Source organism: Streptomyces sp. PT12 (genome assembly GCF_003311645.1).
Taxonomy (GTDB): domain Bacteria; phylum Actinomycetota; class Actinomycetes; order Streptomycetales; family Streptomycetaceae; genus Streptomyces.
Genome location: NZ_QEST01000102.1, coordinates 1 through 43,915, shown reverse-complemented (window position 1 = coordinate 43,915; position 43,915 = coordinate 1). Strand labels below are relative to the sequence as shown.

Genomic DNA, 43,915 nt, shown 5'->3' with positions numbered 1-43,915 from the left:
GGGGGCAGCGGTGCGGGTCTCCCCCGCGTCTCGGTGGCGACCGACAGGCCCGCGCGGCCCGCCTGTTCGGCCAGCTCGGGCAGCCGGTCGAGCCCCGGCGCGGGCGCGCGGGGCGCGGCGCCCGGGGCGCGCAGGGCGTCGAGGACCTGGCGCACCTCGCCCAGGGCCTCCTTGCTCGCGGACTTGATGGTGGTCAGGGCGGTGCGGGCCTGTTCGGGGTCGGAGTCGAGCAGGGCGAGGCCGACGCCCGCCTGGACGTTGATCACCGAGATGCTGTGGGCGAGCACGTCGTGCAGCTCGCGGGCGATGCGCAGCCGTTCCTCGTCGGCGCGGCGGCGTTCGGCCTCGCGGCGGGCGGCCCGTTCCCTGGCCAGCTGCTCGCGGCGGACGCGGACCAGCTCGGAGACGGCGAGCACCGCCACGGCCCAGGCGGCGAGGCCGCCGTCGAGGCCCCAGCCGCGGGCGGTGTCCCCTTCGGGCGGCAGCCAGCGGTACAGCCAGTGCCCGACGGCCAGGTGCCCGGCCCACAGCAGGCCCATGGCGCACCAGGCGGCCCGGCGGTGCCCGGCGACGACGGCGCCGAACGCCCCCACCACGACGCTCAGGAACACCGGCCCGTACGGGTAGCCGAGGGAGAGGTAGAGCAGCGCGATCGCGGCGGTGGCGACGGCGACGTGGGCGGGGGCGCGGTGGCGCAGGAGCAGCAGCGCGGGGCCGAGGACCAGCAGGGCGCGGGAGAGGACGTCGAGGTCGAGGCGCTCGGGCTGGTTGACGGCGGCGACGTGCGAGCCGGCGAACTGGAGGAGCAGGACCGCGAGGGTCGACAGCCACGGGAGCCTGGCCGCGGGGGGCGGGTCGGCGAGCCAGCGCTGCCAGGGCGGGCCGTGATGGCGGCCCGCCCCGGTGGGAGGTGCGGTCATGGCGGTCACGCTAGTCGGCGGGGCGGGTGGCCGCGTCAGCCGCGCGTGGTCATCCCGCGTACTCCCTCGGCAGTACGGCGTCCCCGCGTTCTCCGGGGCCTCCGGGGCCTTCGGGCGCGGGGGCCGGGCTCTCGGCGAGGCCGATCCTGGCGTGCAGGCGGCGCAGGGGGCGCGGGGCCCACCAATTGCCGCGCCCGGCCAGGCGCATGGAGACCGGCAGCAGCACCATGCGGATCAAGGTGGCGTCGGCGAGGATGACCAGCGCCGTTCCGATGCCCAGCTCCTTGAGGAAGACGACGCCGCTGGTGGCGTAGGTGGCGAAGGTCAGCACCAGGATGCCCGCGGCGGCGGTGATCAGGGGCGCGGTGCGGCCGATCGCCGCGGCCACGGCGGCGCGGGTGTCGCCGGTGCGGTCGTACTCCTCCTTGACGCGGGCCAGCAGGAACACCTCGTAGTCCATCGACAGGCCGTAGGTGACGCAGAACATCAGCATCGGGATGCTGGGCTCGATCGATCCCGTGGGGGTGAAGCCGAGGACGCCGGAGAGGTTGCCGTCCTGGAAGACCCACACCAGGGCGCCGAACATCACCGAGAGGCTCAGGAGGTTGAGCACCGTGGCCTTGACGGGCAGCAGCACGCTTCCGGTCATCAGGAACAGGACGCCGCACGTGATCAGCAGGATCAGCGCGGCCACCAGCGGAACGCGGTCGAGCAGGGTGGCGCGGAAGTCGGTCGTCTCGGCCGGGTAGCCGCCGACCAGGGTGCCCTCGGGGGCGGGCACGGCGCGGATGTCGGCGACCAGGCCGGGCACGTCGCCGTCCATGGCGTCCTGGGTGGGCACCACCGAGAGGCGGGTGGTGCCGTCGGCGGTCATCTTCCCCGCGGACGCGGGGGCCGGGCCGACGCGCCGACCGTCCCGGTGGATGCCCTCGGGGGAGATGACGTGGAAGACGCCCTCGACGCGGGAGAGGGCGGCGGCCCGTTCGGCGGTGGCGGCGGGGTCGGACGCTCCCTCGGTGACGACGAAGACCGTGTCGGTGGGCTCGGCGGCGAAGTTCTCGCGGATCTCCTCGGAGGCGACGCGGCTCGATGTGCCCTCGGGGAGGGTGCGCTGGTCGGGCAGGCCGAGGCGCAGGCCGAGCAGCGGGGAAGCCAGGAAAAGCAGCACGGCGAGCGCGGCGGTGCCGGTGAGCACCGGGCGGCGCATCACGCCGAGCGCCATGCGGTGCCAGAAGCGGCCGGGCGCCCCGGTGGCCGGGCGGTCGACGCGGTGGCCCCAGCGGACGAGCGCGGCGGGCAGCACGACGACGGCGCCGGCGACGGCCGTGGCGACGACCAGGATGCCCGCGTAGGCGAAGGAGCTGAGGAAGAAGAACGGGAAGACCAGCAGCGTGCTCAGCGATACGGCGACGGTGACGCCGCTGAAGACGATGGTGCGTCCGGCCGCGGGCACGGCGTGCGCGACGGCCTCGTCGACGGCGCGGCCCGCGGCGCGTTCCTCGCGGTAGCGGTTGATGAGGAACAGGCTGTAGTCGATGCCCAGGCCGAGTCCCAGGACCAGCGCGAGGTTGGCGGCGAAGGTGGACACCTCGGTGAACTGCGCGAGCAGCCGCAGCCCGGCCATCGTGCCGAGCACGGAGAACAGCCCGACGCCGACGGTCAGCAGCGCGGCGACGGTGCGCCGGTAGACCAGGATCAGCAGCAGCACGACGGACGGCAGGACGATCGCCTCGGCGGTCAGGAAGTCCCTGGCGGCCTGTTCGCCGATCTGCCGTGACACCTCTTCCTGACCGCCCACAGTGACGCTGATCCGCGGGCTGTCACGGGCCAGTTCCGGCGACAGGTCGGCCAGCTCGGCGCGGGTCTCGGTCGCGCTGCCCTCCAGGCGGGCCAGGATCAGGGCGCGTTCGCCGCCGCTGGAGCGCAGCGCCGGGTCGCCGCCGTCCCAGTAGGAGGACACGTCGCTGACCATGGGGTGCCCGGCCAGCTCGTCGGCCAGGTCGCGGCCCGCGGCGGCGACCGCCGGGTCGTCGACGTCGCCGCCCTCGGCGGTCACCAGGAGCGCCAGGTTGGGGTTGCCCGTGCCGAACTCCTCGCGCAGCACCTCCTGGGCCCGCACCGACTCGGTGCCCGGCGCGTCCCAGCGCGCGAGGTCCAGGTCCGCCTGCGCCCCGGCCCCGTAGGCGCCGAGGCCCAGCAGGGTCGCGGCGGCGGCCAGCAGGATCGCGCCGCCGCGCCGCGCCACCAGGCGGCCGAGCCGGATCAGCGGCCCGCGGCCCGCGTCGTTACGCCGTGCCATGAAGTCGTTCCCTTCTCCCCTGAGGTCCCGCACCGGGTCCCGCGCCAGGTTCCGTCTCAAGGTCCCGTCTCAAGGTCCCGTCTCAAGGTCCCGCGGGCCCGGTCAGGGCCACGCTGACGCGGGGCGCTGACCGCGCGCTGGAACGCTCACGGGAACGACCGCTGGAACGCCGCGCCGACGGGTTAACCTCGACGCATGGGCGAGGGGTTGCGATTCGAGCTGCTTGGACCGTTGCGGGCGCTTGGGCCCGAGGGTGAGGTGCCGCTCGGGGCGCCGCGGCAGCGGGCGGTGCTCGCGGTGCTGCTGCTCCAGGAGGGGCGGCCGATGACCTACCCGGCCCTGGTGGACGCCGTCTGGGGCGAGCGGCCGCCCGCCCAGGTGCGCAACCTCGTGCAGAAGTACGTCTCGGGGCTGCGGCGCGCGTGCGCGGGCGCGGCGCCCGGCGGTTCGGGGCCCGAGCTGCGGTGGACCGGCAGCGGGTATGTGCTAAGCGGCGCGGTGATCGCGGATCTGGCCGAGCGGCGCGCGCTGCTGGCGCAGGCGGTCGCGGCCAGGGACGGCGGCGACGGGGGGCGCGCGCTGGAGCTCGCGGGGCGCGCGGAGGCGCTGTGGCGCGGGGAGTTCGCCGAGGGCCTGGCGGGCCCGTTCCTGGCGGCGGAGCGGCTGCGCTGGGCCGAGAAGCGGCTGATGGTGCTGGAGGCGCGCCTCGAGGGCCAGCTGGATCTGGGGCGTTACCACGAGTGCGTGCACGAGCTGGTGCGGCAGGTCGCGCGGCACCCGTTGCGGGAGCGGCTGGTGGGGCTGCTGATGCTGGCGCTCTACCGCAGCGGGCAGGCGACGGACGCGCTCGTGGCGTTCGAGGACGCGCGGCGGCGGATCGCGGAGGAGATGGGCTCCGACCCGGGTCCGGCGCTGCGCGCCCTCCACGAGCGGATGCTGCGTCAGGACCCGGCGCTGCTGCCGGAGTCGGTGCTGGCCTCCTGAGGCTCCGCGTCCTTGGCCGCGGGCCGTTTGCCGCCCGCCTGCTGCCGGTCGAGCACCGCGAGCGCCCGGCGGGCGGCCGGGTGGGTGCGGACGAGCCCGGCCAGGGTGGTGGAGCCGCGGGTGACGCGGGTGAACGCCACCCACGCGGGGCGGAAGCCGATCATCGCGGTGTGCACCAGGCCGGGGCGCTGGGCGAACGCGGCCAGCAGGCGGCGGCCCACGCCCATCTCGACGCCGAGCCCCGACTTGACGGCGAACGTGTAGTTGAGCGCCTGGCGGCGGGCGTCCACCGCGTCTCCCGCCTCGGCGATGCGCACGGCCCACTGGCCCGCGAGCCGCCCCGAGCGCAGGGCGAACGAGATGCCCTCGCGCGTCCACGGCTCGAGCAGCCCGGCCGCGTCCCCGCACACCAGGACCCGGCCGCGGGAGAGCGGCGAGTCGTCGGTGCGGCAGCGGGTGAGGTGCCCGGAGGAGACGGAGGGCTCGAAGCCCGCCAGGCCCAGGCGGGCGGTGAAGTCCTCCAGGTAGCGCTTGGTCGCCGCCCCGTCGCCGCGGGCGGAGATCACGCCGACGGTCAGGGTGTCGCCCTTGGGGAAGACCCAGCCGTAGGAGCCGGGCAGCGGGCCCCAGTCGATCAGCACCCTGCCCTTCCAGTCAGCGGCCACCTCGTGGGGCACCGGGATCTCGGCCTCGAGGCCGAGATCCACCTGGTCGAGCCGCACCCCGACATGGGCGCCTATGCGGCTGGCGCTGCCGTCGGCGCCGACCACGGCGCGGGCCAGCAGCGTCTCCCCCGACGAGAGCACCACCGCGACGGTACGCCGGTCGGGGACGGCGGGGCCGTGCTGCTCGACGCGCGAGACGGTGGCCTTGGTGCGCAGCTCGGCCCCGGCCTTGACGGCGGCCTCGACCAGGCGCTGGTCGAACTCGGGGCGGTTCACCAGGCCGAAGAGCATCCGCTTGGAGCGGCGGGTGCGGGCCATGCGGCCGTTGAGGGAGAACGTCACGGCGTGCACGCGGTCGCGCAGCGGCAGCTCGAAGGCGGGGGGCAGCGCGTCCCGCGTGGGTCCGATGATGCCGCCGCCGCACGTCTTGTAGCGCGGCAGCTCCGCCTTCTCCAGCAGCAGCACCCGGCGGCCGGCCTCCGCCACGGCGCGGGCGGCCGACGCCCCACCGGGGCCCGCCCCCACCACCACCACGTCCCACACCGTTTCGGCCCCGGCTTCGTTCTCGTCACTCACGATCTGCTGCCGCTCCCCGCTGCGTCCTTACGTTTCGGTCACCGCAGGGCATCCTAGTTCGCCGGGGTGGGGCGGCCTGGCTGTGGGATGATCGGCGGCATTCCCAGGCTTTCGTACAGATGTCGCAGGTGTGTCCCTCGGGCGCACCCGTGAGGAGCGTTCCCATGGAGCACAGTCCCGAGCACGCCGCCGTCTCCGCCGCCGTCGCCGCCCTCATGCCGGGGGCCAGGGACGAGCTGGCCGAGCTGGTGGCGTTCCGCTCCGTCGCCGATCCCGAGCAGTTCCCGCCCAGCGAGTGCGAGGCGGCGGCGCGGTGGGTGGCCGCCGCGCTGGAGCGCGAGGGCTTCGGTGAGGTGACCCTGCTCGAGACGCCGGACGGCACCACGTCGGTGTACGGCCACCTGCCCGCCCCCGCGGGCGCACCCACCGTTCTGCTGTACGCGCACTACGACGTGCAGCCGCCGCTCGACGTGGCGGCGTGGACGTCGCCGCCGTTCGAGCTGACCGAGCGGGAAGGGCGCTGGTACGGGCGGGGCGCGGCCGACTGCAAGGGCGGCGTGCTCATGCACCTGCTCGCGCTGCGGGCCGCCGGGGGCGTGCCGGTCGGCGTGAAGGTGGTCGTGGAGGGCTCGGAGGAGCAGGGCACGGGCGGCCTTGAGCGCTATGCCGAGCAGCACCCCGAACTGCTCGCCGCGGACGCCGTGGTGATCGGCGACACCGGCAACGTCAGGGCCGGGCAGCCCACGGTGACGGCGATGCTGCGCGGCATGGTGGCGGTACGGGTCACGGTGGAGACGCTCGCGGGGAACCTGCACTCGGGCCAGTTCGGCGGCGCGGCGCCCGACGCGCTGGCGGCGCTGGTGCGGATCCTGGGGTCGCTGCACGCCGATGACGGCTCGACGACGGTGGACGGGCTGGCCTCGGACGGGGTCTGGCGGGGCACCGCGTACCCGGAGGAGAGGTTCCGCGAGGACGCCAGGGTGCTCGACGGGGTCGGGCTGATCGGCTCGGGCGCGGTCGCGGACCGGGTGTGGGCGCGCCCGTCGGCGACGGTGCTCGGCATCGACTGCCCGCCCGTGGTGGGCGCGACGCCTTCGGTGCAGGCGAGCGCGCGGGCGCTGGTGAGCCTGCGGGTGCCGCCCGGCGTGGACACGGACGAGGCGGCCTCGCTGCTCGCGGCGCACCTTCGGCGGCGCGCGCCGTGGGGCGCGCGGGTCACGGTCGACGCGGTGGGCGAGGGACAGCCGTTCCGCGCGGACACCACGAGCCCGGCGTACGCGTCGATGGCCGCGGCGATGCGGGAGGCGTACGACGGGACGGAGATGGCGGTGGTGGGGCAGGGCGGCTCGATCCCGTTGACCCACACGCTGGCGACGCTCTATCCGAAGGCGGAGCTGCTGCTGATCGGCCTGAGCGACCCGGCCGCCAGGATCCACGCGGTGGACGAGAGCGTGTCGCCCGAGGAGTTGGAGCGGATGGCCGTGGCGGAGGCGTTGTTCCTCCAGCGGTACGCGGCCGCAGCGCGGGGCTGAGGCCCGCGCGGCGCCGGGCGAGGCCCCCGCGGTGGTCGCCGCGGGGGCCCTGGCGGGCCGGTGGCCGGTGGCCGGTTCAGCGGTGGCGCCCCGCGCGGCGGCGGGCCAGCACGACGCCGCCGGAGACGGCGGCCGCGGTGAGCCCGGCGCCCGCCCACAGCATGCTGTCGCCGCCGTCGTCCTGGCTGCCGCCGACGCCAGCCTGGGCACCGCGGGTCGGGGAGGCGGTGGAGCTGGCGGTGGTGGTGACGGTCGGGGTGGGGCTTGGCGAGGTCGTGGCGGCCAGGATGGTCAGGGTGGCGGTGCCGGTCTCGGGGCCGCAGGTGAACGTCACGTCGAACTCCGCGCCGACCCGCGCGTCGGCGTCCACGGTCGTCCTGGCGCTCTGGAGCTGGCCCGGCGTGCCGAGCACCACCTCGTCGAAGACGGCGGACTCGGCCGTCGCCTCGAAGCGGGTGCAGTTGGTCACGGTCAGGTCCACGGCCCCGCCGGGCCTGACGGCGGCCGGGGAGACGCTGAAGCCGAAGGACACGTCGTCGCCCTGGGCCGGTGCGTGGGCGAGCGCGGCGGGCGCCCCCACGGTGAAGAACGTCGCACTCAGCCCGGCGGCGGCCAGTGCGGTTCGCGGTCTGCTCATCGGAAGGCTCCTTCGTCGGATGTGCGCGTCACCCCGCGAAGCGACCGTAAGCAGACGAGAGGTCACACAACCCTCCGGAAGGGACATATGGGTTACGCTGCGGGGCCGTTCGCGTCACGCCGAGCCGGTCATGTGGGCGAAGACCACGACGTTGTCCTGGTAGCCCGAGTCCTGCGAGAAGCTGCCGCCGCACGTGATCAGGCGCAGCTCGGGGCGGCCGGTGTCCTCGTAGACGTACTCCGGCAGGCTCTCCTTGTCGAAGACCGCCACGTCGTAGACGCTGAAGCGCGCCGCCGTCCCGTCCTCGCGGATCACCTCGACGCCCGCGCCGACGCTCAGCGCGCCCAGGCCGTAGAAGACGGCGGGGCCCGCGGCGTTGTCCACGTGTCCGACGACGACGGCGGTGCCAGGGGTGCCGGGCGACGGGGCGTCCTGGAGCCAGCCCGCGAGGTTCTGGATCTCCTGCGGCGGCGCCTCGAGCCAGCCGTCCTGGTCGAGGCCGACGCCGGTCAGCGGGGCCTCGACCGCGATCGAAGGGATGGAGACCCACGTCGGCACGGCGGGCGGCAGCGCGGGGACGGCCTCGCCCGACGGCGCCCGCCCAGGCGACGCCTGCGCGGCGCGGCGCTCACCCGGCGGCTGCGGCGGCGGGCCCGTCCGGCCCTCGGTGCCCGCGATCATGATCGTGACGCCGAGGGCCACGACGCACGCCATCGACGCGAGGGCGGCCCTGCGGCCCCAGCCCGCGCCGTCCTCGCTGGGATCGGCGCGGTGGGGATCGTGATCCGGTATGTACTCCGGCAGGCGCATCGCGGTCACCGCTCCGGGAGGTCCTCCCCGATCCGGGGCCATCGGCACCACGCTAAGACCGCGGGGGGCGCCGCGCGATTCGGCGGAACGGCGCCCCACCGGGTCAGACGCCGACCGGGACGCCCGCCTCCAGGTTGAGCGCGCGGCCCTCGGCACGAGCCCGCAGCGCCCAGCGGAGCCGGGCGAACCGGCCGGGCGACAGCAGCCGTTCGGCCTCGTCCTCGGCGGCGAAACGCCACGCGCGCAGCTCCGCGCCCGGCAGCAGCACCTCCCTCATGCGGTCCGCCTCGAGCCGGCCGCCGTCGAACAGCAGGCGCAGCCCGCCGAACCGCGGCGGCCTGGGCGGCTCCCAGTCCACGATCAGCAGCGCGGGCTCGCGCGGCAGCCGCAGGCCCAGCTCCTCGGCCACCTCGCGGATGGCCGCGCGGGCGGGCGGCTCCCCGTCCTCGACGACGCCACCGGGGAACTCCCAGCCGGGCTTGTAGGTCGGGTCGACCAGCAGCACCCGGTCGTGGTCGTCGAAGAACAGCACACCCGCCGCGAGGGTCTGGCCGTTGGGCGCGGGGGTCTGCACGATCTCGCAGCGGCCCTCGCCTCGCCGGACGCCCTCGGCCAGCGCCTCGGCGGTCTGCCGCGGGGTGAGCCGGGAGGTCTCGACGGTGTACGCGTCGGACGTGAGCCAGGGCAGCGCGGCGGTGTACTGCGGCAGGTGGCTCAGACACCGGCCGCGCGCCGCGTCGCCGTCCTCCGCCGCGCGCAGCTCGATCCTTCTACGGAGGAACGCTTCTTCAACGGCAAGCAGGAAGTGCTGCACCCGGATCCCGTGGGCCGCGAGGCCGCCGAAGATCTCGTCGCGGTGCTCCTGGCACAGCAGTGACATCGGCGCTATCAGCGGCCCCGGCAGCTCGGAGAGCAGGGCGACGGCGGTGTCCACCACCAGGCGGCGCCAGGCGGGGAGGTCCTGCACGTCGTCCACCTGGGCCAGCCGCTCCTTGGGCAGCGCCTGCCGCAGCCCGTCCGCCACCAGCTGGGGGTCGTAGAGCGTGCTGCCCGGCAGCAGGTGGAGCAGCTCGCGGGCCGCGGTGGTCTTGCCGGCCCCGAACGCCCCGTTGAGCCAGATGATCACGAGATCCCCCTCCTTGTCGCCCCCCAGGGTCAGTTGCCCGCTGCACCCACTGCCAAAAACGTGCCAGGGTCGCTCCAGCAGGCGGCCGCCGCGCCGACCAGGCCCGCGTCGGTCCCGAGCTGGGCGGGGACCACCTCGATGGTGCGCACGAACGGCAGCGTGGCGTACTCGCGCAGCGCGCGGCGCAGCGGCCCGAACAGCACCTCGCCCGACTGGCTCACTCCCCCGCCGATCACCACGGTCTCGATCTCGATCAGCGTGGCGGTCGCGGCGATGCCCGCGGCCAGGGCGCGCGCCGAGCGGTCGAACGCCTCCAGGGCTATGGGGTGGCCCTCGCGGGCGGCCACCGCGACGCCCGCGGCGGTGGTGTCGCCCTCGGGGTCGGCGGGGCGCCAGCCCGCGGCCAGGGCGTAGCGGGCGATGTTGGTGCCCGAGGCGATGCGCTCGACGCAGCCGCGGCCGCCGCAGGGGCAGAGGTCGCCGTTGAAGTCGACGCTGATGTGGCCGATGTGGCCAGCGTTGCCCGTGGGGCCGGGGCGGAGCCTGCCGTCGGTGACGAGGCCGCCGCCGACGCCGGTGGAGACGACCATGCACAGGACGTTGGAACGGCCGCGGGCGGCGCCGCGCCAGTGCTCGCCCGCGGCGATGGCGGCGCCGTCGCCGACCAGGGTGACGGGCAGCTCGCCCGTGGTCGCGCGGACGCCCTCGACGAGCGGGAAGTCGCGCCAGCCGGGGATGTTGACGGGGCTGACGGTGCCGGTGCGGGCGTCGACCGGGCCCGCGCTGCCGATGCCGACGGCGGCGACGCGCGACCACGACGCGTGCCGGGTGAGCCCGCCGAGCACCGTGGTGAGGGCCGCCATGACGCGGTCCGCCGACTCCCCCGCGGGGGTGGGGAGTTGAACGCGGTGGAGGAGATCGCCCGTGCCGTCCACGAGGGCCCCGGCGATTTTGGTGCCTCCGATGTCGACGGCGGCGACAAGATCAGTGGTCATGTGCGGAAAGCCTGGTCCGTGGTGGGCGGGTTGTCCAGTCTGTTCCGACGGGTGTGCGAGCGGTCACGCGGCGGTCACCGCCCGGGGGCGCCGCGGCCCGCGAGGCCCGCGATCCGGTGGAGGTCGAGGCCGGTCAGGCGCGTCACCTCGTCGCGGTCGAGGGCGCCGCAGTCGAGGCCGCGCAGCAGGAAGCCCCCGAGCGCGCGGGCGGTGGCGGGCTCGTCGAGGACGCCGCCTCCGGTGGCCCCCGCGGCATAGGCGGCCAGGCGGGAGGCGGCGTCGGGCAGGCCCTCGCGGTAGAAGGCGTAGACGGCGGCGTAGCGCGTGGGCAGATGGCCGGGGTGCATGTCCCAGCCCTGGTGGTATCCGCGGACCAGCGCGCGCCGCACCAGGCCGTGATGGATCCGCCAGGCGCGGTGGACGCGGGCGGTGGGGCCGGTGGGCAGGACGTTGGTCGAGCCGTCGGAGAGGGCGACGCCGGTGCCGGCGGCGGCGACCTGCATGACGGCCTTGGCGTGGTCGGCGGCGGGGTGGTCGGGCGCCTGGTGGGCGGCGGAGATCCGGCAGGCGGCGCTGTAGTCGAACGTTCCGTAGTGCAGCCCGGTGACCCGGCCGTCGGCGGCGTCGATCATGCGGGCGACGGTGGCGCGGCCGTCGGCGCCGAGGATGGCCTGGGTGGTCTCGATCTGGATCTCGAACGTGAGAGTGCCGGACGGCAGGCGGGCGGCGCGTTCGAACGCGCCGCACAGCGCGGCCATCGCGGCGACCTGCCGGGCGTAGCCGACCTTGGGCAGGGTGACGCGCAGCCCGGCGGGCAGGGGCCCGGCGGCCAGCAGGGCGGTGAGGAAGAGGTCGAGGGTGCGGATGCCTCGGTCGCGGACGGGGGCTTCGAGGCACTTCATGCGGATGCCGACGAACGGGGGCGCGGTGCCGTCGGCGACGGCCTCGGCGACCAGGCGGGCGGCGCGGGTGGCGGCGGCGTCCTCCTCGGCGTCGGGGCGGTGGCCGTAGCCGTCCTCGAAGTCGATCCTGAGGTCCTCGACGGGCTCGCGGGCCAGCTTGTCGACGACGCGGCCGTGGACGGCGGTGGCGAGCGGCTCGGGGAGGCCGATGAGGCCGCCGAACGCGGTGGCGTCGGGGGCGTGCGCCGCGAGCAGCGCGAGGGCGTCGGCGCCCCAGGCGCGGGGGGTGTCGGGGGCGAGGCGGTGGGCGGGGACGTAGACGGTGTGCACCGGCTGGCGGGTGGTGGGGTCGCCGGGGTAGCGGCGGGCGAGGTCGGCGTCGACATCGGCGAGCGAGGCGCCGATGGCCGCGGTGACGTCGGGGGCGAGGCTGGTGGCCGCGCGGTCGGGTGGTGGGTGCTGCTCCTGCCGTCCCATGGCGCCCTTTCGTCGGTCGAGCGTGCCGCGCGCGTGGGGGCACGCCCCCGCCCGGTGGGTGGGCGGGGGCGCGCCGGTCGTGAGGGTCAGGACTTTCAGACCTTACGGGTCTTACTGGACTTTCATGACTTACGGGCGTTGACCTCGTCGGTCAGGGCGGGGACCACCGTGAAGAGGTCGCCGACCACGCCGTAGTCGGCCAGCTCGAAGATGGGGGCCTCGGCGTCCTTGTTGACCGCGACGATGGTCTTGGAGGTCTGCATGCCCGCACGGTGCTGGATGGCGCCCGAGATGCCCGCCGCGATGTACAGCTGCGGGGAGACCGTCTTGCCGGTCTGGCCCACCTGGTGGGAGTGGGGGTACCAGCCGGCGTCCACCGCGGCGCGTGAGGCGCCGACGGCGGCGCCGAGGGAGTCGGCGAGGGCCTCGATCAGCCCGAAGTTCTCCGCGCCGTTCACCCCGCGGCCGCCGGAGACCACGATGGCGGCCTCGGTGAGGTCGGGGCGCCCGGTGGACTCGCGGGCCTCGCGGGAGACGACCCTGGTGCCGGTGGCCAGCGGGCCGAGGGTGAACGACAGCTCCTCGACGGCGCCCGCGGCCGGGGCGGCCTCGGGGGCCGCGGAGTTGGGCTTGACGGTGATGACCGGGGTGCCGTGGGTGACGCGTGAGGTGGTGGTGTACTCGGCGGCGAAGACCGACTGGGTGGCCACCGGGCCCTCGTCGCCCGCGGCGAGGTCGACCGCGTCGGTGATGAGCCCCGAGCCGGTCCTGACGGCCAGGCGCGCGGCGATCTCCTTGGCCTCGGCGGACGAGGCCAGCAGCACGGCGACCGGGGAGACGGCGTCGACGGCGGCGCGCAGGGCGTCGACCTTGGGCGCAACCAGGTAGTCGGCGAACTCGGGGGCGTCGGCGGTCAGGACGCGGACTGCGCCGTACTCGGCCAGCACGGGCGCGGCCCGGTCGGCCCCTGGGCCGAGGTGCACGGCGACGGGGTCGCCGAGGCGGCGGGCGAGGGTGAGGAGCTCGAGGGTGGGCTTGCGGACGTCGCCGTCGGCGTGGTCGACGTGGACAAGGACTTCAGCCATGGGAACAGTGCTCTCCAGCGAGACGGGACGGGCGGGTCAGATGAACTTGCGCTCGGCGAGGAAGGCCGCCAGCTGCTTGGCGCCGTCGCCCTCGTCGGTGACGACCTGTCCTGCGGTGCGCGCCGGGCGCTCGGTGGCGGACTCGACCACGGTCCACGCCCCGGCGAGGCCGACCCGCTCGGCGTCGATGTCCAGATCCTCCAGGTCGAGCGTCTCCAACGGCTTCTTCTTGGCGGCCATGATGCCCTTGAAGGAGGGGTAACGCGCCTCCCCCGACTGGTCGGTGACGGACACGACCGCGGGCAGCGACGCCTCAAGGCGCTCGCTCGCGGCGTCGCCGTCCCTGCGCCCGGTGACCGTGCCGTCGGCCACGGAGACCTCCGAGAGCAGCGTCACCTGCGGGACTTCGAGGCGCTCGGCGAGGATGGCGGGCAGCACGCCCATCGAGCCGTCGGTGGACGCCATGCCGCACAGCACCAGGTCGTAGCCGATGTGCTCGACGGCCTTGGCCAGCACCAGGGACGTGCCCATCACGTCGGTGCCGTGCAGGTCGTCGTCGGTGACGTGGACGGCCTTGTCGGCGCCCATGGACAGGGCCTTGCGCAGCGCGTCGGTGGCGTCGTCGGGGCCGACGGTCAGCACCGTGACCTCGGCGTCGTCCGCCGCCTCGGCGATCACCAGGGCCTGCTCGACGGCGTACTCGTCCAGCTCCGACAGCAATCCGTCCGCGGCGTCCCGGTCAGTGGTCAGGTCCCCGGCGAAGCGCCGGTCCCCGGCGGCGTCGGGGACGTACTTCACACAGACAACGATCTTCAAGCTCACGCCGGCTCTCCTACTGCTGTCGGTCCGCACACGGGGCACTCGGAAGATCACCCGAATAGTTACTCGTCAGTACACCCAGGGTATCCCCCACAGGCAAGGATGTCTCACTGTGACGTTGACTACGCGCACCGGGCGGGTCCCTACGGCGCCTCCTCGGTGACCGCGTGGCCCAACGCCACCAGCACATCCGCGGTTCGGGGCTGCCCCTCGGCCCGCCTTACCACATGTCCGGAGGCGTCGAGGACCAGCACCGTGGGTGTCCGGGCCACGCCGAGGGCGCGGACGAGGTCGAGCCTGGACTCCGCGTCGATCTCCAGATGCGCGACGCCGTCCACCAGGCCCGCCGCGCCGGCCAGGACGCGGCGGGTGGCGCGGCAGGGCTGGCAGAAGGCGCTGGAGAAGTGCACCAGCGTGGCGCGGGCGCCGAGGCGTTCGGCGCCGAGGTCCGCCGCGGTGAGGCGGCGGGGCCGCCGCGTTGCTTCCATCGCCGACTCCGTTTCGCCGAGTTCACGCCGTGTGCGCCGTGTGCGCCGTTCGCGCCGCGCGTGGGGTTTCGCGCCGTTCCCGTGCGCCCCTTGATGCAGCGCCTTCCCCAACGGTCGCATTCCCCGCGGCTCGTGGGGGGCGTACGCCGGAGTGCGGAAGCGAGAGGGGTGGTGTTCGCCGACACTTTCGGGCACGATCGGGCACCGCCGTAAGTTACGGGAGCGTAGGTTCCCACCGCTCGGAAGAAGGACCCCCATGGCAGAACTCGTGTACCCGCCGGTCATCGCGACGGCGCGGACGATGTTCAAGGCGCTCGACCTGCGCTTCGACATCGCCGGCTGCGAGCATGTGCCGCGCCGCGGCGGCGCCGTGCTGGCGAGCAACCACATCGGGTATCTCGACTTCGTCTTCGCGGGGTTCGCGGCGCGGCCCGCGCGGCGGCTGGTGCGGTTCATGGCGAAGGAGTCGGTGTTCAGGCACCGGGTGTCGGGGCCGCTGATGCGGGCCATGAAGCACATACCGGTGGACCGGGCGCAGGGCGAGGAGGCGTACCGCAAGGCGGTGTCGGCGCTGCGCTCCGGCGAGATCGTGGGCGTCTTCCCCGAGGCGACCATCTCCCCCTCGTTCACGCTCAAGAAGTTCAAGTCGGGCGCGGCGCGCATGGCGCAGCAGGCCGGGGTGCCGGTGCTGCCTGTGGCGCTGTGGGGCACCCAGCGGCTGTGGACCAAGGGGCGCAAGCGCGACCTGCGGCGGAACCATCTGCCGATCACCATACGGGTGGGCGAGCCGATGCCGGTCGGCGAGGACGAGTCCGCGGTGTCCGTCACGGAACGGCTGCGCGAGCGCGTCCAGGAGCTTCTCGAGGCGGCCCAGCGCGCCTATCCGGGCAAGCCCAAGGGCCCGGACGACACATGGTGGCTGCCCGCGCACCTGGGCGGCACGGCCCCCGCTCCCCCGGCGGCCCAGGCGCCCTGACGCCCGCGGGGCGGCGCGGCCTCCCCGGGGGCGCGCGCCACGGGCACCGCGCCCCCGTCGCTCTCAGCGCGCCATCTCCTCGCGCAGCGCGGCCAGGAAGGCGTCGACGTCCCCCTTCGTGGTGTCGAAGGCGCACATCCAGCGGACGTCGCCCGCCGCCTCGTCCCAGAAGTAGAAGCGGTGGCGCTTGCGCAGCCGCTCGGCGGCGTCGTACGGGAGGCGGGCGAAGACGGCGTTCGCCTGGACCGGGTGGAGCACTTGGACGCCGGGGACATCGCGCGCGCCGTCGGCCAGGCGGCGGGCCATGGCGTTGGCGTGGGTGGCCCCGCGCAGCCAGAGGTCCCCGGCGAGCAGCGCCTCGAGCTGCACCGAGACGAAGCGCATCTTGGAGGCGAGCTGCATGGAGAGCTTGCGGATGTTGAGCATGGCCCGGACGGCGCCGGGGGTGAGGACGACGACGGCCTCGCCGAAGAGCATGCCGTTCTTGGTGCCGCCGAAGGAGAGGACATCCACCCCGGCGTCGGCGGTGAACGCGCGCATCGGCAGCCCCAAGGCGGCGGCGGCGTTGGCGATCCTGGAGCCGTCGAGGTGCACGGTCATGCCGCGCTCGTGGGCGAAGTCGCTGATGGCGCGGATCTCCTCGGGGGTGTAGACGGTGCCGAGCTCGGTGGACTGGGTGATCGAGACGACCTGGGGTGTGGCCCGGTGCTCGTCGTCGAACCCCCACGCCTCGCGGGCGATCAGCTCGGGCGTGAGCTTGCCTTCGGGCGCGGGCACCGGCAGCAGCTTGAGGCCGCCGACGCGCTCGGGGGCGCCGCCCTCGTCGGTGTGGATGTGGGAGCTGGTGGCGGCGACCACGGCGCCCCAGCGGTCGGTGAGGGCCTGGAGCGCGACGACGTTGGCGCCCGTGCCGTTGAACACCGGATAGGTCTCGGCGGTGGGGCCGAAGTGGGCGCGGAAGACGTCCTGGAGGTGGGCGGTGTAGTCGTCGGCGCCGTAGGACGACTGGTGGCCGCCGTTGGCCAGGGCGAGGGCGGCGAGGATCTCGGGGTGGGCGCCCGCGTAGTTGTCGCTGGCGAAGCCCCTGGCCCCCGGGTCGTGGTGGCGGTGGGCGTCGGTCGTCACGGCGTGCGGGTCAGCCACTGGCGGGTTCCGTTCACGTCTTCGGTGGGCCTGTCCCACAGGCGGCAGATCTCGTCGGCGAGGTCGGTGACGTCGGTAAACCCGGCGAACGCGGCGCCGGGGCGTTCGTCCCGCATGCGCTGGCTGACCAGCGCCTTGACCACCAGGATGGTGGCGGCCGCGGCGGGCCGACCACCGGGGGCCGTCCTGCGGAAGCCGTCGGCCAGGGCGAGCGTCCACGCCTCGGCCGCGGCCTTGGCGGCCGCGTAGGCGGCGTTGCCCGCGGTAGGGCGGCTGGCGCCCGCGGCCGAGACGAGAACGTACCGCCCGTTGCCGCCGCGGGCCAGCGCCGCCTCGAACGCCAGCGAAGTGTGCTGCACGGTCCGCACCAGCAGGTCGTGCAGCGCGTCCCAGTCGGCGAGGTCGGTCTCGGCGAAGGAGGCGGAGCCGCGCCAGCCGCCGACGAGGTGGACCAGGCCGTCGACGCGGCCATACTCCTTCTCGGTCCGATCCGCCCACGCGCGGGTGGCGGCCGGGTCGAGCAGGTCCACGGTGTCGCCGGTGACGGTGGCGCCGCCGTGGGCGAGGCGGGCGGCGTCCACGCCCTCCGCGAGGCGCCGGGCGTCCGCGTCGGCCGCCACGACGGTGGCGCCGGCCCGGGCGAGCCGCAGCAGGGTGGCGTGGCCCGCGGGCCCGCCTGCTCCGGCGACGGCCACCACGGCGCCGTCGAGCGCTCCCGGTCGTGAACCCTGTGGCGTGGCGGGGGTGGTTGAGGTCATCGAACGTCTCCTTGCACGCGTCCATGATGCCGCGCGGCGCGGCGGGCGATCACGCGGCCCGGGTGGCCGCCGGGGCCGCGGTGATGCCCCGGGTCGAGGCGATCACCGCGCGGAGCTTCCTGGCGAGGGCCTCGTAGAACAGGCTCAGCGGGAACTCGTCGGGCAGCACGTCGTCGACCAGCTTGCGCGGCGGCAGGGTGAGGTCGAGGGCCTCGGGGCCCTTGGCCCAGCGGGACCCGGGGTGCGGGGAGAGGTGGGCGGAGACCAGCTCGTACGCCTTGAGCCAGTGGACGATCTTGGGCCGGTCGATGCCCCTGCGGTAGAGGGTCTCGATCTGCTCGCGCAGCGCCGCGGTGGTGGCGCGGGCCCGGTCCCAGTCGATCGTCAGGCGGTTATCGCGCCAGCGCAGGGCGTCGTTCTGGTGGAGGTAGGCGAACAGGAGCTGGCCGCCGAGCCCGTCGTAGTTCCGGTTGCGCTCGCCGGTGACGGGGAAGCGGAAGAGGCGGTCGAGCAGGATGGCGTACTGGACGTCGCGGCCCTGGGCGTAGCCGTCGGCGGCCAGCCGCCCCGCCTCGTCGAAGGCGGTGAGGTCGCAGCGCAGCTCCTCGAGGCCGTACATCCAGAACGGCTGGCGCTGCTTGATCATGAACGGGTCGAACGGCAGATCGCCATGGCTGTGGGTCCGGTCGTGGATCAGGTCCCACAGCACGAACGTCTGCTGGCAGCGCTCCTGGTCGGTGAGCAGCCCGCCCGCCTCGTCGGGCAGCTCCAGGCTTGTGACGTCGCAGGCCGCACTGATGACGCGGCGGAAGCGGGCGGCCTCGCGGTCGCAGAAGATGGCACCCCAGGAGAAGCGCTCGGGGGCCTCGCGCACGGCGATGGTCTCGGGGAAGAGCACGGCGGAGTTGGAGTCGTAGCCGCCGGTGAAGTCCTCGAAGGTGATGCCGAGGAACAGGGGGTTGTCGTAGCGGGTGCGCTCGAGCTCGGCGAGCCAGCCGGGCCAGACGACGCGGAAGACGACGGCCTCGAGGTTGCGGTCGGGGTTGCCGTTCTGCGTGTACATGGGGAAGACGACGAGGTGCTGGCGGCCGTCGGCGCGGGCGGCGGTGGGCCGGAAGGCCAGCAGGGAGTCGAGGAAGTCGGGGACGGCGAAGCCGTCGTCGGCCCAGCGGCGCAGGTCGGCGATCAGGGCGCGGTGGTACGCGGCGTCGTGCGGCAGCAGGGGGGCCAGCTCGTCGACGGCGGCGACGGCGCGGTCGACCGCGAGGGCGAGGTCGGCCCGGTCGGGCGCGCCCTCGGCGGCGAAGTCGACGGAGCCGTCCTTCGACTGCGCCGGGCGGATGGTCTCCACGGCCTCCTTGAGGGCCGTCCAGGCGGGATGCGCGACGACGGGGGTGGCCGTCGAACCGCCGCCGTTCGAGCTGATCGACGCCATAGTTTCCGTCATGACCCCTCCTCTACAGCAGATATTCGCGTGGGATCACGGTATCCGGAGAAGATCCTTCGATCAACCGCGCAAGCGGCCTTCGGCTGTGAGGGGGTCGGCGGATTCCTCGGGAGAACGTTCGCGTCCCGGTGGGCGGCGTTCAACGGGCGTCCACCGGTGGCGCCTAGGGTGACCGCATGGCGCTGCTGACTGTCGGACACCGCGGGCTGATGGCCGTCGAGCCAGAGAACACCCTGCGGTCCTTCTGCCGGGCCGACCGGGCCGGGCTCGACGTGATCGAGCTCGACGTGCACCTGAGCAAGGACGGCGAGCTGGTGGTGATGCACGACGCCGAGGTGGACAGGACGACCGACGGCTCGGGCGCGATCGCCGATCTGACCCTCGCCGAGCTGCGGGGCCTCGACGCGGGCCTGGGCGAGCGGGTCCCGCTGTTCACGGAGGTGGTGGACGCGGTGGGCGCCCCGCTCCAGGCCGAGATCAAGGATCCCGCGGCGGCGCGCGTGCTGGCGGGCGTCATCGAGGAGCGCCGCCTGGGGCGCCGGGTGACGGTGATCTCGTTCCACGACGAGGCGCTGGCCGAGACCAGGCGGCTGCTGCCCGAGGTGGCGATGGCGCTGGTGACCGGCGCGTCCACGGGAAGCGCGCCGGAGCGCGCGCGGGCGCTGGACGCGGGGATGATCTCCTGCGAGCTCCAGGCGCTCGACGCGGCGGTGGTGGCGCGGGCGCACGCCGCGGGGCTCGCGGTGATCAGCTGGACGGTGAACACCGACGCCGACCTGGCCAGGGCCAGGGAGCTGGGCCTCGACGGGGTGGTGACCGACAGCCCGGAGATCGTGCGCGCCGCCGCGGCGGCGTGAGGTGTGGGGCGCGCGGGCGTCAGGCCAGCGGCTTGACCAGCTCGGCGAACTCCAGGTCCGCGCGGCGCGGGACGCCGAAGCGCTCGTCGCCGTAGGGGAAGGGGCTCACGCGCCCGGTGCGGACGTAGCCGCGGCGCTCGTACCACGCGATCAGCGCGTCCCTGACGGAGATCACCTCCAGGATCATGCGCCGGGCGCCCCACTCGGCGGCGGCCCGGCGTTCGGCCTCGGCGAGCACCAGGCGGCCAAGGCCCGAGCCCTGGAGGCCGGGGCGGACGGCGAACATCCCGAAGTGGGCGGCGGGCCCGGCTGCTTCGGACCCCGCGGCCGCCTGCTCGGCCCCTTCGTGGGCGCGGGAGACCAGGCAGCAGGCGGCCAGCTCGCCGCCGCTCTCGGCGAGCAGCAGCAGGGCTGTGGGGTCGAGCACGGCGGGGGCGACCTCGTCCGCGCCGGTACGCCTGCCGTCCAGGATGTCCGCCTCGGTCGTCCAGCCGGCGCGGCTGGCGTCGCCGCGGTACGCCGACTCGACGAGCGCCACCACATCCGGCACATCGGCCTCGGTCGCGGCGCGGAAGCTGAGCCCAGTTGTCGCCGTCACGCGTGCATCGTAACGGGCGCGCTCCCCCACGCCCCCGTGCGCTCCCGTATCGCGACCCCGGCGCGGGCATCACTTCCGCGGGGAGGTGGGCGATGTACACCCCTGGGCTGGTCGGCTGGTTGCTGGCCGCGCTGTGCGGCCTCACCGGTGGGTACTGTCTGGTGCGCGCCCGCGTGGGGCCGCCGCTGGCGCGGCAGGCTGCCTGCGTCGAGGCGGTGATGGGCATCGGAATGGCGGCGATGGCCGTGCCGGGGGCGCCGGAGCGCCCGCCCGCGGCGTTCGCGGTGCTGTTCGGGGCGACCGCCCTGTGGGCCGCGGCGCTGCTCGTCGCGGGGGTGGCGCACCAGGCGCACCACGTCATGGAGGGGCTGGCGATGGTGTATATGGCGGTGGCCATGGCCACCGCGGGGCCCGCGTCGGGGCACGCGGGGCATGAGCCGGGGGGCGTGCCGTTGCTGACGGGGGCGCTGCTGGCGTACTTCGCGCTGTACGCGCTGGCGACCGCGCCCCGGCTGCTCCCGGCGGCCGGTGGCGGGGGCCACGGCGCGGCCGGTCATGCCGACACCGGGCGCGGGGGCGCGTTCCCCGAGGTCGCCGCGGGGTGCAGGATGACGCTCGCGGTGGCGATGTTCGCGATGCTGCTCGCGGTGTGAGGCGTCCGTCACGTGGGAGGACCGCCCGTTCCCGGTCGCCGGGGGCGGGATCTAAGGTGGCGTCATGGTGATCGCCATCACGTTGCTGGTGCTCGGCGGGCTCACCGCGGCGACGGCGCCGCGGATGCTGGCGCGCGTCTCCTGGCCCGATCGCGAGCCGGTGCTCGCGCTGTGGGTATGGCAGTGCGTCGTCGCGGCGGTGCTGCTGTGCTGTGTCCTGGCGATGGCGCTGTCGAGCGCCGCCGCATGGCAGGGCGTGCGCGGCCAGGTGTTTGCCCCTGCGCCGAGCCAGGTGATCGACGCCTACGCCCTGCACCCCGAAGGGCAGAGCTGGGCGGCGGCCGTCGCGGTGCTGCTGGCCTGCGGCGGGGCGTGGACGGCCGTGATGCTGACCCGCGAGGTGCGCGCGGCGCGGGCCGCGCGGCGCAGGCGCCATGCCGAGCTGCTGGCGCGCGCCCCCAGGCTGCCGTGGGAGGTGGCCGACGCGGGCGACCGGCTCGTGGTGCTTGAGGACGAACGCCCTGACGCCTGGCTGCTGCCCGGGCCCACCGGCCGCCTGGTCATCACGACGGGCGCGCTCCGCCGGCTCAACCGCAGGCAGCTGGACGCGGTGCTCGCGCACGAGCAGGGCCACGCGCGGGCCAGGCACCACTGGCTGCTGCACTGCTCGGGCGCGCTGGCCAGCGGCTTTCCCCTGGTGCCGGTCTTCGAGGCGTTCCGGCAGCAGGTGCACCGGCTGGTGGAGCTGGCCGCCGACGACGTCGCGTCGCGCCGCTTCGGGCGGCTGACCACGGCGCTCGCGCTGGTCGGGCTCAACGAGGACCGCGGCGTCTTCGCGCACGAGGGCCACCACGCGCAGGTCCCGCAGCGGGTGCACCGCCTGCTGGCCCCGGGCGAGCGGCTGACGGCCGCGCGCCGACTGCGGCTGACGGCGCTGGCGACGCTGGTGCCCGCGGTGCCGTTGCTGGTCGCGTTCGCGCCCGGGCTGCGGGCCCTGGGCGGCTGACGCCCCGCTGGCACGGGGAGCGGCGGTCGGGGGAGGATCGTGTCATGCCCATCGACGCCGTCCTCTTCGACTTCTCGGGAACCCTCATGCGCGTCGAGCCCGCGGTCTCCTGGGTGCGGGCCGCCCTGCGCATGACCGGCAGATCGCTCGACGACGCGGATGTCGCGCGGTACGCGGCCGAGCTGGAGTCGGCCGGGGCACTGCCGGGCGGGCAGTCGCCGCGTTCGATCCCGCCGGGACTTCAGGGCCTGTGGGACGAGCGCGACCGGGACATCACCCACCACCGCGACCTGTACGTGGCGCTCTCCCATCAGGTGCCGCTGCCCTATCCGGAGCTGTACGACGCGCTGTACGAACGCCACTGGGACCCGGCCGCCTGGCACCCCTACCCGGACGCCGAGCCGGTGCTGCGCGAGCTGGCGCGGCGGAACGTCGGGGTGGCGGTGGTGAGCAACATCGGCTGGGACGTGCGCCCCGTCTTCCGCGCACACGGCCTCGACGACCTGATCGCCACGTACGCGCTGTCGTTCGAGCACGGGATCCAGAAGCCCGACGCGCGGCTGTTCGCGGTGGCGTGCGACGCGTTGGGGGTGGCGCCCGAGCACGCCCTGATGGTCGGGGACGACGCGGTCGCGGACGCCGGGGCCGCGGCCATCGGCTGCGCGGTGCACCTGGTGCGGCACCGCCCCGTGGACCAGCGCCCCGACGGGCTGCTTCCGGTGCTGCGGCTGGTGGGCTGAGCCCGGGGCAACCGGCGGGGGGCCTGGGCACCGGTGGACGGTATCGGACGGTCCCCCGCGCCGCCCGATACCGCCACCGGCTGCGGACAGGGCTGCGCCGACCGGGGCAGCTGTCCGGGTTGGTGCTGAGTATATTGACTGTGAGCCAGTCAATGGGAGTCCAGCATGTCCCCTCGCAGCGCTTCGGTCAATGAAGAAATGCGCCGACGCTCTCGCCAGCGGCTCCTGGAGGCCACGATCGAGCTGGTGTCCGAACGCGGATTCGAGGCCACGACGTTGGGGGACATCGCCGACCGCGCGGGCTCGGCACGCGGGCTGATCTCGTACTACTTCCCCGGCAAGCGCCAGCTCCTCCAGTCCGCGGTGCACCGCCTGATGCACCTCACGCTCGAGGCGGCGCTGGAACGGGAGCCGCTGCCCACCGGGCCGGAAGCGGGCGACGCGTACATGGCGCGCGCGATCGACGCGATCATGGGGCTGGCCAGGGACCGCCCGGTGCTCATGCGGGCGCACATGGCGGGCCTGCTCCAGCAGGAGGGGTTCATCCAGTGCGTGGAGCAGCAGCGGCTCGCGGCGCTCCTGCGGGAGACCGTGGCGCGCTACGGCTCGGCCGATCCGGACGCGGACTACCGGCTGCTGCGGGCGCTGCTGATGGGGGTGGTGGTGGCGCAGCTGCTGCCGGGGGCTCCGATGCCGCAGTCCCGGCTGCGGGCCGAGCTCTTCGACCGCTACGGCCTGGCGTGGCGCCTGGGTGTCCCGCCGGGCGACGAACCGCCCGGCGGGACACCCAGGGCGGGTGTCACCGCCCCGGGCACCGGATCCCCGGTGGCCGGTCAGCGGCGGGAGAAGTAGTCGGGCTGGGTCTGGACGTTGAGCTCGTCCAGCCTGACCCGGTCGGCGCCTTCGGTCCTGCGGTCGTCGACCCTCAGGACGTCCAGGCCCTTCTGGTCGTTGGAGTAGATGTAGCCGTTGTAGTAGTAGGCGGACCAGGAGCCACCGAAGGCGAGGACGTCCTCGGTGATCGGGCCGCGCTCGAAGTAGCCGATCTCGCGGGGGTTGTCCGAGTCGGTGAAGTCCCACACCGAGACGCCGCCCTGGTACCACGCCTGCACCATGATGTCGCGGCCGCGGACGGGGATCAGGGAGCCGTTGTGCGCGACGCAGTTCTCGGTGTCGGCCTGGTGGCGGGGGATCTTGAAGTAGCTCTGGAAGTCGAGGCGGAGGTCGTCGCCGCGGCCCCGCACGTGGTAGATGCCGTTGGCGCCCATCTCGGGGCCGATCTCCTCGTTGCACATGGCGCCGCCACCGCCGCCGAGCTCGTCGGTGAAGACGATCTTGCGGCCGTCCTGGCTGAACGTCGCCGAGTGCCAGAACGCGAAGTTCTCCTCGTCCCTGACGGTGTCGATGACCCGTGGCGAGTCCGCCTCGGAGATGTCGAACAGCACGCCGTCGCCCATGCAGGCGCCGGCGGCCAGGTCGAGCTCGGGGTAGGCGGTGATGTCGTGGCAGCCGCTGGTGGCCGAGCTGTTCTCGTCACCGGGGAAGCCGCCGTCGGGGAAGACGACCTCGAAGCTGGAGAGCCTGGCGCGCTCGGGGTGGTCCCTGGGCACCTTGACGACGGAGATCCCGTCGTGCGGCGGCTGGCAGTCGGGGAACGTCAGGCTGGGTGAGTAGGAGGAGACGTAGATGTAGACGTCGCGCCGCTCGGGCACCAGGGTGTGGGTGTGCGAGCCGCAGGGCGTCTCGACCGCGGCCACGTACTCGGGGCTGCGCGGGTCGCTGATGTCGAAGACGCGCACGCCCTCCCACGCCTCCTCCTCCGTGGCGGGCAGGCCCGTGCTCGAGCACGAGTCGTCGCTGCGGGAGGAGTCGACGGACAGGAAGAGCAGATCGTCGGAGACGGATATGTCGCCTTGGCCGCCCGGGCAGAGCACCTGGGCGACGATCCTGGGGTTGCTCGGGCGTCTGATGTCGTAGACGACGAAGCCGTCGTAGTTGCCCGCGAAGGCGTAACGGCCCTGGAAGGCGAGGTCGGAGTTCGTTCCGGCCAGGCCCTCCGCGTGGGGAACGTCCGCGACGGGCGTCACGTTGTCGCTGTGGATGATCTCGTCGACACCGGGTATCTCGCCGCTCTCGATGGCGGCCTCGGTCTGCGCGCGCTGGCTCTCGGAGAACTGCTCCTGGAGCGCGGGAGCTTCGTCCCCCGGGCCTGGGACCGCCGCCGCGGGACCGGTCATGCCGACCGCGGCCAGCAGGCCAGCCACCACGACGGTCACGCCCAGCCGTCTGCGCCGAAAGAGCGTGCTGTGCAACGATGTCACCGCGTCCTCCCTCGTACTCGCCTGTATCCGTGCGGAGTTGGTTGCTCCGGGGATCGCCCCAGTATCGTCTCAGGCATGTGCACAACAAAAAAGGTCGTGTGCCGTGGCTCACCCCGCACCCAAGGAGGAGCGTTGACCGACCGCCATCGGCCCCTGACCGGCGCTTTTTTCGCCGTTGTCGCGGCCGCGGCCGTCGCCCTGCTCGCCGGGTGCTCGGGGGGCGGCCCGTCGTCGGAGGACGAGGGCGCCGGGGGCGAAGGGCCCGCGGTGATCGCTCCCGAGGGTCCCGGCGAGGACGCGCGCACGCTGTCCCCCGAGGAGGCCAGGGAGGCCGGCGGCGAGGGCGTCGAACCGACCGCGTCCGACTTCGCGTTCATGCGGATGATGATCGATCACCACGAGCAGGCGCTGGAGATGACCGACCTCGCGGAGGAGCACGCGCGGGCGGAGGGCGTCGGCAGCCTGGCCGAGCGCATCGCGGGCGCGCAGGGCCCGGAGATCGATGTGATGGAGGCCTGGCTGACGCGCAACGCCGGGCACGAGGCGGATCAGGGCCACCAGGAGCACGATCCGTCGACGATGCCGGGGATGGCGACGCCCGAGCAGCTGGCGGAGCTGGGGGCGGCCAGGGGCGAGGAGTTCGACGCGCTGTTTCTCGACCTGATGATCACCCACCACGAGGGCGCGGTGTCGATGGCCACCCAGGCGCTCGCCGGGGTGGGCGACGTGCTGGTGGAGCAGCTGGCCAGCGAGGTGATCACGTCGCAGACGGCGGAGATCGGACGCATGGAGGACCTGCGGCCCGAAGGCGCGGGAGAGTGATCAGCGGCGGGCGTGGCGGGGCGGCAGGAGGCCCTTGTCCCGGGCGGCGGCGATCAGGCGCAGCGCGCGGCGACGGCCGCGTCCGGTGACGGCCATGACGGCGAGCACGGGATCGCGCCCGTCCTTCCGTGCGGCCAGATAGGCGTCGGCGGCGCGGCGGCGGTCGCGCGCGCCCCGCCGCAGCGGGGTCGCGCCGTGGCGGGGGCGCTCCCCCTTCGGCGGCGGGGAGGGTTCCTGAGGCTCCGGGCCGCTGGCGGCGGGCTCGGGGCGCGGCTCGTGCGGTTCATACGGCTCGTACGGCTCGTACGACCGGTGCGACTCGTGCGGTTCGTGCGGGGCGCCGTGGGTGGCGGGCTCGGCGAGGGCCGTTCCATAACGGCCGGTCAGGGCGCGACAGGCGTCGCGCAACGGCTCGGCGATGCGCTCGGTGAGGGCGCCGAGGCCCTCGACCGGCAGGGGCGGGTCGGCGCGCATGTCCTCGATGAGCAGCCGCCCCTCGCTGACCTGGGCGAGCACATCGAGGCGGGCGCCGTCGGCGAGGACGAGGCCGACGCTGAACCACGGCGGAAGCCCGCCGCCCGCGTCGTCGGGCGCCGAGGCGGATCCGTGGCCGCGCGGCTCCCAGCGGACGGGGGTGCGCGTGGGCTCGTCCGGCGTTGGGCCGTCCGGCTGTCGGCCGCCCGGAAAGCCGGAAAAGCTACTCTTCGCCACGGGGGCAACGTAGAACCTCGGGGCCGTGGCCGCGCCGCGCGGCACGCGTGGTCCCGGCGCACAGCACCCCGACAGCTCACTCCCGCGGGGGCGCCTTCGGTGAGATGCTGAAGTGTCCGTCCGGACTCGGCGGAACAAGGAGCCCTGACATGCTTCGCATCGCAGTTGTCGGATCCGGGCCGAGCGGCGTGTACACCGCTCAGGCCATCCTCGATCAGCAGGACGCGCTCCCCGCCCCCGTCGCGGTGGACGTGCTGGACCGGCTGCCCTGCCCCTACGGACTGGTGCGGTACGGCGTGGCGCCCGACCACGAGAAGATCAAGTCGCTCCAGGGCACACTGCGCCAGGTGCTGGAGCGGCCCGGGGTGCGCTTCCTCGGGAACGTCCCGGTCGGCGAGGGCGGGGTCTCGGCCGACCAGCTGCGTTCGATCTACCACGCGGTGGTGTACTGCGTGGGCGCGGCGCGGGACCGGCGCCTCGGCATCCCCGGCGAGGAGCTGGTCGGCAGCTACTCGGCCACGGACTTCGTCTCCTGGTACAGCGCCCACCCCGACGCCGTCGGCCATGGCTTCCCGCTCGACGTGGCGAGCGCCGTGGTGATCGGGGTGGGGAACGTGGCGGTGGACGTGGCGCGCATCCTGGCCAGGGGCACGGACGAGCTGCGGGCCACGGACATGCCGCAGGGGCCGCTGGACGCGCTGGCCGTCAGCGCGGTGCGCGATGTGCACATGGTGGGCAGGCGGGGGCCGTCGCGGGCGAAGTTCACCACCAAGGAGCTGCGCGAGCTCGGCAACCTGCCGGGCGCTGACGTGGTGGTGCGCGACGAGGAGCTGGCCGCGGACCCGGACTACCTCGATCCCTCGGGGCTGCCGGGCGCGGCGAAGCGGAACGTCGCGGCGTTGCGCGGCTGGGCGCACGCGGGGCCGGGGGAGCGCGGGCGGCGGATCCATCTGCGGTTCTTCCTGCGGCCCGCGGAGATCCTCGACGACGAACGGGGCGCGGTGCGCGGGGTGCGGTTCGAGCGGACGGCGCCCGACGCGTCGGGGCGCGTGGTGGGGACCGGGGAGTTCTCCGAGATCGAGGCGGGTCTTGTGCTGCGCTCGGTCGGCTACCGAGGGGTGGCGCTGCCGGGGCTGCCGTTCGCCCCGGAGACCGGGACGGTGCCGCACGAGCGGGGGCGGGTGCTGCGGGCGGGCGCGCCGTCGCCCGGCGAGTACGTCGCGGGGTGGATCAAGCGCGGGCCCACGGGGGTGATCGGCTCAAACCGCTCGTGCGGCAAGGAGACGGCGGGCTCGGTGCTCGAGGACGGGGCGGCGCTGGCCGGGCGCGAGGTGGTGGGGGCCGATCCGCTCCAGGCGCTGCGGGAGTTGGGGCTGGCGCCGGTGGAGTGGCACGGGTGGCTGGGCATCGAACGCGCGGAGGCGGCGCTGGGGCGGACGCTGTCCCGCGGCACGGTGAAGATCGCGGACTGGGACGGACTGCTGGCGGCGGCGCGGGGCTCGTGAGGCGCGTGGGGCGGCCGGGGTTCGCGCGGCGGGCGTGATTGTCAGTGGTGGGGTTCACACTGGGCCGTACTGGTGACACACGAGGCTCGGCGAGGTGGTCGGCGATGACGGACGTGCTGGTGGCGGTCGGGACGCGCAAGGGGCTTTTCCTGGCGCGGCGCGCGGTGGCGCGCCGGGCCGAGGCCGCCTGGGAGTTCGACGGGCCGCACTTCGCGGCGCAGGCGGTGTACGCGGTGGCGATCGACCGGCGGCCCGCGGGCGGGCCACGGCTGCTCGTGGGCGCGGACAGCGCGCACTGGGGGCCCTCGGTGTTCCACTCCGACGACCTGGGCGCGACGTGGCGGGAGCCCGAGCGGCCCGCGGTGCGCTTCCCCGAGGGGACGGGGACGTCGCTCGAGCGGGTGTGGCAGCTCCAGCCCGCGGGGGCGGACGAGCCCGGGGTGGTGTACGCGGGCACGGAGCCCGCGGCGCTGTTCCGCTCGGCGGACGGCGGTGAGTCGTTCGAGCTGGTGCGGGAGCTGTGGGAGCACCCGACGCGGGAGCGGTGGGAGCCGGGCGGCGGAGGGCTCGGGCTGCACACGGTGCTCACCGGGCCGGGCGGCGCTGAGGACCTGCTGGTGGCCGTCTCGGCCGGTGGGGTCTACCGGACGGCGGACGCGCGTGGCGGCTGGTCCCCGTCGAACCGGGGGGTGGAGGTGGTCTTCCAGCCGGAGCGCTTCCCCGAGTTCGGGCAGTGCGTCCACAAGGTGGCCAGGGATCCGGTGCTGCCCGACCGGCTGTTCCTCCAGAACCACTGGGGGGTGTATCGCAGCGATGACGGCGGCGGGTCGTGGACGGCGATCGGCGGGGACCTGCCGTCCGACTTCGGGTTCCCGATCGCTACGCATCCGCGCCGCTCGGGGGTGGCGTATGTCTTCCCGTTGAACGCGGACGCCGACCGGGTGCCCGCCGGGCGGCGCTGCCGGGTGTACCGGACGGCGGACGCCGGGGACAGCTGGGAGGAGCTGGGCGCGGGGCTGCCGGACGGGCCGCACCACGGGACGGTCCTGCGGGACGCGCTGTGCACGGACGACGCCGACCCGGCGGGCGTGTACTTCGGGAACCGCAACGGCGAGGTGTTCGGCAGCGCGGACGACGGGGACAGCTGGCGCCAGTTGGCGGCCCACCTGCCGGATGTGCTGTGTGTGCGGGCGGCGGTGATCGACTGAGCGGAGGCGCGGGAGGGGGATCTTGGGCGACCCGGCGGACCGGGGTGCCGTGCGGCCAGTAGGGTGACGGACCGTGGCAGCACGACCATTGAACGAGATCGTCGAGCCGGGCTGGGCCGTTGCCCTGGCGCCGGTGGCAGACCGGATCACCGCCATGGGTGGGTTCCTGAGGGCGGAGATCGCCGCGGGGCGGACCTATCTCCCGGCGGGGCCCCTGGTGTTGAGGGCGTTTCAGCAGCCGTTCGAGGAGGTGCGGGTGCTGATCGTCGGTCAGGACCCGTATCCGACGCCCGGGCACGCCGTGGGGCTGAGCTTCTCGGTGGCGCCGGAGGTGAGACCACTGCCCGGCAGCCTGGAGAACATCTTCAGGGAGCTGAACACCGACCTGGGGCTGCCCAGACCCTCGACGGGTGATCTGACGCCCTGGACGGAGCAGGGCGTCCTGCTGCTCAACAGAGCGCTGACCACGGCACCGCGCCGTCCCGGTGCGCACCGCGGGAAGGGCTGGGAGGAGGTCACCGAGCAGGCCATCCGGGCGCTGGCCGGGCGGGGGAAGCCGCTGGTGGCCATCCTGTGGGGCCGGGACGCCCGGGGGCTGCGGCCCATGCTGGGCGGCGTTCCCGCGGTGGAGTCCGCGCACCCCTCCCCCATGTCGGCGGACCGGGGCTTCTTCGGCTCCCGTCCGTTCAGCCGGGCCAACGCCCTGCTCCAGGAGCAGGGCGCGGCGCCGGTCGACTGGAAGCTGCCGTGACGGCGCCGCCCGGGGGGCGAACGGGCTGGGTGCTCGGCGTCGACTCGGGCGGCTCGGGGTTGCGACTCGCGCTGGCGCGCGCCGAGGGGGCGGCGCCGACGCGTGGCGAGGCGGTGGAGCGCTCCCCGGTGCGCACCGGGGAGCGCGGCATCGACGCCGGGCACCTGCTGGAGCTGCTGGTGCCCGCGGCCCGCGGGCTGCTGGCGCGGGTGGCGGCGGAGCGGGTCGACGCGGTGTGCGTGGGCGCGGCCGGAATGGCCTCGCTCGGCGGGCAGTTGCGGGCCGAGCTGCCCGGGTCGCTCAAGGCGGAGCTGGGCGCGCGGCGGGTGGCGCTGGCCGCCGACGCCGTGACGGGCTACGCCGGGGCCCTGGGCGCCAGGCCCGGCGCGGTCGTCGCGGGTGGCACGGGCATGATCGCGCTGGGCACGGATCTGCGGGAGTGGCGGCGGGCGGACGGCTGGGGCCATCTGCTGGGCGACTGCGGGGGCGGGGCGTGGATCGGCAGGGCGGGTCTTGAGGCCGCGCTCCGGGCGCACGACGGGCGCGCGGGTGGCTCGGGCGCGCTGCTCGAGCGCGCGGTGGCGGCGTTCGGGCCGCCCACAGGGCTGCCCGCGCGGCTGTATCCGCGGAGCGACCGGCCCGCGGTGCTCGCGTCGTTCGCGCCCGAGGTGGCGGCGTGCGCGGCGGACGATCCGGCCGATCCGGTGGCCGCGGGGATCATGCGCGGGGCCGCGCGGGAGATCGCCATCACCGCGGCGGCGGTGTCGCCGCCCGGGGGCGGGGGCGAGGTGGCCCTGACCGGAGGGCTGTTCAGGCTGGGCGAGCCACTGATGAGGCCGTTGCGCGAGGAGTTGGCCCGGTGCCTGCCGGGCGCCACCGCGGTGGCGACGGCCGGTGGCCCGCTCGACGGGGCGCTGCTGATCGCGGCCGGACTGGCCAGGGGTGACCTGGTGCTGCCGTCCGACGGGGCGCTGTTCCATGTCGCGTGAGTGTCGCGCAGGAGTCGTGCGGGGGTCGTGTGTGGCCTTGTGTCGAGGTGCCAATCGTGGTTTCACGCGGACGCGCGGGATATATCAGGACAGAACCGGACCACGTCCCCCCTGGCGAACAGCCAAGCACATCAAGGCATTAACATGCGGCGACATGAGCTCCTCCACAGGGCCCTCGTCCGGCCTCCCCGTTCGCATGCCGCGCCCCCGTCAGCCCGGACGCCACCGCCGCCCGGAGCCCGTGACCGCGCCCGAGGGCGCCCCGGCGCTGGTGCTCGCCGTGCCCGGCACCCCCTCGTCGGCGACCCGGTCGCTGGCCGAGGAGGTGGTGAGCATCGCGCGCTCCGAGCTGCCCGGTCTCGACGCCAGGGTCGGCTATGTGGAGAGTGCCGACGAGGAGTTCCCCTCGCTCCAGAGGGTGTTGAGCGAGGCGGCCGAGGACGGCGAGGGCCCGGAGGGCGGGGACGGCGAGCAGGAGGCTCTGGCCTGGCCCGCGCCGGTCGTGGTGCCGCTCCTGGCGGGTCCGGACAGCTCCCACCAGCGGGTGATACGGCAGGCCGTGCTGGACAGCGGCACGGGCGCCGCGCTGACCGATGTGCTGGGCCCGCATCCGCTGCTGGCGGAGGCCGTCCACGTCCGGCTGTCGGAGGCGGGGCTGGCCCGCGCCGACCGCGCCCGGCTGTTCACCGTGGCCACCGCGGCCGACGGCATCGTGCTGGTCACCGTGGGCGGTGACGAGGCGGTGCAGACGGCGGGCATCACGGGCATGCTGCTGTCCGCGCGGCTGGCCGTCCCGGTGCTGGCGGCGGCGCTCGACCTCGACGGCTCGGTGGCCACGACCGCCGAGCGCCTGACCGAGGCGGGCTCGCAGCAACTGGCCCTCGCACCCTGCCTGATCGGCCCCGAGATCCCCGACGGGCTGCTGGCCGCGGGGGCCAAGGAGGCGGGCTGCCCGTCCGCCGAGCCGCTGGGCGCCTACCCGGCCGTGGGCAGGCTGGTCCTGTCCGCGTACATGGCCGAGGTGGGCATCACCCCCGACCGCCCGCCGCACGGCACCTCGGTGCGCTGAGGCCCCCGCCCCACCCGGACTCTCCCGACCCCGGTCGTCGCCCCCTCCCAGGGGAACTCGACGCCGGGGCCGCGTCGTTCCGGGGCGCGTCGTTCCGGGGCGGGTGGTTCCGGGGCGGGTGGTTCCGGGGCGGGTCGCTCGGAGGTGGGTCGCTCGGAGGTGGGCGCGGGCCTCGTTGCCGGACGCGCCGGTGCACCTGCCGAGCCGCCGCGCCAGCCGCCGTTCGCGCGCGCCGCCCGGCGAGGTGACCAGCGGAGCGCGGAGAGCGTTCTCCCGGGCTATTCCAGGGATCGTTTCCCGCGCCGTTCGGCGAGTGGCGAAACACCGCGCGGGGAAATGCCAGGGGGCCTCGGCGGCCCGTGTCACCGTGGGGGAATCCGTTCCTTGGGAGGTTGGTGTCGTGGAATCGCTCTCTCCTGGATTTCGCGGCCGGCGGCGCGGTGTGGCCGACCGGCTGCCGCCCGGGCAGTATCCGACGGAGGGTTTTCCCGTGCTCTCGGCGGGGCCGACGCCCCAAGTGACCACGGATAACTGGGGATTCACCCTGACCACCGAGAAGGGCCAGGCACACCGCTGGGGCTGGGACGCGATGATGGCGCTGCCGCAGGAGGAGCCGGTCGTCGACATCCACTGCGTGACCCGCTGGTCGAAATTCGACACCCGGTGGCGCGGGGCGCCAATGGACGCCTTTCTCGAGGGGGTGGAAACGGAGGCGGCGCACGCGATGTTCGAGTCCTACGGTGGATATTCCACGAACGTCCCGCTCGCGGATCTGCGGAACGGCCAGGCATGGCTCGTCCACACCTTCGACGGATATCCCCTGACCCCCGAGCACGGCGGCCCCGCGCGCATGCTCATCCCGCATCTCTATTTCTGGAAATCGGCCAAGTGGGTGCGGGGGGTGCGGCTGATGCCCGACGAGCGCCTCGGGTTTTGGGAGCAGATGGGCTACCACCACTACGGCGACCCCTGGCGCGAGCAGCGCATCAGGGGCGACTGAGGTGGCCGCGGCGTGGTGGCAGGCGCGCCTGGTCGAGCGGGAAGCGCTCTCCGCCGCGGGACGGCGCCTGGCCTTCGCGGTGCGGGAGTGGCCGGGGCACCTGGCGGGCCAGCACCTGGACGTGCGGCTGACCGCGGGCGACGGCTATCAGGCGGTGCGCAGCTACTCGCTGTCCGCGCCCGCCGAGGGGGACCGCGTCGAGATCGCCGTGCGGCCGACGCCGGGCGGCGAGGTCTCGCCCTATCTGAGCGACGAGCTGCCGCTCGACGCGGCGGTGGAGGTGCGGGGGCCGCTGGGCGGCTGGTTCGTATGGCGCCCCGAGCAAGCCGGTCCCGTGCTGCTCGCGGCGGGGGGCTCGGGGATCGCGCCGTTGATGGCGATGGTCAGGGCCCGGCGCGCGGTGGGCTCGGCCGCCCCGTTCCGGCTTGTGTACTCGGTGCGGTCGCCCGAAGAGCTGTGGTACGGCGAGGAGTTGGCCGAGATGGCGGGCGGTGCGGGCGGCGGCCGTGAGGGGCGCGTGGGGGCGGATGTGGCGGCGCGCCTGGTATACACCCGGCGCGCGGGCCCCGGCGCCGCGCGCCCGCCTGGGCGCATCGGGGCGGGGGATCTGCTGGATCCTGCGGTCGAGCCATCGGCCCACCCGACGTGCTACGTCTGCGGACCCACCGCCTTTGTCGAGCACACCGCCGACCTGCTGGTCGCCGCGGGCCACGCGCCCGAGGACGTGCGCACCGAGCGCTTCGGCTGACCCCGGACGACAGCGTGGCCGCGAACACCGGGCCGTGCACCTACAGTTGACGACGATTGGACGCCACCGTGGCCACTCCCCCGCCCACCCCCTACCAGCCCGCCAAGCCGTCGTTCCCCGCCCGGCCCTCACACCGGGACGGCAACTGCCTGGCCGGGCCGCTGTCGGAGATCTTCGCGCGCGACGTGATGGACGCCAGGCGCCGCTGCCCCAGCTGCCAGGTCGACGCGCCGCTGGCCGCGTTGCACGTCTTCGGCCCCGAGCCGGGCATCACTGCCCGCTGTCCCGGCTGTGCCGCGGTCGCCCTGCGGCTGGTGCGGCACGGGGAGCTGATCTGGCTCGAACTGGGCAGCCCCGACGGCCCGTTCCGCATCGCCACCGGCGACCGTCCCTGACCCCGGGGCCCGTTCGCCCGGCGATCGAACGCGTTCCGCACGTCCTATAAGATCACCCGATCGGCGTGGCGCGGGGCGCGTCGAGGTGACGCGGCACGGCAGGGAGCACGGAGTCGATGGCAGGACCTGTGGACAGCTGGGCGGGCCACGCGGGCCCGCCGCCGCTGGGGGCCGCGGGGCGGCCCGCCGGGGTGCGGCAGGTCGTGGACCGCGTTCCGCCACCGGGGATCCTGCATGTGGGTCTCGGTGGGTTCCACCGCGCCCACCAGGCCGTCTACACCGCGGGGGCCATCGCGGCCGAGGAGGGCGACTGGGGCATCGTCGGGGCGGCCCACCGTTCGCGCGACGTCGTGGACGCGCTGCGGCGGCAGGCCGGGCTCTACACCGTCGTCACCGTCACCGGCGAGCGCTTCGAGCCGGAGGTGATCGGCGTGCACGCGGCCACCCATGTCGAGGTGGACGAGCCGGGCGCGACCGAGACCTGGCTCGCCGACCCGGCCATCAAGGTCGTCACGCTCACCGTGACCGAGAGCGCCTATGCGGCGGACTCCGCGGTGGTCCGACGGCTCGCGCGCGGCCTGCGCCGCCGCCACCGCGCCGCGGACGGCGCGCCGCTGGCGCTGGTGAGCTGCGACAACCTGCCGGGCAACGGGGGCGTGCTGCGCCGCCTGGTGACCGAGGTCGTCGAACGGTCCGACTGGGCCGAACGGGCGCGGCTGCTCGACTGGTTGGCGAGCGATGTCGGCTTCCCCTCCAGCATGGTCGACCGCGTCGTCCCCGCGCCCACCCCCGCCCTGCGGCGGCGGATCGCCGAGCGCTGCGGCTATGACGACGCGGCGGCGGTGGCGGGCGAGCCCTACTCGGCGTGGGTAGTCGAGGACGACTTCCCCGCGGGGCGGCCCGCCTGGGAGCGGGCGGGCGCCGTGCTCACGGGGGACGCCACGCCGTACGAACAGGTCAAGCTGCGCCTGGTCAACGCCCCGCACTCGCTGATCGCCTGGCTCGGCCTGCTCGACGGCGTGGGCACGATCGCCGAGGCCGTGGCCCGTGAGGACATCGAGGGCGCGGCGCGGCGGCTGATGAGGGACGACATGGCGCCGACCCTCACTCCCCCGCCGGGGCTCGACCCCGAGTCGTTCACCGAGGTGGTCCTGGCGCGTTTCGCCAACACCGCGCTGGGCCACACGACGTCGCAGGTCGGGTCGCTCGGCTCGGTCAAGCTGGCCGCCCGGCTCACCCCGGCGCTCGGCGTGTGGCGGTCGCGGGGCGCGGTGCCGCGTTCGGCGGCGCTGCTGACGGCCGCCTATCTGCTGGCGACGGTCGGCCCGGCCGGAGAGGCATTGGGCGACCCGCTGGGTCCCGAGCTGCGCCGCCTGTGGGCCGACTCCCCCACGCCGGAACGCTATGTCAGCGCGGCCCTCCGGGAGAGCGCTCTCCTTCCCCGGGAGATCGGCGCCTGGGGCGAGTTCGCCGCGGCGGTCACCGAGCTCTTGGGCGCGCTGCACCGGCAGGGCGTTCCGGCGGCGGTCCGCGCCGCGGCTGGGGCGTGAAAGCGCTCTCCCAAAGGTGAAAACGCTCTCCCGGGCGCGGCGGAGGAGGTGGGAGAGCGCTCTCCCACCGCATCGTGGCGCGGGCCGGGACCCGCGCGAGGCGGGACGAGGAGGAGCGGCTCGCCCGCCGAACGAGCGCCGCTGGCACGGCTGGCGTCCGTGATGACCCCGGGTACAGCTCGATCGTGTGCCGCACCGGGGCGCGTCGCCGGGCCAGTTCGCGAACGAGCTGACCAAGGCCGCCAGGCACCTCGACACCCTCACGTGTCCAGGCCCGCGGGAGGTCGCTGGGCCCCGGGAGGTCGCCGCTGGTCCTGCGAGGGCCGGGAGGGGTCCCGCCGCCGGGGGCTACGTTGGGGGCATGGCGTGGGGGCGACGTGCGAAGAGGCCGGGTCAGGTGACGTTCTCCGTGTTCGACGCGGAGGCGGGGGGCCTTTCCGGCGGCCGGGGTTGAGCCTGGGTGGGCGCGCGCTGCGGCCGATCACCGCCAGGAGCTTCACGGACCGGATCGCGGAGCGGGCGCGCGCGCACCATGCGCCCGGCCGCCGGGCCCGTGGGCAACGTGGTGACGCACAATGTGTTCGCGCGGGACGACGGGGCCATCTACCTGGGAGTGGGCGGCAGGGCGGCCGTCGTGGTCCGGCTCACGCCCGCGCTGCGCCCTGACCTCCACGGCCTGGGTGAGGCGATCGAGGACAACGGCGCGTCGCTGTCTCTCGACGCGCACGCGGGCTTCCTGCGGGCCTCGCCGCTGCTTCCGGCGTTGGACTTCGACCTGGACACGGGCTTGCTGCTCGGCGAGGGGAACGTCCAGGAGTTCCTGTGGGCGGCCTACAGCACCGAGACGGTCGAGCTGCACATCTCCCATGTGGCGCACGACCGGCTGCTGCCCTTCACGTGCGCGGCACCGGGGATCCGCTCGGTGCTCGACGCGGGCTTCGACCTGATCACCCTTCAGGCCCCGGCCGACCCGAGGGCCGAAGTGGCGGCCGCCAACGGCACGTTGAACCCGTCGGCGCTCGTCCCGTTGCGGGTCACGGGCCGCGCCGAGCTGGCCATCACCTTCGACGTGGAGGCGTGAGCCGCCCGGAGGAGCCGAGGGGCGCGGCGCGCGGTCAGGGCGCACGGTCGCCTCCGCGCCCCCGCCGACCCCAACAGCAGCCCGGGGCGCAACGCCATGGTGCGGCCGGGCGCGACCTCCTGGCGCGTGCCGTCGTCGCGGCGGACGGTCCGGGCGTCGCCGGTGCGGTTGGTGAGGCCGCACCTGCCGGGCTGCCGGGGGGTCGGTGACCTCGCCGACCACGGCGGTGACGTCGTGCCGCTCGGGGTCGTCGACGAGGTGGTGGGCGTGGCCCCGCGCCTGGGCGTCCATCGCGCTCTCGCGCTCTCGCACAACGCGCCGGTGCCGGTGACCACGTCGAGGGCGGGCGGCAGCACCAGGAGCTTGCCGCGGCGCCAGCAGTGCGGCGGGGCGCCGCCCGGCTGGGTGAGGTTCCGCTTGCCGCAGCCGCGGCACGCGGTGATGGCGTCGAGCACCGTGCGGAGGGCGTCGCGCCACTGGGACTCGCGCACACGCAGGCCCGGCTTGCGCAGGCCGTCGGTGAAGGTGGCCACGAACAGGTCTCGCAGGATCTTCGGCAGCACGCCCCACAGGACGAGGCGCGCCCGCTGCCCGTGGAGGTCGGGGGGCGCTGTCGTCCCGCGGGTCGAAGGTGAACACCGGTCGGTGCCGTACAGCTGGCGCTGGGCGGCCTCGTCCATACAGCCGATCCTCAGCGCCTTGGCGCCGTCGGGGGGGTGAGGGCTCATCGGGAGCATGAACGGCAGCATGGCCAGGGGGTGCGGGTCGGTCTGAACGCCCGGCTGGGCGCCCGGCTCCTGGCGGACCAGATCGGGGGCCATGAAGACCAGGGTGCCCGCGGCCCCGGCCGCCTCGCCCTCGACGACGGCGTCGTCGTTGTCGTTGTCGTTGTCGCACACCAGGACGTCGCCGGCGGCGGGGCGAAGAGAAAGTTGCCCCAGTTGATGTCGCGGTAGGCGATGCTCTTGGAGCGCGGGGTGTGGTAGGTCTCGACGGTGTGCGGTGCGGCGGTGACCAGGGTGGGGACCGTGACCTTGGCGACGGCTTGGTCGCGCCGGAAGAGGGCGGGCGGGTCGAGTCGGCGCCCCCGGTGGGCGGCCACGGCGGGGCGACCGCGAGCCAGAGCCGCGCCACGAGGCCCGCCCAGGGGTCGGGGTCAAGGGGGCTGCCGGGGCCGCCGAGGCCGTCGTGAACGCGGCAGAGGTGGGCCAGCCCCGTCATGTCGGCGCGGTCGAACGCGGCGCCGGGGCCGATGCCGACGATCTGCTGGGGCGCCAGGGCGGGTCGGTGACGCCCGTGCGGAACGTGAGGGCGCGCGCGTGGGGCTCGGGGAGCGAGGCGCGGACGAGGGAGATCCGCGGACCACGGTGTCGGGGTCGCGCTCGGCGATCACGATCTGTCGCCCGGCCGGTCGGCGGACAGCCGCCTGACGTCGGCGAGGAGGGGCGCGAGGCGCGGCGCCCTGGCGCGGGCGAACGCCACGAGCGCCCCTTTGTCACCGAGGTCGCCGGTGCCCCGGGCGGGCAGGGCCCGCAGTCGGTCGGCTCCCCCGACGGACCCGGGTTCGAGCCAGAAGCTGAGGCGGCGGATCGGCCTGCCCCATTCTGAGCGGGCGCCGTCCGCCGCCGCAGTCCCACGCGGAATCCGGGGAGCGGGCGTTGGGGCGCGCATGCGCCGGCACACTGCCCCCGGCGCACGCCCGGCGCCTACGCTTCGGGGGACCGTACGGCACGGCACCGTTGGCACGGACGACCCCGACGACGAAGGGCCTGAGCGCATGGAGATCGACACGTCGAAGGCGCACTCGGCACGGGTGTGGAACTTCTGGCTGGGCGGCCGGGACTGGTACGAGGCCGACCGGGACGCGGGCGAGCAGATCACGCGCGTCTATCCGGGCATCGTGCGCACGGCGAGGTTTCAGCGGATGTTCCTGGCCAGAGCCGTGCGCCTGCTGGCGAGCGAGGCGGGGATCCGGCAGTTCCTCGACCTGGGCACGGGCCTGCCGACCGTAGACAACACCCACGAGGTCGCCCAGCGCGTGGCGCCCGACAGCCGGATCGTCTACGTCGACAACGACCCGCTCGTCCTGGCGCACGCCCGCGCGCTGCTGACCAGCACCCCCGAGGGCGGGACGGCATACATCGACGCGGACGCGCGCGCCCCCGAGCGCATCCTCGAACAGGCCGCGGAACACCTGGACTTCGACCGGCCCATCGCGGTGACCATGCTGGGCATCCTGGGTCACATCCGGGACGAGGACCGCCCTGGCGACATCGTGCGCCGCCTGATCGAGCCGCTTGCCCCCGGCAGCTACCTCGCGGTGAGCGACGGCGTGAACACCAACGACACGCTCAACGCCGCCACCACCGATTACAACGCCCGGCTGGCCGGGGACTACACGCTGCGCAGCCCGGGGGAGGTCACCGCCTTCTTCGACGGCCTGGACATCCTGGAGCCCGGGGTGGTCACGATCGACCGGTGGCGCCCCGAACACCCGCTGTTCGAGGGCGAGGCGCCGGTGGACGCGGTGTGCGGGCTCGGCGTCAAGCGCTGACCGCGCGCGTCAGCTCCCCGAGCAGGTAGTCGGCCGTCCCCGCGGCGGTGGGGTGGTCGTAGACGAGCGCGGCGGGGAGCTCGGCGCCGGTGAGGCGCTCCAGCCGGTCGCGCAGCTCGACGGCCTGGAGCGAGGTCAGGCCGAGGTCGGCGAAGTCGTCGTCAGGGCCGACCTCGCCGGGTGCGTCATGGCCGAGCGTGGCGGAGGTCTGCTCCAGGACGAGCGAGAGCAGCGCCGTCCTGCGTTCGGCCGCGTCGGCGTCGGCGAGGCGTTCCACCAGGTCCGGCGTCGCGGCGTCGGGCGGCTCGTTCGCGGCGTCACCGTTCTCGGGCAGGGGGGCGCTCGTCGGGGGCGCGGGGTACTCGCGGCGCTTGGCGGCGAGCGCGGGGAGCAGGACGTCAAGGGCCTCGCGCCCCCGGTCGTCCAGGTCGAGCTCGGCCGCCAGGGCCTCGGCGTCCTGGCGCTCGATCGCCGCCCAGAATCCCTCAGGTGCCGGGTCGGGGGTGGCCGCGGGCGCGGCGGTCAGCCAGTAGCGGCGGCGTTGGAAGGGGTAGGTGGGCAGCGGGACGCGGCGCGCGCCGGTGCCGTCGAAGAACGCCACCCAGTCGACGGCGGCGCCCGCGGTGTGCAGCTGGGCGAGCGCGGCGGCGAGTGCTTCGGGCTCGCGCCGGTCGCGGCGCTGGGCCGCGATGAACGCCGACGCCGTCTGCTCGCCACCCCCTTGGAGAGCGCTCTCCCTTGTGCTCTCCCTCGCCATCGGGGTGAGCACCGCGTCGGGGCCGACCTCGAGGAACGTGCGGGCGCCCGCGGCGTGGAGGGCCTGGACGGCCGCGCCGAAGCGGACGGTTCCGCGCGCGTGGCGCACCCAGTGCTCGGGCGAGCACAGCTCACGCTCGGTGGCGAGGCGGCCGGTGAGCGCGGAGACGACGGGCAGGCGGGGCGGCCGGTAGGTGACGCGTTCGGCGACGGCGCGGAAGGCGTCGAGCATCCCGTCCATGTGGGGTGAGTGGAACGCGTGGGAGACGGCCAGGCGTTTGACCCGCGCGAAGTGGAAGGCCACCGCCTTGACCGCGTCCTCGTCGCCGGAAATCACCAGCGCGCGGGGGCCGTTGACGGCGGCGATGGCCACCCGGCCCTCGGCGTCCTCGCGTTCGAGCACGGGGGCCACCTCGTCCTCGGCCGCCTGGATGGCCACCATCGCGCCGCCCGGGGGCAGTTGGCCCATCAGCCGCCCGCGCGCCGCGACCAGCCGCGCGGCGTCCTCCAGCGAGAACACCCCCGCCAGGTGGGCCGCGGTCAGCTCGCCCAGCGAGTGCCCGGCGAGCCAGCCCGGCGCGACCCCCCAGGACTCCAGCAGCCGGAACAGCGCCAACTCGGCGGCGAACAGGGCGGGTTGGGCGTGCTCGGTGCGCCCGAGCGCTTCGGCGGAGCCGAGCGTCGTCGGGTCGAGGTCCAGCGCGGCGGCGGCCTCGGCGAAGGCCCGCGCGTAGACGGGGTGGGCCTCGGCCAAGTCCCGTCCCATGCCGACGCGTTGGGCGCCCTGTCCGGGGAAGATCGCGGCCAGGCCGCCGCCCGAGGCGCGGCCCGTGGTCCACGCGTCGAGGTCGCCGTCGAGCGTCCAGGCCCGGTGGGCGAACGGGGTCCGCGCGGTGGCGAGCGTGTGCGCGACGTCCAGCGGGTCGACACGGCTCCCGGCGACGGCGTCGCGCAGCCTGGCCGCCTGCGCGGTCAGCGCCTCGGGCGTGCGCGCGGACAGCAGCCAGGGGACGGCAGGCGGCGGGGCGGCCGACGCGGGCGCGGCGGGGGCGGGCGGGGCCTCCTCGATGACCACATGGGCGTTGGTGCCGCTGAACCCGAACGACGAGACGCCCGCCCGCCTGGGCCTCCCCTCCCCCCGCGGCCAGGCGACGGGCTCGCGCAGCAGCCGCACCCCGCCGCCCGACCAGTCGACGTGCGGCGTCGGCTCGTCGATGTGCAGGGACGCGGGCAGCAGGCCGTGGCGCAGCGCCAGGACGGTCTTGATGACGCCGCCGACCCCGGCCGCGGCCTGGGCGTGGCCGATGTTGGACTTCAACGACCCCAGCCACAGGGGCCGTTCGGCGTCGCGGTCGGCGCCGAAGACGGCGATCAGGGCCTCGGCCTCGATCGGGTCGCCCAGCGGCGTGCCCGTGCCATGGGCCTCGATCGCGTCCACGTCGCCGGGCGCCAGGTCGGCGTCGGCGAGCGCGGCGCGGATGACGCGCTGCTGGGCGGGGCCGTTGGGCGCGGTCAGCCCGTTGGACGCGCCGTCCTGGTTGACCGCGGAGCCGCGCACCACGGCCAGGACCGGGTGGCCGAGGCGGCGGGCGTCGGAGAGGCGTTCCACCAGCAGGACGCCCACGCCGTCCGCCCAGCCCGCGCCGTCGGCGGCCCGGGCGAACGACTTGCACCGCCCGTCCGGCGCCAGCCCGCGCAGCCGGGAGAACTCCACGAAGGCGTTCGGCGTCGCCATCACGGTGGCGCCGCCCGCCAGCGCGAGGTCGCACTCCCCCGAGCGCAGCGCGCGCACGGCCAGGTGCAGCGCGACCAGCGACGACGAGCACGCGGTGTCGACGGTGAGCGCCGGGCCTTCGAGGCCGAGCGCGTAGGACACCCGCCCCGACAGGACGCTGCCGAGCGTGCCGGTGCTGAGGAACCCCGCGACGGCCTCGGGCTCAGCGCCGGGCGGCGGCCCGTAGTCCCAGTACATCCCGCCCATGAACACCCCGGTGCGGCTGCCGCGCGCCGCCGCGGGATCGATCCCGGCCGCCTCGAACGCCTCCCAGGAGGTCTCGAGCAGCAGCCGCTGCTGGGGGTCCATGGCGAGCGCCTCGCGCGGCGAGATCCCGAAGAACGCCGCGTCGAACCCCGCGGCGTCGGCCACGAAGCCGCCCTCGCGCACGGACGAGGTGCCGGGCCGCCGCCCCTCGGGGTCCCACAGCGCGTCGAGGTCCCAGCCCCGGTCGGCGGGGAACGGGCCCACCGCGTCGCGCCCGGCCTCGACCAACGACCACAGCGCGTCGGGGCCTGTGACGCCACCGGGGAACCGGCAGGCCATGCCGGTGACGGCGATCGGTTCCCTGGCCCTGCGCTCGACATCGTCCAGGCGCTCCCGGTAGGCGTGCAGGTCGAGGGCCGCCTGCTTGAGATAGGCGCGGAGCTTGTCCTCGTCGGCCATGGCCGTCTCCGTTCGTCGGTCCTTCGCTGGTCCCTTGGCGCTTCCTGGCCGATCCCTCGGCGGTCTCTCGCGGGTCTCATGCGGGTCTCTCGCGGGTCACTCGCGGGTCACTCGCGGGTCACTCGGCGGCCCCTCGCGCGTCCCTCGGCGGTCCCCGGGCATCGGCGCTCGGGGGATCGTGTTCGGGGGCTCAACGGCGCGGCGTGCCACGTCCGTGCGGCCGCGGTCAGGCGGTGCGGAACGTGTCGAGGAGGTCGAAGATCTCGTCGTCGGCCGCCGACGCGATCCGCTCCCGCGCCCCGCCGTCCCCGGGAGCGGCCCCGAGCCCGGCCGCGACCTCCCGGAGCCGGGCCGCCACGCGCCGCCGCTCGGCGTCGGCGAGACCGGTGAGCGCGGCGGGCAGCCGATCTACCTCGGAGAGCGCTCTCCGTAGCGCCGTTTCCTCGTCGGAGCCGTGGCGTCCCGCTGCCTCATCGGTGAGCGCGGCTGCCAGGAAGGTGGCGGCGGCCTCGGCGGTGGGGTGGTCGAACACGAGCGTGGCGGGCAGCCGCAGCCCCGTCGCGGCGGCGAGGCGGTTGCGCAGTTGCACGGCGGTGAGCGACTCGAAGCCCATGTCCCTGAAGGCGCGCCGGGGTTCCACGCTCTCCGGGGAGCCGTGGCCGAGCACGGCCGCGACCTGGCCGCGCACCAGGTCGAGCAGGACGGGGCGGTAATCGCTCTCCGGCAGGGCGCGCAGGCGTTCGCGCAGCGCGTCCGCGCCGGTGTCGCGGCGCGCGGGGGCGCGCACCAGGCCGTGCAGCAGGGGTGGAACGCCCTCGGTCCTGGCGCGCTCCCGCAGCGCCGCGAGGTCGAGCCGGACGGGGACGAGCAGCGCCTCGTCCCGCGCGAGTGCGGCGTCGAATAGCGCCAGGGCCTCCTCGGTCCCCAGCGGGGCGGCGCCCTGGCGGGCCAGCCTCCGCAGGCCCTCGTCGCCCAGCCGCTCGGCCATGCCGCCCCCCTCCCATGGGCCCCAGGCGAGCGAGAGGGCGGGCAGGCCCATGGCGCGGCGGTGGGCGGCGAGGGCGTCGAGGAAGGCGTTGGCCGCGGCGTAGTTGGCCTGGCCCGGGCCGCCGAGCACCCCGGCGGCGGAGGAGAACAGGACGAAAGCGGCCAGGTCGAGGTCGCGGGTCAGCTCGTGCAGGTGCCACGCGGCGTGCGCCTTGGGGCGCAGCACGCGGTCGAGCTGCGCGTCCGTCAGGCGGGTGACGGTGGCGTCGTCGAGGACGCCCGCGGCGTGGACGACGGCGGTGAGGGGATGGGCGGCGGGGATGGCGTCCACCAGGGCGGAGAGCGCTCTCCGGTCGCCGGTGTCGCAGGCGGCGAGCGTGACGTTCGCGCCCAACGCTCTTAGTTCCTCGGCGAGTTGACGGGCCCCCGGGGCTTCGGGTCCACGGCGGCCGGTGAGCAGCAGATGGCGCACGCCCCTCGCGGTGACCAGGTGGCGATCTCGCCGGGGTCGTCGGTGAGCGGGTGCTGGAGGTGG

39 protein-coding genes are annotated in these 43,915 nt (G+C 75.0%); 19 read left to right on the top strand and 20 right to left on the bottom strand.

The genetic code is table 11. From position 1 onward, the window contains the following. Together DEH69_RS12310 and DEH69_RS12305 are read right to left on the bottom strand one after the other, a co-directional pair. Positions 1–920: sensor histidine kinase (locus tag DEH69_RS12310; protein WP_147255537.1), on the bottom strand; the 920-nt coding region annotated here is incomplete at its 3' end. A gap of 49 nt (positions 921–969) precedes the next feature. Next, positions 970–3,219 carry an MMPL family transporter gene (locus tag DEH69_RS12305; protein WP_113686992.1) on the bottom strand — a complete coding sequence of 750 codons (2,250 nt, stop codon included), beginning with the start codon at positions 3,217–3,219 and terminating at the stop codon, positions 970–972. A gap of 195 nt (positions 3,220–3,414) precedes the next feature. Here DEH69_RS12305 and DEH69_RS12300 point away from each other — a divergent pair, with 195 nt between their 5' ends. Then, positions 3,415–4,203: an AfsR/SARP family transcriptional regulator gene (locus DEH69_RS12300; protein WP_113686991.1), complete on the top strand. Its 789-nt coding sequence runs from the start codon at positions 3,415–3,417 to the stop codon at positions 4,201–4,203. Here the strand turns inward: DEH69_RS12300 and DEH69_RS12295 are convergent. Next, positions 4,161–5,444, bottom strand: a complete 1,284-nt coding sequence (locus tag DEH69_RS12295) for a geranylgeranyl reductase family protein (protein WP_181727398.1) — start codon at positions 5,442–5,444, stop codon at positions 4,161–4,163. The genes DEH69_RS12300 and DEH69_RS12295 overlap by 43 nt on opposite strands. A gap of 164 nt (positions 5,445–5,608) precedes the next feature. On the opposite strand from DEH69_RS12295, the gene DEH69_RS12290 reads away from it, so the two are divergent. Continuing rightward, positions 5,609–6,976: a dipeptidase gene (locus DEH69_RS12290; protein WP_113686989.1), complete on the top strand. Its 1,368-nt coding sequence runs from the start codon at positions 5,609–5,611 to the stop codon at positions 6,974–6,976. Between the two features lie 76 nt (positions 6,977–7,052). Here DEH69_RS12290 and DEH69_RS12285 read toward each other — a convergent pair whose 3' ends face one another. From DEH69_RS12285 to DEH69_RS12250, 8 genes are all read right to left on the bottom strand, one after another. Then, complete coding sequence (locus DEH69_RS12285) at positions 7,053–7,613, bottom strand: hypothetical protein (protein WP_113686988.1); 561 nt, start codon at positions 7,611–7,613, stop codon at positions 7,053–7,055. A gap of 114 nt (positions 7,614–7,727) precedes the next feature. Beyond that, positions 7,728–8,423, bottom strand: a complete 696-nt coding sequence (locus DEH69_RS12280) for a class F sortase (protein ID WP_258534622.1) — start codon at positions 8,421–8,423, stop codon at positions 7,728–7,730. Between the two features lie 103 nt (positions 8,424–8,526). Further along, a complete protein-coding gene (locus DEH69_RS12275; protein WP_113686987.1) occupies positions 8,527–9,549 on the bottom strand; it encodes an NUDIX hydrolase in 1,023 nt (340 codons plus the stop codon). 29 nt (positions 9,550–9,578) lie between these two features. Continuing rightward, positions 9,579–10,544 (bottom strand): ROK family protein, encoded by a 966-nt coding sequence (locus DEH69_RS12270; protein WP_113686986.1) that lies wholly within the window; start codon positions 10,542–10,544, stop codon positions 9,579–9,581. 74 nt (positions 10,545–10,618) lie between these two features. Further along, positions 10,619–11,923, bottom strand: coding sequence for an aldolase/citrate lyase family protein (locus DEH69_RS12265; protein ID WP_113686985.1), 1,305 nt, complete (start codon positions 11,921–11,923; stop codon positions 10,619–10,621). 122 nt (positions 11,924–12,045) lie between these two features. Next, on the bottom strand, positions 12,046–13,008 hold the full coding sequence (locus DEH69_RS12260; protein ID WP_113686984.1) for an electron transfer flavoprotein subunit alpha/FixB family protein: 963 nt from the start codon (positions 13,006–13,008) through the stop codon (positions 12,046–12,048). Between the two features lie 36 nt (positions 13,009–13,044). Continuing rightward, positions 13,045–13,830: an electron transfer flavoprotein subunit beta/FixA family protein gene (locus DEH69_RS12255; protein WP_113686983.1), complete on the bottom strand. Its 786-nt coding sequence runs from the start codon at positions 13,828–13,830 to the stop codon at positions 13,045–13,047. 140 nt (positions 13,831–13,970) lie between these two features. Next, the gene (locus tag DEH69_RS12250) at positions 13,971–14,315 is read right to left on the bottom strand and encodes a thioredoxin family protein (RefSeq protein ID WP_113686982.1); all 345 of its coding nucleotides are present in this window, start codon (positions 14,313–14,315) and stop codon (positions 13,971–13,973) included. A gap of 256 nt (positions 14,316–14,571) precedes the next feature. Between DEH69_RS12250 and DEH69_RS12245 the strand changes: the two genes are divergently transcribed. Beyond that, entirely contained in the window at positions 14,572–15,291 is a 720-nt protein-coding gene (locus DEH69_RS12245) for a 1-acyl-sn-glycerol-3-phosphate acyltransferase (protein WP_113686981.1), read from the top strand. A 63-nt stretch (positions 15,292–15,354) separates the two neighbouring features. Here the strand turns inward: DEH69_RS12245 and DEH69_RS12240 are convergent, their stop codons facing one another. The 3 genes from DEH69_RS12240 to DEH69_RS12230 are packed head-to-tail and all read right to left on the bottom strand — an operon-like array spanning position 15,355 to position 18,639. Beyond that, positions 15,355–16,434: a low specificity L-threonine aldolase gene (locus DEH69_RS12240; protein ID WP_113686980.1), complete on the bottom strand. Its 1,080-nt coding sequence runs from the start codon at positions 16,432–16,434 to the stop codon at positions 15,355–15,357. Then, entirely contained in the window at positions 16,413–17,192 is a 780-nt protein-coding gene (locus DEH69_RS12235) for an SDR family NAD(P)-dependent oxidoreductase (protein ID WP_113686979.1), read from the bottom strand. The genes DEH69_RS12240 and DEH69_RS12235 overlap by 22 nt, the downstream gene beginning before the upstream one ends. Positions 17,193–17,241: 49 nt before the next feature. Further along, positions 17,242–18,639 carry a DUF6421 family protein gene (locus DEH69_RS12230; RefSeq protein ID WP_113686978.1) on the bottom strand — a complete coding sequence of 466 codons (1,398 nt, stop codon included), beginning with the start codon at positions 18,637–18,639 and terminating at the stop codon, positions 17,242–17,244. Positions 18,640–18,815: 176 nt separating this feature from the next. Between DEH69_RS12230 and DEH69_RS12225 the strand changes: the two genes are divergently transcribed. Beyond that, a complete protein-coding gene (locus DEH69_RS12225; RefSeq protein WP_113686977.1) occupies positions 18,816–19,496 on the top strand; it encodes a glycerophosphodiester phosphodiesterase family protein in 681 nt (226 codons plus the stop codon). Between the two features lie 19 nt (positions 19,497–19,515). On the opposite strand, the gene DEH69_RS12220 is transcribed toward DEH69_RS12225, so the two are convergent. Further along, complete coding sequence (locus DEH69_RS12220) at positions 19,516–20,094, bottom strand: GNAT family N-acetyltransferase (protein ID WP_113686976.1); 579 nt, start codon at positions 20,092–20,094, stop codon at positions 19,516–19,518. A gap of 92 nt (positions 20,095–20,186) precedes the next feature. Between DEH69_RS12220 and DEH69_RS12215 the strand changes: the two genes are divergently transcribed. The 4 genes from DEH69_RS12215 to DEH69_RS12200 all read left to right on the top strand — a co-directional run bounded on the left by DEH69_RS12215 (position 20,187) and on the right by DEH69_RS12200 (position 23,345). Beyond that, on the top strand, positions 20,187–20,747 hold the full coding sequence (locus DEH69_RS12215) for a DUF5134 domain-containing protein (RefSeq protein WP_113686975.1): 561 nt from the start codon (positions 20,187–20,189) through the stop codon (positions 20,745–20,747). Between the two features lie 64 nt (positions 20,748–20,811). Next, positions 20,812–21,753 (top strand): M56 family metallopeptidase, encoded by a 942-nt coding sequence (locus tag DEH69_RS12210; RefSeq protein ID WP_113686974.1) that lies wholly within the window; start codon positions 20,812–20,814, stop codon positions 21,751–21,753. Between the two features lie 44 nt (positions 21,754–21,797). Continuing rightward, positions 21,798–22,493, top strand: a complete 696-nt coding sequence (locus DEH69_RS12205; RefSeq protein WP_113686973.1) for an HAD family hydrolase — start codon at positions 21,798–21,800, stop codon at positions 22,491–22,493. A 165-nt stretch (positions 22,494–22,658) separates the two neighbouring features. Then, positions 22,659–23,345 carry a TetR/AcrR family transcriptional regulator gene (locus tag DEH69_RS12200; protein ID WP_113686972.1) on the top strand — a complete coding sequence of 229 codons (687 nt, stop codon included), beginning with the start codon at positions 22,659–22,661 and terminating at the stop codon, positions 23,343–23,345. Here the strand turns inward: DEH69_RS12200 and DEH69_RS12195 are convergent. Further along, positions 23,327–24,814 carry a hypothetical protein gene (locus DEH69_RS12195; protein ID WP_113686971.1) on the bottom strand — a complete coding sequence of 496 codons (1,488 nt, stop codon included), beginning with the start codon at positions 24,812–24,814 and terminating at the stop codon, positions 23,327–23,329. The two genes, DEH69_RS12200 and DEH69_RS12195, sit on opposite strands and share 19 nt — an antisense overlap. 132 nt (positions 24,815–24,946) lie before the next feature. On the opposite strand from DEH69_RS12195, the gene DEH69_RS12190 reads away from it, so the two are divergent. Continuing rightward, complete coding sequence (locus DEH69_RS12190) at positions 24,947–25,636, top strand: DUF305 domain-containing protein (protein ID WP_258534619.1); 690 nt, start codon at positions 24,947–24,949, stop codon at positions 25,634–25,636. Here DEH69_RS12190 and DEH69_RS12185 read toward each other — a convergent pair whose 3' ends face one another. Next, positions 25,637–26,347 (bottom strand): DUF6214 family protein, encoded by a 711-nt coding sequence (locus tag DEH69_RS12185; RefSeq protein ID WP_147255534.1) that lies wholly within the window; start codon positions 26,345–26,347, stop codon positions 25,637–25,639. A gap of 149 nt (positions 26,348–26,496) precedes the next feature. Here DEH69_RS12185 and DEH69_RS12180 point away from each other — a divergent pair, with 149 nt between their 5' ends. The 9 genes from DEH69_RS12180 to DEH69_RS12135 all read left to right on the top strand — a co-directional run bounded on the left by DEH69_RS12180 (position 26,497) and on the right by DEH69_RS12135 (position 35,562). Then, a complete protein-coding gene (locus DEH69_RS12180; protein ID WP_113686968.1) occupies positions 26,497–27,852 on the top strand; it encodes an FAD-dependent oxidoreductase in 1,356 nt (451 codons plus the stop codon). 104 nt (positions 27,853–27,956) lie between these two features. Further along, complete coding sequence (locus DEH69_RS12175) at positions 27,957–29,060, top strand: exo-alpha-sialidase (RefSeq protein ID WP_113686967.1); 1,104 nt, start codon at positions 27,957–27,959, stop codon at positions 29,058–29,060. Positions 29,061–29,133: 73 nt separating this feature from the next. Continuing rightward, positions 29,134–29,811: a uracil-DNA glycosylase gene (locus tag DEH69_RS12170; protein WP_113686966.1), complete on the top strand. Its 678-nt coding sequence runs from the start codon at positions 29,134–29,136 to the stop codon at positions 29,809–29,811. Beyond that, positions 29,808–30,800 (top strand): N-acetylglucosamine kinase, encoded by a 993-nt coding sequence (locus DEH69_RS12165; RefSeq protein WP_258534618.1) that lies wholly within the window; start codon positions 29,808–29,810, stop codon positions 30,798–30,800. Before DEH69_RS12170 ends, DEH69_RS12165 begins: the two co-directional genes overlap by 4 nt. A gap of 154 nt (positions 30,801–30,954) precedes the next feature. Then, positions 30,955–31,869, top strand: a complete 915-nt coding sequence (locus DEH69_RS12160; RefSeq protein WP_113686965.1) for a sirohydrochlorin chelatase — start codon at positions 30,955–30,957, stop codon at positions 31,867–31,869. A gap of 400 nt (positions 31,870–32,269) precedes the next feature. After that, the gene (locus DEH69_RS12150) at positions 32,270–32,869 is read left to right on the top strand and encodes a molybdopterin-dependent oxidoreductase (protein WP_181727397.1); all 600 of its coding nucleotides are present in this window, start codon (positions 32,270–32,272) and stop codon (positions 32,867–32,869) included. A gap of 28 nt (positions 32,870–32,897) precedes the next feature. After that, positions 32,898–33,617: an FAD-binding oxidoreductase gene (locus tag DEH69_RS12145; protein ID WP_258534621.1), complete on the top strand. Its 720-nt coding sequence runs from the start codon at positions 32,898–32,900 to the stop codon at positions 33,615–33,617. A gap of 68 nt (positions 33,618–33,685) precedes the next feature. Continuing rightward, positions 33,686–34,012 carry a DUF6510 family protein gene (locus tag DEH69_RS12140; RefSeq protein ID WP_220131238.1) on the top strand — a complete coding sequence of 109 codons (327 nt, stop codon included), beginning with the start codon at positions 33,686–33,688 and terminating at the stop codon, positions 34,010–34,012. A gap of 116 nt (positions 34,013–34,128) precedes the next feature. After that, positions 34,129–35,562: a mannitol dehydrogenase family protein gene (locus DEH69_RS12135; RefSeq protein WP_113686962.1), complete on the top strand. Its 1,434-nt coding sequence runs from the start codon at positions 34,129–34,131 to the stop codon at positions 35,560–35,562. A 954-nt stretch (positions 35,563–36,516) separates the two neighbouring features. On the opposite strand, the gene DEH69_RS32025 is transcribed toward DEH69_RS12135, so the two are convergent. Next, on the bottom strand, positions 36,517–37,542 hold the full coding sequence (locus tag DEH69_RS32025) for a hypothetical protein (RefSeq protein ID WP_220131237.1): 1,026 nt from the start codon (positions 37,540–37,542) through the stop codon (positions 36,517–36,519). An 878-nt stretch (positions 37,543–38,420) separates the two neighbouring features. On the opposite strand from DEH69_RS32025, the gene DEH69_RS12120 reads away from it, so the two are divergent. Beyond that, on the top strand, positions 38,421–39,197 hold the full coding sequence (locus DEH69_RS12120; RefSeq protein ID WP_113686960.1) for an SAM-dependent methyltransferase: 777 nt from the start codon (positions 38,421–38,423) through the stop codon (positions 39,195–39,197). Here the strand turns inward: DEH69_RS12120 and DEH69_RS12115 are convergent. Both DEH69_RS12115 and DEH69_RS33445 read right to left on the bottom strand, forming a co-directional pair. After that, positions 39,187–42,393: a type I polyketide synthase gene (locus DEH69_RS12115; RefSeq protein WP_113686959.1), complete on the bottom strand. Its 3,207-nt coding sequence runs from the start codon at positions 42,391–42,393 to the stop codon at positions 39,187–39,189. The two genes, DEH69_RS12120 and DEH69_RS12115, sit on opposite strands and share 11 nt — an antisense overlap. Before the next feature lie 226 nt (positions 42,394–42,619). Continuing rightward, positions 42,620–43,870 carry an SDR family NAD(P)-dependent oxidoreductase gene (locus DEH69_RS33445; protein ID WP_309302788.1) on the bottom strand — a complete coding sequence of 417 codons (1,251 nt, stop codon included), beginning with the start codon at positions 43,868–43,870 and terminating at the stop codon, positions 42,620–42,622. Positions 43,871–43,915: the final 45 nt, after the last annotated feature.

Coding starts and splice junctions, on each gene's coding strand:
- DEH69_RS12305 (WP_113686992.1), bottom strand. CDS start 3,219: ATGGCACGGCGTAACGACGCGGGCCGCGGGCCGCTGATCCGGCTCGGC.
- DEH69_RS12300 (WP_113686991.1), top strand. CDS start 3,415: ATGGGCGAGGGGTTGCGATTCGAGCTGCTTGGACCGTTGCGGGCGCTT.
- DEH69_RS12290 (WP_113686989.1), top strand. CDS start 5,609: ATGGAGCACAGTCCCGAGCACGCCGCCGTCTCCGCCGCCGTCGCCGCC.
- DEH69_RS12285 (WP_113686988.1), bottom strand. CDS start 7,613: ATGAGCAGACCGCGAACCGCACTGGCCGCCGCCGGGCTGAGTGCGACG.
- DEH69_RS12280 (WP_258534622.1), bottom strand. CDS start 8,423: ATGCGCCTGCCGGAGTACATACCGGATCACGATCCCCACCGCGCCGAT.
- DEH69_RS12270 (WP_113686986.1), bottom strand. CDS start 10,544: ATGACCACTGATCTTGTCGCCGCCGTCGACATCGGAGGCACCAAAATC.
- DEH69_RS12265 (WP_113686985.1), bottom strand. CDS start 11,923: ATGGGACGGCAGGAGCAGCACCCACCACCCGACCGCGCGGCCACCAGC.
- DEH69_RS12260 (WP_113686984.1), bottom strand. CDS start 13,008: ATGGCTGAAGTCCTTGTCCACGTCGACCACGCCGACGGCGACGTCCGC.
- DEH69_RS12250 (WP_113686982.1), bottom strand. CDS start 14,315: ATGGAAGCAACGCGGCGGCCCCGCCGCCTCACCGCGGCGGACCTCGGC.
- DEH69_RS12245 (WP_113686981.1), top strand. CDS start 14,572: ATGGCAGAACTCGTGTACCCGCCGGTCATCGCGACGGCGCGGACGATG.
- DEH69_RS12235 (WP_113686979.1), bottom strand. CDS start 17,192: ATGACCTCAACCACCCCCGCCACGCCACAGGGTTCACGACCGGGAGCG.
- DEH69_RS12230 (WP_113686978.1), bottom strand. CDS start 18,639: ATGACGGAAACTATGGCGTCGATCAGCTCGAACGGCGGCGGTTCGACG.
- DEH69_RS12225 (WP_113686977.1), top strand. CDS start 18,816: ATGGCGCTGCTGACTGTCGGACACCGCGGGCTGATGGCCGTCGAGCCA.
- DEH69_RS12215 (WP_113686975.1), top strand. CDS start 20,187: ATGTACACCCCTGGGCTGGTCGGCTGGTTGCTGGCCGCGCTGTGCGGC.
- DEH69_RS12210 (WP_113686974.1), top strand. CDS start 20,812: ATGGTGATCGCCATCACGTTGCTGGTGCTCGGCGGGCTCACCGCGGCG.
- DEH69_RS12205 (WP_113686973.1), top strand. CDS start 21,798: ATGCCCATCGACGCCGTCCTCTTCGACTTCTCGGGAACCCTCATGCGC.
- DEH69_RS12200 (WP_113686972.1), top strand. CDS start 22,659: ATGTCCCCTCGCAGCGCTTCGGTCAATGAAGAAATGCGCCGACGCTCT.
- DEH69_RS12180 (WP_113686968.1), top strand. CDS start 26,497: ATGCTTCGCATCGCAGTTGTCGGATCCGGGCCGAGCGGCGTGTACACC.
- DEH69_RS12175 (WP_113686967.1), top strand. CDS start 27,957: ATGACGGACGTGCTGGTGGCGGTCGGGACGCGCAAGGGGCTTTTCCTG.
- DEH69_RS12160 (WP_113686965.1), top strand. CDS start 30,955: ATGAGCTCCTCCACAGGGCCCTCGTCCGGCCTCCCCGTTCGCATGCCG.
- DEH69_RS12135 (WP_113686962.1), top strand. CDS start 34,129: ATGGCAGGACCTGTGGACAGCTGGGCGGGCCACGCGGGCCCGCCGCCG.
- DEH69_RS12120 (WP_113686960.1), top strand. CDS start 38,421: ATGGAGATCGACACGTCGAAGGCGCACTCGGCACGGGTGTGGAACTTC.
- DEH69_RS12115 (WP_113686959.1), bottom strand. CDS start 42,393: ATGGCCGACGAGGACAAGCTCCGCGCCTATCTCAAGCAGGCGGCCCTC.